Raw genomic sequence first — 55,305 nt, 5'->3', positions numbered from 1 at the left:
CTGTAACCCCTGCTGTCGCGGCTAGATGGCGGCTAAAGCCAAGTTCCTCAAGGGGGTGGAATGAAATCCGCTCATCCCCGCGAAAGCGGGGATCCAGTTTTTCGCCGCGCGAACTTCCGAGATGGCCGCAGGCTTATGATGTTGAGGGTCATCGCACAAAGCCCTGGGTCCCCGCTTTCGCGGGGATGAGCGGAACTAGAAGTCAGCGTTCCCAATCACCGACGGCCGCCTGCCACAGGGTCATGGCGGCGATGGCGGCGGTGTCGGCGCGCAGGATGCGCGGGCCCAAAGACACGGCGATGGTGAAGGGCAGGGACCGCAGCCGCTCGCCCTCTTCCGGCGAAAACCCGCCCTCCGGCCCGATCAGGATGGACCAGGGGCCTTCGCCTGCGTCTCGCAGGGACGACACGGCGGGCGCCCCACCGGTTTCGTCGCAGAACATCAGCCGGCGTCCGGTCTTCCAGCCGTCCAGCAGGGCGTCCAGCTTAATCGGATCGTCCACCACAGGCACGTCCATCCGCCCGGTCTGCTCGGCGGCTTCCTCGGCGATGGCGTCCAAACGGTCCAGGCGGATGCGGTCGGCGTTGGTGCGTTTCGTCAGGACCAACCGCACCCGGCGCGCGCCCAGTTCGGCGGCCTTCTCCACGATGGTCTCGACCCGCGCCTTCTTCACCACCGCCACGATCAGTTCCAGATCGGGGCCGAAGGTCTGGGGTCGCACCTGTTCCTCGGCGCGCAGGATCACGCCCTTCTTCAGTACTTCCGCGACCGTGCAGCGCCACTCCCCATTGCGCCCGTTGAACACCAGCAGATCGTCCCCGGCCTTCAGCCGCATGACCTGGGTCAGATAGCGGGACTGGTCGAGGGTTGGGGCGAGCGCAGCGCTCGAAGACAGGGGCTGAGGCACATGGAGACGGATCATGAGGCCGAAATAATATGCTTTGCCGCATGGCGATACCGAGATCCAAAGGCCCCATTCACGAGCCTGGCCGGTCTTCCGCCCAGCTGAGAATCGCATCCAGCGCCGGGCATAGGGCCAGGCCCCAAGGCGTTAGCCTGTATTCCACCCTGGGCGGCACCTCGGGATAGACAATACGTTGCACGACCCCGTCGCTTTCCAGTTGGCGCAACTGCTGGATCAGCATCTTCTGCGACACTGCGGGGATGGCGCGCTCCAACTCTGAAAAGCGCAGGGCGTCGCCGCTGAATAGGTGAAAAAGGATCACCATCTTCCATCGCCCCTCCAGAATACGGAAGGCGGCGGTCACGCCCTCTGCGGCGGTGAGGGGCGTATGCTCATGCTTACCTTTAGGTGGGTAGCTGACTTTTTCGTCTGTTCTTGTCATTTTTTCAGCATAGGCCCACCTCATCTCCAGCACAAACGACGGAGATTGACCCATGCTTAGCCAAGCGCCGGCTCCTATCGGGGCCTATTTCGACGCCATCGAGCGAGGGCGCGTCGAAGACGTCGCCGCCGTCTTTTCACCGGACGGCGAGGTGCGCGACGAGCGGGTGGCTCACCGGGGCCGAGAGGCGATCTCGGCCTGGGCCGCAGACACGCTGGAACGCTATAAGATGCGCAACACGCTGTTGTCCGAAAGGGTCGAGGGCGGGCGGCACGTGGTCGTTGCGCGCGTCACCGGCGCCTTTCCCGGCAGCCCGCTGGACTTCACCTACCGGTTCACCCTCGGCGCCGACGGCGTCGCGGTACTGGAGATCAGCCTGTGAGCCCGCCGATCTTCCGTATCGATCCATCCGAGTTCGCGGGCCGCACGGTGCTGGTCACCGGCGGCACCAAGGGGGCGGGCCTGGCCATCGCGCAACGTCTTGAGGCGGCGGGAGCGCAAATCGTGACCACGGCCCGCTCCGCGCCTCAGCAGCCCGGTCCGGGCAGGTTCGCGCCGGCCGATCTGGCGACGGTCGAGGGCGTCGACGCCCTGATCGCGTCTCTTGGCGACGAGGTGGAACGGCTCGATACCCTGATCCACGTGCTGGGGGGGTCCAGCGCGCCGGGCGGCGGTTTCACGGCGCTGGATGACGCGGCGTGGAAGGCGGAGCTGGACTTGAACCTGATGCCGGCGGTGCGGCTGGACCGCGCGCTCGTGCCCGGCATGGTCCGGCGCGGGCGGGGCGTGGTGATCCACGTCTCCAGCATCCAACGCGAACTGCCGCTGCCGGAATCCACGACCGCCTACGCTGCGGCCAAGGCGGCGCTGTCCACCTATTCCAAGGCCCTGTCCAAGGAGGTTGGCCCCAAGGGCGTCCGGGTGGTGTCCGTCGCGCCGGGATGGATCAACACGTCTGCGTCACAGGCGCTGGTGTCGCGTATAGCCGACGCTCTTGGCTCGGACGAAGAGACGGCGCGGCAGACCATTCTGGACGGGCTGGGCGGCATTCCCATCGGACGCCCCGCCTGGCCCGAAGAGGTCGCCGAGCTTGTCGCATTTCTTGCGTCGGACCGTGCCGGTTCGATCCATGGCGCCGAATACCGGATCGACGGCGGGACCGTGCCGACCATCTGACCGTGGGTCAGAGCGTCCGCGCGATCAGCAGCTTCATGATCTCGTTGGTGCCGCCGTAGATGCGCTGCACCCGCGCGTCCTTGTACAGCTGGGCGATCGGATATTCGTTCATATAGCCATAGCCGCCGTGGAGCTGGAGCATCTCGTCGATGGTCTCGCCCTGGATGTCGGTGACCCAGTATTTGGCCATGGAGGCGGTGGCGGCGTCGAGCTTGCCCTGCAGATGCAGGCCGATGCAGTGGTCGGTGAAGACCTTGGCGACGGTCAGCTTGGTCTTGACCTCGGCCAGTTTGAACTGGGTGTTTTGGAAGTCGATGACGCGCTTGCCGAACGCCTTGCGCTCCTTGACGTAGGCCAGCGTCGCCTCAAGCCCACGCTCGGCGGCGGCGACGCCCTGGACGGCGATGTTCAGCCGCTCCTGGGGCAGCTGCTGCATCAGCTGAACGAAGCCTTGGCCCTCGGTCCCGCCGATGATGTTGTCGCCGGGGACCTTCACGTCGTTGAAGAACAGTTCGGAGGTGTCGTTGGCCTCCATGCCGATCTTGTGCAGGTTGCGACCGCGTTCGAACCCTTCCGCGCCATCGGTCTCGACCACGATCAGCGAGGTGCCCTTGGCGCCCTCGGCCGGATCGGTCTTGGCCACCACGATCAGGAAGTTGGCCAGCTGGCCGTTGGTGATGAAGGTCTTGGACCCGTTGACGACATAGCCGTTGCCCGACTTGACCGCCGTGGTCTTGACCCCTTGCAGGTCCGAGCCGGCGCCTGGTTCGGTCATGGCGATGGCGCCGACCAGTTCGCCCGATTGCAGGCGCGGCAGCCAACGCTGCTTCTGCTCCTCGGTGCCGTAATGCCAGATGTAGGGCATGACGATCGCATTGTGCAGCGAAATGCCGAAGTGGTCCGCGCCCTTCCAGCCCAGTTGACGCATCAAGACGACCTCGTGCCGATAGTCACCGCCAAAACCGCCGTCCTCTTCCGGCAGCGACAGGCCCAACAGACCTGCTTCGCCCGCGTCGTTCCACAGCTGGCGCGGCACCGAGGAGTCGGCGATCCATTGCTGCACCTTCTCAAGCGGCGCGTGCTCGTCGATCCATTTGCCGACGCTGTCGGAGAAGAGGGTGATCTCTTCTTCACGCATGAAATCGGGATCGGGGCTGCCCAGCACGTTCATCATCATGTCTCCTCCCCACTCCGGGGGGAGGGGGACCGCGAAGCGGTGGAGGGGCTCTGTCCACCGCTGGGTTTCAGGAATGAGCGACGGAAAGAGCCCCTCCGTCACGGCGCCGAAGAGGCGCCGCGCCACCTCCCCGCGGAGCGGGGAGGAGACGGTTTAGCCTCAGAACGCCTCGGCCGGCATGGCCATCAGCACGTCGGCGCCGGTCTTCATCTTCTTCAGATGGGCTTCCGCGTCGGGCAGGATGCGCTCGACGAAGTAGCGGCCGGTCTGAAGCTTGTTGGCGTAGTAGGGGTCGGTCGAACCGGCCTCGACCTGCGCTTGAGCCACCTTGGCCATCTGCGCCCACATATAGGCCAGAGCCGTCAGGCCGAAGACGTTCAGATAGTCGGTCGATGCGGCGCCGGCGTTGTCCGGATTGGCCATGCCGTTCTGCATCAGCCACATGGTGCCGTCCTGCAGCTTGGCCTTCACGTCGGCCAGGCCGTCGACGAAGGGCTTGATCGCTTCATTGCCGCTGTTCTCGGCCACGAAGGCGTCGATCTCGCCGAACCAGGTCATGATGGCGCGGCCGCCGTTGGCGGGCAGCTTGCGGCCGACCAGGTCCAGCGCCTGGATGCCGTTGGTGCCCTCGTAGATCATGGTGATGCGGGCGTCGCGCAGATACTGCGAGGCGGTGAAGTGTTCGGTGTAGCCCGAACCGCCATGCACCTGCATGCCCAGAGACGCGACATGGAAACCCTTGTCGGTCAGATAGGCCTTCAGCACCGGCGTCAGCAGGCCCATGTAATCCTTGGCTTTCTGGGCCACGGCCGCGTCCTCGGACTTCTCCAGGTCGGCGTGAAGCGCGGTCCACAGGATGAAGGCCTGGCCGCCTTCGACGAAGGCCTTGGACTCCAGCAGCATGCGGCGCACGTCGGGGTGGACCATGATGCTGTCGGCCGGGCCGTCCGGATTCTTGGGTCCAGTCAGCGAACGGCCTTGCAGGCGGTCCTTTGCGAACTCGACCGCGGCCTGATAGGCGGCGGTGCCGATGGCCAGGCCCTGCAGGCCGGTGCCGAGGCGCGCCTCGTTCATCACGACGAACATATTGTTCATGCCGCGGCCTTCTTCGCCGATCAGCCAGCCCTTGGCGCCGTCGTACTGCATGACGGCGGTGGCGTTGCCGTGGATGCCCATCTTGTGCTCGAGACCGGCGCATTCGAGGCTGTTGCGCTCGCCCAGCGAGCCGTCCTCATTGACCAGGAACTTGGGCACGACGAACAGCGACAGGCCCTTGATGCCGGGAGCCGCGCCTTCGACGCGGGCCAGCACAGTGTGGATGATGTTGTCGGCGAAGTCGTGCTCGCCCGCCGAGATCCAGATCTTCTGGCCGGTGATCGAATAGGAGCCATCGCCGTTCGGCACGGCCTTCGTGCGCACCATGCCCAGGTCCGTGCCGCACTGCGGCTCGGTCAGGTTCATCGTGCCCGACCATTCGCCGGTCGCCATCTTGGGCAGGTATTTCTGCTTCAGCTCTTCGGACGCATTGGCGTGGATGCCGGCATAGGCGCCGGCCGTCAGGCCCGGATACATCGAAAAGGCGGCCGAGGCGCCGGCCGTCATCTGACCGAAGGCCGAGGCGACCACGCTGGGCATGCCCTGACCGCCGTACGCCGGGTCGGCGGCCAGCGCCATCCAGCCGGCTTCGGACATGGCCTTATAGGCTTCCTTCCAGCCCTTGGGTCCTGTCACCACGCCGCCTTCGGCCCAGTGGCAGCCTTCCTTGTCGCCCGGATTGTTGATCGGGGCGATGACCTCGTCGGCGAACTTGGCGCCTTCTTCCAGGATCTGGCCGACCAGATCCGAAGAGACGTCCTGGAAGCCCGGCTGGTTAGTGTAGCGGTCGATCTCCAGCACTTCATTCAGGATGAAGGTGAAGTCGCGGACAGGCGCCTTGTAGGCCATGGATTACGCTCTTGCTTTGAAGGGGTGGTGGTGGTCGTGGTTGAGACGCGCACGCAGCAGCTTCTCATAGTCTTCGGCGCCCGGCAGCAGGTCGGGGCGGTGTTCGGACAGCTTTGATTCCATCCAGGCGCAGGCCTGTTCGGCCGTCTCGATGGCGCCTTCGATATCTTCCAGCTGCTGCTTCAGCGCCGCGATCTGGGCGCGGTGCCGCACCAGGGCCACGGCCATCTGATGGACGTTGTGATCCTTCTGATCATAGAGATCCATCATGTCCTGGATCTCCTGAAGGGTGAAGCCGATGCGGCGGCCCCGCAGGATCAGTTTCAGCCGGGCGCGGTCACGCGCGTCATAGACGCGGGTCTGACCCTTGCGCGCGGGCGTCAGCAGGCCCTTGTCCTCATAGAATCGCAGGGCGCGCGCCGTTGCGCCGAACTCGCGGCAGAGCTGGCGGATGGAATAGGTGCGGTGGTCGTCGGCGGTGGCCATACGCCTTCATAACTTGACGTGCGCGTAAAGGGAAGAGGCTTACGCGCACGTAAGGGTAAGCTTTTATCTCGCGCTGACGATCCGGCATGGAAAAGCCCGGAGCCTGGGGGGAAGCTCCGGGCGCAAACGCCGGACTGCAGGGGGAGAGGGGTCCGGCGTTCGATCTCTTTCAATCAGGCCCTGCAGCAATCAGGCCCTGCGGCGGCCCAGCAGCACCGGGACGGTGATGGCCAGCAGCACGGCGTTGACCGCCGCCAGTCCGAAGTCCTGGCTCAGCGCGTGGATCGTCATCATGGTCGCTTCCATGACGATCAGGCCGACCGTCGCCGTCAGCAGCAGGGGGCGACCCACCCGCCACGAGATCAGCGGGCTCAACACGCCCATGGCCAGCACGATCTCGACCACGCCCAGGCCGCGCACCATGTTCTCGGGCGCGACGGCGGGCCAGCCCATCAGATTGATCAGGTTGGTCATCGGCTCGGTCAGCTTGGCGTAACCGGCGGCGATGAAGAACATGGCGACCCAGCCCTGCAGCGTCCACAGGGCGATGTTGGCGTAGGCGGTGCGGCTGCGCGCGGCGGCGGGTGTCAGGGTGGAGGTGGTCATCGGGGAGGAGCCTGATTTCGTAACGGTCGCGATTCGGTCGAAAGGGCCGCTCGCTGAAGATCATATAGCGGCGCTTTCGATCTTTGTCATCATGCGATGACATCAACTGATGACATCGATTGATGACTTTCTGTTACGAACGGAAGGGCGGGGCGGATTTCGTCCGCCCCGCCTGGGATCTCGCATCGCTCTCGCCCCTCAGCCCTCCGGCTGCGGCCCCGGCGTCTGGACGATCAGGTCGCCGGGCTGGCAATCCAGTTCGCGGCACAGGGCGTCCAGGGTCGAGAAGCGCACCGCGCGGGCCTTGCCGGTCTTCAGGATCGACAGATTGGCCAGGGTGACGCCGACGCGGTCGGACAGTTCGGTCAGGGACATCCGGCGTTCGAGCAGCAGCCGGTCCAGTTGGATCATGATCATGGCGCGCGCTCCTCAGACCGTGGTCAGCTGTTCGTCGCGCATGGCCGACCCTTGCCGGAACACCTCGGCCAGGATGAAGACCACCAGAATGCCCAGCCAGGACCCCAGATCGAAGTCATAGTCGGACGGCGACTTGCCGATGCTGTGCGGGGCGACGAAGACCAGCAGCAGCGCCGTCAGCTGAATGCCGATCAGGCCCAAACCGACGCCTTGCAGACGTTTGACGTTGGCGAACTCGAAAGCGTCGCCCTGATTGACCGACAGCAGGATGCGCCGCAGCCGGTTGATGATCCACCAGGTGAAGCCGCAGGCCAGGAAGGCGCCCAACAGCGTCAAACGCTCTGGCCAGTGCAGGTCGCGGGCCGTGCTGCTGTCCAGATCCTTCATTCCGTCGATGAAGCCTGCTGCGAAGTCTGGCGATATGATGCTGCCGAGCAAGCAGATCGCCATGACGATCGTCGCCAGCATGACGAAAACGTTTGCGAACCCTAGGCACCAGCGCAGGGCGCTGGCGATTGAATATTTGCCGATCAGTTTCATCTCGAAAGCTCTTCCATTCGGGTCGCCCTCCGCGACCGCCTTGGTGACTATCGATATGGATTTATCGATAAACGGGCAAGAATATTATCGATAAACGAGATGAAGCTTTCGTAAGGTTTGGCGTCAGGCCGTGAAGCCCCAGGCCAGACGCGCCGCCTCCAACCGATCCAGCTTAGCCTGGAAGGGCGCCCAGTCGTCGGCGTCGGCGATGGCGGCCCAGATCGCCTCGACCTCCTCGATCAGCATCTCCTCCGGGTCGCGCGCGGCGAACATCGGATGTTCCAACCGCTCGATCCGGTCCGGTTCGTGTTCCATCAAAGCAAAGCGGAAGGCGTCGAAGGCCTCGCCCTGATACAGTTTCGCGCGCGGTCCCGACAGCGCACGGGCTGAGGAGGCGAAACCGCCGAACCAGTCGAAGAACAGCGGCTCCCACCGCAGCACCGCGCCGCCCTCCCGCAACAGGGCCAGCGTCGTATCGACCAGCCGCTGATCCGCCGCTTCGCCCAGGCTGTTGACGCCCAGCCGCATCAGGAACGCGGCGCGCAGTTCGCGGATATAGGCGGGACCGAAGCCGTTCAGCGCATCGGTCAACGGCTCGACCTCGGCGACCAGTTTCAGACAGCCGGCCAGTTGCGTCAGGTTCCAGAACACCGCCTCGGGCTGACGCGCAAAGGCGTAAAGGCCCGTCTGGTCGAAATAGGCGGCGGTGAAGGCCGGGTCGTATTCAGGCAGGAACCGCCAGGGGCCATAGTCGAAGCTCTCGCCCGTGACGTTCAGATTGTCGGTGTTCAGCACCCCGTGCACGAAGCCGGCCGCGATCCACCGCGCCGTCAGTTTCGCGGAGGCCTCGACGACAGCCCGCAGCAGGCCGGGCGCATCGCCGGCGGCGACGTCCGGATGATATAGGCTGCGCACATGTTCGATCAGCGCCTCGATCTGGTCCTTGCGCCCCAGATAGACCGCGCGCTGGAAGGTCCCGAACCGCACATGGCTGTGCGACAGCCGCACCAGAACGGCGGACCGCGTCGGCGATGGCTCGTCTCCGCGCTCCAACGCTTCGCCGGTCTCGATCAGCGAAAAGGCGCGGCTGGTCGGGACGCCTTGCGCCTCCAGCATCGTCGCCGCCAGCACCTCGCGCACCCCGCCCTTCAGCGTCAGCCGTCCATCGCCCCCACGCGACCAGGGCGTCTGGCCGGTGCCCTTCGTTCCCAAATCCATCAGCCGACCCGAGGCGTCGCGCATCTGCGCCGCCAGGAACCCGCGCCCGTCGCCCAGATCGGGATTGTAGTGACGGAATTGATGCCCGTGATAGCGCATGGCGATCGGACCGGGCTGTCCCGGCAGGGGCTCGAACCGGCCGAAAGCCGCGATCCATTCCGCCTCGCTCAGCCCCTCCACCCCGACCTCGGCCGCCGCGCGGTCGTTGCGAAACCGAAGGATCGTCTTCGGAAAGTCCGCGGCCTGAACCGCATCGGCATAGTCCGCGCCTAGGTTAAAGAAGCGCGGTTCGGGGCGATAGTTGGGAGAGACGGGCATGGCAGGCTAGGTGCGTGTCCGAGAACAGGAGCGCAACCGCGCGCCCTTCTTTCTTTCGTCATCCTCGAGTTTCGCTTCACTCGCCGCAGGATGACGAAGGGCTGGGACCAACCATCCTATTCGCGTGAGGTCAGTCTCGTGTTTTCAATCCTCTATCGCCCGCCGGCATCATCTTCCTGCCCACGCTTCCAAGCCGTGCGATCCTGTCTCGGTTCGTCCGCAGGAAACGCGTCGCATAGTCGGGGAGGGAGAAATCAGACGAATTAGACGAATTAGACGGTGTTTTTGCAGGCGACTGTCTGAATGGGCGTCGGCGCGTCAGCCCGCGCCCAGCAGGTCCGACCAGCGCCAGCTGCCCTTGCCCAGGGCCAGTTGCGCGCCGCCGGGGCGGTCTTCCAGCTTCAGGACTGCCAGCCCCGTCATGCGCTGGCTCTTGCATTCGGCTGGGGCGAAGGCGACTTCCAGGGCGATGGCCTGGCGCACGCCGGCCAGACCCTTGCCCGCCTGGTTGCGGCTTTGCAGCCAGTCGCCGTTCCAGACCAGGATGGCGCGTCCGTTCGCGTCCATGTCCTGGGATGCGGCGATGACGGCGCGGCGCACGGCCTGGTCGTCGCGCACCGCGTCCTGGACCCAGCGCACCATGTCGCACGACCCGCCGCCCGAGCCTGAACCCGCGCCGGTCCCTCCCGAACCGCCCGATCCGCCGACGCCCGATCCGCCGCCGCCGCCCGGACCTGCGCCGACCGTCATGGCGCCGGCGATCTGGGCCGCGCCCAGCAGGGGCAGGGGCGGACCCGGCGGGGCGGGCGCGGCGGGCAGGGGTTCGACGTCGGGCGGGCGTCTGCTGACCACCAGTCTCGGTCGCGCCGCCGCCACGGCAGGCGGTCGCCGCTGGGGCGCGGGCTTGGCCGGCGCGGCCGCCTGGGCGGCGGCGGCCGGCGCGTCGGGCTTTGGCGAGAGATCGGGCGCGATCACGCGCGCGGGCGGCGGCGGAGGCGGCGGGGGCGGCTCGACCAGTTCGACCATCATCGGCGGCGTCTGCGGCGTCTCGACGATCGGCTCCGCACCGCCGTGCATCAGCAGCGCCAGCCCCAGATGCGCGGCCAGGATCGGCGTCGCCGCCAGCGCCCAGCGCCGTGTGCGCGCCGCGCTCAATCGCCTATCCGTGATGGGAGTTGAACACGCCGCCGCATGGTCATCGGGACAAAACGCCTGTAAAAACCGCCAGGCTCCGTTGAAAACATTCGGTCGCGTCAGGAAAGTGGCGTCGTCGTGAATACAACCGCGCGACGGCGCAGAGCAGCGATAGATGAGCGTGTCCGCCCTCTGGCATCAGCCGTCAGCGGCGCAACGTCTGCACTGAGGCGATGGTTCCATCCTCGTGCAAGAATAACGCGAATATTCGATCTGCTTATGGTCAAGCTGACATGATGCCGCCCAAAGCGCGTCATTACTCCGCCTTGTCTCATACGCCATTTTCATCTTGCGCATGAACTGGGTGTGGCGCTCCCGGCAAGAAGGAGACAAAACTTGAGCAGATCGAAACTCAGGACGGCGGTCGTCGGCGGCGCCCTCATCGCCCTCGGCTTTGCGGCCAGCGGCTGCGCCAGCCATCGTTTCGTGCGTGATCAGGTCGAAGTCGTCGACAACCGCGTGACCACCGTCGAAGGCACTGCAGGCCAGGCCCTGCAACGCGCCAACGACGCGCACAAACTGGCCGAGGGCAAGTTCCTCTATCAGGTCGTGCTGTCGGACGATTCCGTGAAATTCCCCACCGACGCGGCGGCCCTGTCGCCCGAGGCCGAGCAGCGCCTGGCCCAGTTCGCCCAGCGTCTGCAGGGCGAGAACAAGAACGTCTATCTGGAAATCCAGGGCTACACCGACTCGACCGGCACGCCCGAGCATAACGACCAGCTGGGCGAGCAGCGCGCCGAGGCCGTGCGTCGCTTCCTGAACCGCCAGGGCGTCGCCCTGAACCGCATGGCCACCATCTCCTATGGCCAGGAACAGCCGGTGGCCTCGAACGACACGCCCGAGGGCCGTTCGCAGAACCGCCGCGTAACCATCGTCGTCCTGGCCTAAGCCGCCTCGACCTCGAACACCGGAACGGCGGCCGCCTTCGCAGCGGCCGCCGTTTTCGTCTCTACAGCGTGTCGAAGAAGGCCGGCGCGGCCTGCGTCGCCGGCCCGTAAACGCCTTCGTCGAACAGGCGCGCCCCCGACGTCGGCTCCAGATTGATCTCCACCGTCCGCGCCCCGGCATACCGCGCCGCCTGCACGAACCCCGCCGCCGGATAGACCGCGCCCGACGTGCCGATGGACACGAACAGGTCGCACCGCTCCAGCGCCCGCTCGATCCGCTCCATCTGAAGCGGCATCTCCCCGAACCAGACGATGTGCGGCCGCATGACGCCCTGTGGATGATGCGGCGACGCCTCATCCGCCGCCATGTCCCCGGCCCAGTCCATCACCACGCCCGACCGGGTGCAGCGGCCCTTCAGCAGTTCGCCGTGCATATGGATCAGCTCGAAACCGGCGGCCGGCGGCGTCTCTTCATGCGCCCGGTCGTGCAGATCATCGACGTTCTGCGTCACCAGCAGGAAGTCGCCCCGCCACCGCCCCGCCAACGCCGCCAGCGCCCGGTGCGCCGCATTGGGCCGGACATCGGCCAACTGCCGCCGCCGCTGATTGTAGAAGTCCTGCACCAGCGCCGGATCGGCGGCATAACCCTCCGGCGTCGCCACATCCTCGACCCGATGCCCGCACCACAGCCCGTCCGACGCCCGAAACGTCGGCACGCCGCTCTCGGCCGATATCCCGGCACCGGTCAGGACGACGAGGTTTGTGTGTGACATGACGGCTTCATACCATCCTGCGCCTGCCCTAGAAGAGGAGGGAATCGTTCAGGAGCCCCGCCATGAAAACCCGCGCCGCCGTCGCCTTCGAGGCCAAACGTCCGTTGGAGATTGTCGAGGTCGATCTGGAGGGACCGCGCGACGGCGAGGTGCTGATCGAGATCAAGGCCACCGGCATCTGCCACACCGACGCCTACACGCTGGACGGCCTGGACTCCGAGGGCGTCTTCCCCTCGATCCTGGGCCACGAGGGCGCGGGCGTGGTGGTCGAGGTGGGGCCGGGCGTGACCTCGGTCGCGGTCGGCGATCACGTCATCCCGCTGTACACGCCGGAATGCCGCCAGTGTAAGTCGTGCCTGAGCCGCAAGACCAATCTGTGCACCGCCATTCGCGGCACTCAGGGCAAGGGCGTCATGCCCGACGGCACCAGCCGCTTCAGCTACAAGGGTCAGGCCATCGCCCACTATATGGGCTGCTCGACCTTCTCGAACTACACCGTCCTGCCCGAGATTGCGGTGGCGAAAATCCGCAAAGACGCGCCCTTCGACAAGGCCTGCTACGTCGGTTGCGGCGTGACCACCGGCGTCGGCGCCGTAGTCAACACAGCCAAGGTCGAGCCCGGCGCCAACTGCGTCGTCTTCGGCCTGGGCGGCATCGGCCTGAACGTCATCCAGGGGCTGAAGATGGTCGGGGCCGACATGATCGTTGGCGTGGACATCAACGGCGACAAGGAAGAATGGGGCCGTCGTTTCGGCATGACCCATTTCGTCAATCCCAAGGATGTGCCGGACGTGGTGGCCCATCTGGTCCAGCTGACCGACGGCGGCGCGGACTACACCTTCGACTGCACCGGCAACACCGTCGTCATGCGTCAGGCGCTGGAAGCCTGCCACCGCGGCTGGGGCGAAAGCGTCGTCATCGGCGTCGCCGAATCCGGCAAGGAAATCGCCACCCGCCCGTTCCAACTGGTGACCGGCCGCGTCTGGCGCGGTTCGGCCTTCGGCGGTGCGCGCGGCCGCACCGACACGCCCAAGATCGTCGACTGGTATATGGACGGCAAGATCGAGATCGACCCGATGATCACCCACACCTTCGGCCTGGACGACATCAACAAGGCCTTCGACCTGATGCACGAGGGCAAGAGCATCCGCAGCGTCGTGGTGTTCTGATCATGGCCGCACGGGCCCCCGGCTCCATCCTGCTGATCGGGGCGTCGCGAGGCCTGGGCCTGGCCTTGGCCGAGGCCTTCCTGGAGATGGACTGGTCGGTCGTCGCCACCGCCCGATCCGCCGTATCGCCCCTGCACGCCTTGGCGTCGGACCATCCGACGCTAGAGATCGAGATGCTGGACATCACGGATGGCGAGCAGGTGCGGGCGCTTGCAGAGAGGCTGTCGGATCGACGGTTCGATTGTCTGTTCATCAATGCGGGCGTGGCCGATGCGCCGGCTTCTATCGCCGATACGCCGCTGGATGACTTCACACGGCTGATGGCTACCAACGCTTGGGCGCCGCTTCAGGTGGTGGAGGCGCTAGGCGACCGGGTCGCGCCAAGCGGCGTGATCGGCGTCATGTCGTCGGGCCAGGGTAGCATCGCCAACAACAACGGCGGCGGCGTCGACGCCTATCGCGCCTCCAAGGCGGCCTTGAATATGTTGATGCGCGGCTACGCCGCCCGCCGCGCCGACGACCCCCGCGGGCTGTTGTTGCTGGCGCCGGGCTGGATTCGCACCGATCTGGGCGGGCCCGACGCGCCCCATACGATCGAGGACAGCATCCCCAAACTGATCAAGGTGATCCTGGCTCAGAAGGGACGGCCAGGGCTGCATTATCTGGACCGCGATGGCCGGCCCGTCCCGTGGTGATGGGTCCGTTGCCAAAAGAGACGGTCATGGCTATCGTTTGTCGACCATAGATCAGGAGGGCTCGCCATGTTCACCCACGTCACCGTCGGCGCCAACGACATCGAGGCGTCGCGCCGGTTCTATGATGCGGCGCTCGGCGCCCTGGGCCTCGAGCCGGGCCAGGGGCCGGACCCCAAGGGCCGTTACTGGTGGCGCACCCGCATGGGCGCCTTTGCGATCGGCGCGCCGATCGACGGCGAGCCGGCCTGCCACGCCAACGGCGGCACCATCGGTTTTCACGCCAAAACGCCCGAGATGGTCCAGGCCTTCCACGACGCGGGCGTCGCGGCCGGCGGTCGGGCCATCGAGGACCCGCCCGGCGAACGCAAGGGCCCCTTCGGCCCCATGATCCTGGCCTATCTGCGCGATCCGTCCGGCAACAAGATCTGCGCCATGCATCGAAAGACAGACTGAGTGGAAACCACCAAGACGCACGCTGTCCACGGCGGAACGCTCCGCTATCTGAAGCACGACAGCACAGCGACCGGCACGCCGATGACGCTATCGGTCTTCGTTCCGGGCGGGGAGGGGCCTTTCCCGGTGCTGATCTGGCTGTCGGGCCTGACCTGCACCGAGGATAATTTCACCACCAAGGCGGGGGCCTACCAGGCCGCCGCCGAACATGGCGTCATCATCGTGGCGCCTGACACCTCGCCGCGCGGAGACGGCGTCGCCGACGATCCCGCCTATGACCTGGGCCAGGGCGCGGGCTTCTATCTGGATGCGACACAGGCGCCCTGGGCGCCGCATTTCCGCATGGAGACCTATGTCACCGAGGAACTGATCGCCCTGATCGACGCCGAGTTTGCGACCACGGGCGTCCGGTCGATCAGCGGCCATTCGATGGGCGGCCACGGCGCCCTGACCCTGGCGTTGAACCATCCCGACCTGTTCCGTTCGGTTTCCGCCTTCGCGCCGATCTGCTCGCCGACACGGTGCGCCTGGGGTGAAAAGGCCTTCACCGCATACCTCGGAGACGACCGCGACGACTGGGACCGACACGACGCCGCCAAGCTGATCGCAGCCGGCGCCGCCAAGAGCCCTGACGGAGGGGGCGCCTTCGATGACATCCTGATCGACCAGGGGGACGCCGACAGCTTCCTGACCGACCAGCTGAAGCCGGAACTTCTGCAAACCGCCGCCGATGCCGCCGGCCAGAAGATCACCCTGCGGATGCAGCCGGGCTACGACCACTCCTACTTCTTCATGGCCAGCTTCATCGCCGACCACATCGCCTTCCACGCCGAACGTTTGAAGGTCTAGGCGCCAGATGGGACGCCGGGTTTGGATCACCGTCGCAGTCCTGCTGCTGGCAGGCCCAGCCTTGGCGCAAGAGCAGGTCGGCGATCTGGATTGGCGGCCAAAGGTGGCGTCGCCGGCCTATGCGACGGATGGGCCTGTCGTGCTTGTCGATCAGGGCCACGGCAGCGAGCAGACGATCGAAGGTCGTTATGCCGCCTTCGCCGCGCTGATGCGGGCCGACGGATATCGGATCGAAGCCAGCCGGGGGCGTCTCGATGCGCCCGGCGCGCTTGATGGCGTGGCGGTGTTGGTCATCTCCAATCCGGCGCGCCCGGCGGACGGCTCGCGCGCCTCGGCTTTCGACGACGCCGAAATCGAGGCGATCAGCCGCTGGGTGGAGCAGGGCGGGTCGTTGCTTCTGGCCGCCGATCACGCGCCGCACGGCGCAGCCGCCGAAGCCCTGGCCGCAAGGTTCGGGGTAGCGATGGGCACGGGTTACGCCTTCCAGCCCGTGGGCGGCGACGTTACGGCCAATCTGGTCTTTCCGCGCCCGGCGCTTGCGGATCATCCGATCATCGAGGGCCGCGACCAAAGCGAACGCTTGACGGTCGTGAAGAGCTTCACCGGGCAGTCGCTTTCGGGGCCGGCAGACGCAACCGTATTGCTGGCGATGAGCGCAGATGCGCGAGAGGCTCCCAATCTCGGAGCCTTTCAAACGATCCGAACGCAGCTTCGGGCCGGACAGGATCCAGCCGTCGTCCTTGCCGAGTTGTCGCGGCCCGCCTTATCCGCCCAAGGTCTGGCTTTGCGCTTTGGCGCGGGGCGGGTCGTCGTGCTGGGAGAGGCGGGGATGCTCACGGCCCAGGTCGTGCGTTTTCCCGACCAGCCGGATCGCGAGCCGGTTCGCATGGGGTTGAACACAGCCGGTCATGACGATCAGCAGTTCGCCCTGAACCTTTTGCACTGGCTGTCGCGTCTGCTCCCTTGATGCTACAGGGCCGGCATGAGCGCTTCTGATCCCTACGAACCCATGTTTTCCGCCCTGTGCCGCGAGGTGGGTTATTGCCTGCACGCCAAAGGGCAGAAGCGGGTGATCGAGGCCCTGCCCAAGGGGCTGGACGCCGCCGTGCGCGCCGTCTTTGCGGCCGAGGGCGTGGACGAGCCTAATGCGCCGGGCGATGTGAAGCGGGCCGTTCGCGATTGCCTGAAGGCGAACTTGCCAGCCGCTTAAGCTGGTCTTGTCAGGGTGTCGGCACGATCTCGGTGGTGGTCCCCGACGGCGTCGTGACGGTGCGGATCGTGACGGGCGCCTTGCCAGTCTCCTCGACGGTCGTCGTCGTCGAAGACCAAACCGTATGACTGACGCGGCAGGTCCTGCCCCCATAGTTTTCCGCGCCGATCGCAGGATTTTGGGTGCAGGTCGGCGCTTGGCTGGCCATGTCCGCCGCGGCCTGGTCCAGCGCCTCGAAACCGGCGCAGCCGCTTGCTGAAACGGCGAGCGCCAGCACAGCGAGGAATCTGATACGCGACATGACAGCCTCCGATTGACGGGTGGACAATCGCGCGCCTTGTGGGCCAATGCAAATGGCCAAGCTGAACAAAAACCCGACGAAATCGCTTGGGTCAGACGCCACAGCCCCTAAATGGGGTTCAGGAACAAACCGTCTTCAGGAGACTGACATGGCCTTCACCCTGCCCCCGCTGCCCTACGCCTATGACGCGCTGGAGCCGGCCATCGACAAGGAGACGATGACCTTCCACCACGACAAGCACCACCAGACCTATGTCGACAACCTGAACAAGGCCGTCGATGCCGACGCCGGTCTGCAGGGCAAGTCGCTGGAGGAAATCTTCACCAGCATCTCCACCGCGCCCAAGGCCGTCCGCAACAACGGCGGCGGCCATTGGAACCACAGCCTGTTCTGGGAGCTGCTGGCCCCGGCCGACCAGGCCGGCGAACCCTCGGCTGAACTCGCTGCCGCCATCGACGCCGATCTGGGCGGCATGGACAAGTTCAAGGAAGACTTCAACGCCGCCGGCGCCGCGCAGTTCGGTTCGGGCTGGGCTTGGCTGATCGTGCAGAACGGCAAGCTGAAGATCACCTCGACCCCGAACCAGGACAATCCGCTGATGGACGTCGTGGACGAGCGCGGCGAGGTCATTCTGGGCGCCGATGTGTGGGAGCACGCCTACTATCTGAAATACCAGAACCGCCGCGCCGACTATCTGAAGTCGTTCTGGACGGTGGTGAACTGGAAAAAGGTCAACGAACTCTACGCCGCCGCCAAATAAGGCCGGTCCAGCCCAGAGATCGAGAGATGACGACGCCCGCCGGAACCTCCGGCGGGCGTTTTCGATTGCGTCATCGCAAACGGAGATCGAAGCGATGCGGATGATGATGACGGGGGCCGCTTTGGCGGCTCTGATGTTGGCGGCCTGTAACCCTCAAGAGAATACGCAGAAGCCCGGCGATCCCGCGCCGCCCAATCCCACCCAGACCGTCGCCGCCCCAGCCGAGAAGCCCGTCTATCGCTTCAAGATCGGCGCGCTGGACGCCATCGCCCTGTTCGACGGCGAGAACCCGGTCAAGAACGACAACCAGACCTTCGGCGTCGGCCTGACGCCGCAGGCGGTCGCCGCGCCCCTGACCGCCGCCGGACAGCCGGCTGATCCGATCATGCTGGAAATCCATCCGCTGCTGGTCAAGAACGGCGCCCGCACGATGCTGTTCGACACGGGCCTGGGCGAGGGCAAGGGCCAGTTGATGGACAGCCTGCAAAAGGCGGGTGTCGATCCGGCCTCGATCACCGACGTGCTGATCTCGCACGGCCACCCGGACCACGTCGGCGGCCTGATCCGCAATGGCGGACTGGCCTTCCCCAATGCGGCGATCCGCATGTCGCAGGCGGAATGGGCGTCTGTCCGCGCCAATCCCGAACTGGCCGATCTGGTGCGGATCATCACCCCCAAGGTCCAGGCCTTCGAGCCGGGCGGCGAGGTCGCGCCGGGCGTCCAGTCCCAGGACACGGCCGGCCATACGCCGGGCCACGTCGCCTATCTGATCGCCGACGGCCAGAACCAGCTGCTCTACACCGGCGACCTGATGCATCATTGGATCCTGTCGGTCGAACATCCGGACTGGAAGGTCGGCTATGACGACGATCAAGCGGCAGGCCTGAAGGCGCGGCTGGACGAGGTGACGGCGCTGCGCAACTCCGGCGCCCACATCTACGCCTATCACTTCCCGTTCCCGGGGCTGGGCAAGGTCGCGACCCGCGAGGGCCGCGCCATGTTCATCTCCGAGGCCCAATCCGCAAAGGATTAGGGCCGCAAAGGATTAGGCTGCGACGGACTAGATGCGAAGATCCACGCCATGCCGGGTGCGTTCGTTCATGCGCTCGGCATGGTGCTGGCGAACCATTCGGCGCTGGCGCAGCATCTCGTGGATGCCGTCGGCGAGATCGAGCAGTTGGTGGTCGCTCAAAGGCTCGACCAGGTCGACCAGCTGCGTCTTCAGCGTCTGCATGGCCTCGTCGGACAGGCCGGTCTGAAAGCTTTTGGGTTCAGGCTGCATTCCACTCCTCTTTGTCCTCATGCGTGGATTGGTTGCATCGAAGGAAGGGTGCGGCGACGCGATCGTTCCATTCCATCGTGCTTAACGGCCCGCTGTGCTTGACTCCGCCGCCCTCGCTGGCCATAAGCGCCGCCTTCCACGGGTCCGCTTCGGCGGGGCCGGGATGAATGACGGAAGATGCGTGGACCGCCGTTGAGATCGCATTCCCAATCCAGGGGATGCCGGGCCGTATCGTCGAAAAGAGAATAGAATGTCCAAGCGCCATAGCGCCAAGTACAAGATCGACCGGGCCATGGGTGAGAACCTGTGGGGCCGCGCCAAGTCGCCGGTCAACAAGCGTTCTTACGGTCCCGGCCAGCACGGCCAGCGTCGCAAGTCCAAGGTTTCGGACTTCGGTCTGCAACTGAAGGCCAAGCAGAAGCTGAAGGGCTACTACGGCAACATCACCGAGAAGCAGTTCGCCAAGACCTATGACGAGGCCGCGCGTCGCAAGGGCAACACCTCGGAAAACCTGATCGGCCTGCTGGAATCGCGTCTGGACGCCGTCGTCTACCGCGCCAAGTTCGTCCCGACCGTCTGGGCCGCCCGCCAGTTCGTCAGCCACGGCCACGTTCTGGTCAACGGCAAGAAGGTCGACATCGCCTCCTACCGCGTGAAGCCGGAAGACGTCGTCACCGTGAAGGAGAAGTCGCGCAACATGGCTCTGGTGCTCGAAGCCCAGCAGTCGTCGGAACGCGACGTGCCGGATTACCTGGAACTGTCGGACCGCTCGTTCTCGGTTCGCTACGTCCGCGTGCCGGAACTGTCGGACGTGCCGTACGCCGTGAAGATGGAACCGAACCTGGTCGTCGAATACTACGCTTCGTAAGCGAAGCTTACGAAGCTTTCTTCAAGGGGCTATCGCCCTTCGGGCTACTTGAGCCCCGTGGTGATCCCTTTGAAGTGTTCAGTTTGGAGGGCCTCGGATTCGTCCGGGGCCTTTCGTTTTTTATCCTGTTCCCTCAAAGGGCGAACAGGCGCATTCTCGGCCAGTTCAGGCTTTGAGGCAGGGGAGGTCGTCAGTTGCGCGACTCCATCATGAAACGCTTGGCTTTGATCGCCGCCGCATCGGCGGGCCTGGCCGCCTGCGCCAGCCGCGGCGAGCCCACCGTATCCACCGCGGGAATGCCTGGCGCGCTGGAGCCGATCCATGCCGCCACCTTCACCAAGGATCAGGCCGTCTTCTGGGTCAGTTCGAACGGCTGCACGGCCAAGGAAGACCTGATCCCGATCGTCAGCCTGCAGGGCGGCAGCGCCGTCATCACCCTGCGCCGCATCGACGAGGACAAGTGCAAGCAGGACCTGGTCCAGGGCGTCGAGCTGAAGTGGTCGTTCGAGGAGCTGGGCCTGACGCCCGGCTCGCCCGTCAGCGTCAACAACCCCTATCAGATGCCCCGCTCCTGAAACCGGCCATAGCGTTTCGTTAAGCCTGTTCGAGCGCGTCTGATTAAGCAACGTCCGTTACGACGACAGACCGTCCCCCCAAGGTCTGTAGCTTCATGCGCTTCTTCACCTGCCTGACCGACGACCACAATCTCTGGCTCGTCGCGTTGGCCGCCGGCCTATGCCTGATCGGTTCGATCATCACCTTCCGCCTGTATCGCCGCCTGCGCGCCGCCGAAAAGGGCACGCGCCTGGCCTGGGCCTTCATGGGTGCGGTGGCGACCGGGGCGACGATCTGGTGCACCCATTTCGTGGCGATGATCGCCTATGAGCCCGGCGTCACCATCAGCTATGGCCCCGTGCTGACCGGCCTGTCCCTGGGCGTCGCCATCGCCGGCAGCGCGCTGGCGCTTTGGGTGGCCTCGCGCGGGATGCGCGCCTCGGCCGAAATCGGCGGCGTGCTGTTCGGCCTGACCGTGGTGGCCATGCACTATACCGGCATGGCGGCCTTTGCGACCGACGCCGTCATCCACTGGTCGGCCGCCTATGTCGCCGCCTCGGTGGCGGGGGCGGTCTTCCTGGGCGCCCTGGCGTTCAATCGCGCCCGGCAGTCCGGCAAGATCGTTCCCGTCGTGCTGATGGTCCTGGGCATCGTGGCCCTGCACTTCACCGGCATGGCCGCCATGACGATCGTGCCGGTCGGCGCGCTGGTCGATATGGGCGCTATCGGATCCACCAATCTGGTCCTGGCCTTCGCCGTTTCCGCCGTGGGATTGATGATGCTGGGCACCGGCGTCGCCAGCCACGCCTTGGACGTCCAGTCCCGGCTTCAGGCCAAGGCGCGCCTGGATCATCTGATCGAGGGCAGCGTCGATGGCATGGTGGTCGAACAGGACGGCGTCATCCTGGCCGCCAACGCCGCCTTTGCCGATCTGGCGGGCGTCCAGCATCAGGCCCTGGTCGGCGAGCCGCTGTCGCGCTGGGTCTCTGGCGTCGCCGATCTGGCGGTCAACGGCCTCAGCCAGTCCAAACTGGTCGCCGAAGGCGGGGCGGACATTCCCGTCGAGATCGCCGTGCGCCGCGACTGCGGTATGGATCACGTCATGATCTACGCCGTGCGCGATCTGCGCATGCGTCAGGCGCAGGAGCGTCGCATCGCCCATCTGGCGCGCAACGACGGCCTGACCGGCCTGCCCAACCGTTCGTCCTTCCTGGAATGGCTGACGCGCCAGACCGCCGACCTGACCGTTTCGAACAAGGTGGCCCTCTTGGCCATGGACCTGGACCGGTTCAAGGAGGTGAACGACGTTCACGGCCATGCCGCCGGCGATCAGCTTCTGATCCAGATCGCCGAACGGATGCGCGCCTGCCTGCGCCACGACGAGTTCATCGCACGCCTGGGCGGGGACGAGTTCGTCGCCGTCGTGCCGATCCAGCACAAGGATGATGCCCTGGATCTGGTCGCGCGCCTGCGCCACGCCGTCACCGCCCCGGTCGTGCTGGACCATGCCGAGGTCGCCTGCGGTCTCAGCACTGGCATCGCGATCTGGCCCGACGACGCCCACGACCCGTCCGCCCTGATCAATGACGCGGACCTGGCCATGTACCGGGCCAAAGCCTCGCTGGGGACCGACGTCTGCTTCTACGAGGAGGAGATGGACGAGGCGGTCCGCAATCGCCGTCGCATGGCCCAGCAGATGCGCGAAGCCCTGGACCAGGGCCAGTTCAGCCTGAACTGGCAACTTCAGGCCGCCGTCGATACCGGCGACATCACCGGCTATGAGGTGCTGCTGCGCTGGATCCAGCCGGATGGGACCTTCATCTCGCCGGCCGACTTCATTCCTCTGGCCGAAGAAAACGGCCTGATCCTGCCGATCGGCGAATGGGTGCTGCGCACCGCCTGCGCCGAAGCCGCCAGCTGGACCGAACCGCACAAGATCGCCGTCAACCTGTCGCCGGTGCAGCTGGGCCACGTCGACCTGCCGCGCCTGGTGCATCAGGTGTTGGTCGAGACCGGCCTGTCGCCGTCGCGGCTGGAGCTGGAGATCACCGAGACGGCCATGATCACCGACATGGAGCGCACGACCCATGTCCTGCGCCAGCTGAAGCTGCTGGGCGTCTCCATCGCCATGGACGACTTCGGCACCGGCTATTCGTCGCTATCGACCCTGCGCGCCTTCCCGTTCGACAAGATCAAGCTGGATCGCTCCTTCATGTCCGAACTGGACGGCGGACCTCAGTCGGCCGCCATCATTCGCGCCGTCCTGGCTTTGGGGGAGAGCCTGCACATCCCCGTCCTGGCCGAGGGCGTTGAGACGCTGGAACAGCTGTCCTTCCTGCGCGACCAGGGCTGCGACGAGGTCCAGGGCTATCTGCTCGGCCGCCCGCAGAAGACGGCCGACGCAGAGGTTCAAGCCGCCGCACGCGTTCTGTGGGCCGTCGATCCCGCGCTGGAGAGGGCGGCCTGATCAGGCCGCCTGCCTAGCCGGCCTTGCCGTAGCCCGGCCAATATTTCTTGCCGGCCCGCTCGTATTGCGCCGGCAGGCCTTCATCCTCGCCTAGCGCGACGGCTGCATGGTGCGCCCAATTCGGATCGTCCAGCGCCGCACGCGCGATGGCGATCAGGTCGGCCTGACCCGAGGCCACGATGTCCTCGGCCTGCTGCGGATCGAAGATCATGCCGACGGCCATCACATTGGCCTGCGGCGTCGCTGCCTTCACGGCCTGGGCGAACCGCAACTGATAACCCGGCTCGCCGCCCGGAATGTCGGCGCGCGCGACGTTGCCGCCCGACGTCAGGTGCAGATAGTCGTAGCCCATGTCGTGCAGTGTCTGGCCAAAGGCCGTCACCTCGTCCAGGGCGATCCCGCCCTCGACCCAGTCCGAGCCCTTGAAGCGCACGCCCAGCGCCTTGGTTCGGGGCCAGGCGTCGCGCAGGGCCTGCGCGACCCGCAGCGGGAAGCGCGCCCGGTTCTCATAGGATCCGCCGAAATCGTCGGTGCGGTGGTTGGATACCGGCGACAGGAACTGGGTCAGCAAATAGCCGTGGGCGGCGTGCAGTTCGACCAGGTCGAACCCGGCCCGATCCGCCCGCCGCGCGGCGTCTTCGAACGCAGCGACGACGCGGTCCATGTCGGCCGGGGTCATGGCAGTCGGCGTGTGCCAGTCATCCTTGAATGGTTCGGCCGAGGCGCTGAAGGTTTCCCACGCGCCGTCTTCAGCCTTCAGGGCGCCGCCACCCTTCCACGGGGCGCTGGTCGAGGCCTTGCGTCCGGCGTGGGCCAACTGGATGCCGATCGGGGTGTCGCTGTAGGTGCGGATGTCGCGGATGATTTGGGCGAAGGCCTCTTCCTGGGCGTCGTTCCACAGGCCGGTGTCGTCGGGCGTGATCCGTCCCGCCGCCTCGACCCCCGTGGCCTCGACAATGACTAGTCCCGCGCCGGAGATCGCCAGTCGTCCCAGATGCTGCACGTGCCAGGGCTGGGGCACGCCGTCGATGGCCGAATACTGGCACATGGGTGCGATGGCGACGCGGTTTTTCAGCGTCAGGGGGCCGACGGCGCGGGGTGAGAACAGCTGGCTCATGAAAGACGATCCGTGGGGCAGGAGAGGGGGACTGTAGCTATGGCGGTTGCGGTCACGTTCAACCCCGATCCTTTCCGATTGTTCACCCAACTTTCCGATAATTCACGTGTGCGCGCCCGGCCCGCGCGGCACAAAAGGGTCAAGCTTCAACTGGGGAACACACCAATGCTTCGTCTCGCTCTCGCCATCGCCATCGCCGCGCCGCTGCTGTCGGGCTGCATCATCGTCTCGACCGAAAAGCCGACCACGCGCGTCATCACCGCGCCGGCTGCGGGCCAGTGATGCGCAGCTTGATCAAGGGCCCGATGATCACGGGTCTGGCGGTTGCGGCCCTGGTCGCGCCGCTGCTGTCGGCGTGCGTCATCTATGACAGCGACGCGGGCGAAAACGTCTCGGTGAACCTGCGCCGCGACGACGCCCCGCCGGCCGAGGCCATTCGTGAAGCCCGGTTCGCCGACGGCGCCCTGGTCGCGCGCGTCGATTCCAACGGCTGCACCCAGGCGTCGGATTTCGAGGTGTCGGTATCGGACGGCGCGCCGGCCGAGATCACGCTTCGCCGCACCAAACAGGACCTGTGCAAGGCCTTGGTCCCGGACGGCGTCGAGTTGCGCTGGACCTATGCCGATCTGGGCCTGGAGCCCGGCACGGCGGCCCGCATTCTCAATCCGCTGAAGTAGGCGTCTCGAACACGACCAGCATGTCTGGCGGAATGCGCTGCGGCCTCAGGGTCGCAGCGTCCACCAGCACCCATTCGGTGACGCCCTGGGCGCAGACGCGGCCCTGGGCGTCCTCGATGCGGACATAGCGGGTGAAGCGCGGTCCCTGCGGATCGCCGACCCAGGTGCGTGCGACCACGCCCTCGGCGCCCGGCTCGATGCCGCGCAGATAGTCGATCTCATGCCGGGTCGCGACCCACGACCGTTTCGCCCGCGTCGCCTCGTCGAAGCGCGCATTCCAGTGGGCCGTGCCCGCATCCTGCAGCCAGCCGACATAGACGACGTTGTTGACGTGGCCGTTGGCGTCGATGTGCTCGGGCCGCACGTCCAGCGGCACGACGAAGACCTCGCGGTCCTCGCGCGGCGTGAGGGTCTTCCTGGCCATCAGGCCTCGCCGAGCGGCACGCCCTTCTCGACCATAAGGGCCTGAAGTTCGCCGGCCTGGAACATCTCACGGATAATGTCCGATCCGCCCACGAACTCGCCCTTCACATAGAGCTGCGGAATGGTGGGCCAGTCGGTGAAGCTCTTGATGCCTTCGCGCAGGGCTTCGTCCTGCAGTACGTCCACGCCCACGAAGCCGGCGCCGACATGATCTAGGATTTGAACTGCCAGGGACGAGAAGCCGCAGCGCGGCTGGTCCGGCGTGCCCTTCATGAACAGAACCACGTCGTTCTGGGCGACGGTTTCGCCGATGAAGGCGTGGACGGGATCGGCGGCTTGAGCGGTGTCGGTCACGGATAAGGGCCTTTCGTGAAGCCCGTCAGCTAGGGAGCCGAACGGGCGCGGTCAAGGCGTCCGCGACGTTCTGCACAGCCGGGAAGGACGGTCAGGCCGCCTGATTGGCCACGACGCGCGCCATCTCGATCTGTGCGGCCAGGCCCGGCGGCATGTCCCGCTCGGGCGCGGCGGCCAGTGTCGCCAACCGATCGGTGTCGGTCGGAGTGACGATCACGCTGGACACCGACGGATCGGTCAGCACGTAGGACAGGCAGATCGCCTCGGCCGTCCAGTTCTGGGTGCGGTACAGGAAGCCGAAAGCGTCCTTCTTGGGCGTATCGACGGGACGCTTGTCCTTGCCGAAGCCGAACAGCCCCTTTTTGAAGATCGGCGCATCCGGCGCTCGCGCGCGCCGGTCCGCGTAGAAATCGTAGGCCAAGACCGCCATGTCCTGCTCGCGCGCCGAGCGGATGCGGTTTCGGATCTTCCAGTCGGCGTTGATGTCGAACGGCGTCAGCAGGGCGTCGAACGCCCCTGTCGACACATAGGCGTCCATCACGTCGCCGCCGCCGGCGATGCCCAAAAGCTTGATCCGCCCCGTGGCGCGCATGGCCTTCAGCGCGCTGAGAGACGACTGCGCCAGTTCGGTCTCGCCCGGCTCGTGCAACACCGCCACGTCGACCCAGCCCAGGCCCGAGAAGTGCAGCACCCGGTCGATGGCCGCTGTCATCCCCTGGGCCGAGAAGTCCCGCTGCTGGTCGCGACCGTCGCCGGCGCCAAGCGTCAGGCTGACGTAGACGAGCTTGCGATCGACGTGCGACAGGGCCTCGCCCAACACCTCGGCCGCCACCGGGTCGGCGGTCTCCAGCCGATAGCTGTTCACTCCGGCTTCCAGCGCCGAATACAGCAGGTCCAGCCCGGCCTCGCGCCCGCGCTTCAGCACATCGGCGCCGAAACTCAGCGTCAGGTTGGAGATGGCGGCGCCGGAGACGCCGAAGGGGCGATAGCGCATGGCCTTCAGCCCTCCTTGGCCGGCGCGGAGGTCTCGAGCGCCAGGGCGTGCAGTTCGCCGCCCATCTGACCCTTCAGCGCGGCATAGACCATCTGGTGCTGACGCACGCGGGACAGGCCGGCGAAGGCGCTCGACACGATCCGCGCGCGATAGTGGTCGCCGTCGCCCGCCAGATCCTCGATCTCGATCTCGGCGTCGGCGAAGGCTTCGACCAGATGCTGGCGCAGCGTTTCCACGGACATGGGCATGGCGGGCACTCACACTTCGTTGGACGCCAGTTTGCCCGATAATCCTTAATGCCGACCTACGGCGCGCGGCCGGGTCGTTCGAACAACTGCACCGGATGATCCTTGTAGGTCGTCGTCGCATAGGGACGAAAACCGACCCGCGCCGCCAGCTTCAGCGAGGCCAGATTGTCTGGCGAGATCATGCAGACGGTTCGCCCCTCCAGCCTCCGGTCGGTCCAATCCAGGGCCGCCGTCAGCGCCTCGGCCGCATAGCCCCGCCCTTGAAACTCCGGCGCCACGCCCCAGCCCAGCTCCGGCGCGTCGAACGGCGGCTCCAGCTCGCGGCGATAGTCGAATACCCCCACGCTGCCCAGGTACGCCCCGCCGTCCCGCAGTCGGATCGTCCAGTTGCCATGGCCCATCGCCGCCCAATGGCCGAGATCGCGCAGCAGCCGGAACCAGACCTCTTCGCGCCCCAGCGCCCGGCCCATGATGTGGCGGGTGAAATCCTCATCGGACCACAGCGTCAGCAGATCGTCGAAATCCTGTGTCGAGACGGGGCTCATCACCAGTCGCTCGGTCGTCAGAATCCTGTCGTTCACATCAGGCCCAGTTGCTTGAAGCTGGCCACCCCGTCGCGGCCGACGACCAGATGGTCGTGAACCTCGACGTTAAGGGCGCGGCCGGCCTGCACAACCTGTTTCGTGATCTCGATGTCGGCGCGGCTGGGGGTCGGATCGCCCGACGGATGATTGTGCACCAGGATCAGGGCGCTGGCCGACAGCTCCAGCGCGCGCCGCACCACCTCGCGCGGATAGACCGGCGCATGATCGACCGTGCCGCGGTTCTGCACTTCGTCCAGGATCAGCTGGTTCTTCTTGTCCAGATACAGCACCCGGAACTGCTCGCGCGGCTCGTGCTGCAAGGCGACGCGGACATAGGCCAGGAGCGCCGTCCAGGACGAGATCACCGGCCGCTTCGCCGTCGGTTCGCGCGCGATCCGCCGCGTCACGTCGAAGATCAGCTGAAGGTCCAGCGCCACCGCCCGCGTCGCCTTGCCGACGGCGTATCCCATCGACCGCGCCACCTGATCCTCGATCGCCTCATGGCTGGCCGCCCCGATCCCCTCCAGCCCTCCGAACCGCGCCAGCAAATCCTTGGCCAGCGGCTTGGTGTCCTTATAGGGCACGCTGCGGAACAACAGCAGCTCCAGCAGCTCATAGTCGGGCAGGGCGCCCAGGCCCCCCTTCGCCGCCCGCTCACGCAGCCGGTCGCGATGACCGCTGTGGCGGGGCTTGGGTTTGTCCCCGACTTCGGACGCCTTGTCGTCGAGCATGATCCCTCCCGCTCAACGCAACCTGTGCGTATTGCGACTGAGGATCAAGGGTTCAGTTCGGTCGGAACAGCCCCGCCGGCGACGCTGTGAAGATTTCCAGTCCGTCTTCCGTCACCCCGATGGTGTGCTCGCACTGGGCCGACAGGGACTTGTCGCGAGTCACGGCCGTCCAGCCATCGGACAGCACCTTCACGTGCGGCTTGCCCAGGTTCACCATCGGCTCGACGGTGAAGAACATGCCGGGTTTCAACACCGCGCCCTCGCCGCGACGGCCATAGTGCAGGACGTTGGGGCTGTCGTGGAAGACGCGGCCGATGCCGTGGCCGCAGAAGTCGCGCACCACGCTCATGCGCTGGGCCTCGACGAACTTCTGGATTGCATAGCCGATGTCGCCGAAGGTGTTGCCCGGCTTGACCTGTTCCAGGCCCAGATCAAGCGACTGATAGGTCACGTCGATCAGCTTCTTGGCCCGCGCATTGATCTCGCCCACCGCATACATGCGGCTCGAATCGCCGTGCCAGCCGTCCACGATCACGGTGTGGTCGATGTTGACGATGTCGCCGTCCTTCAGCACCCGGTCGCCGGGAATGCCGTGGCAGACGACGTGGTTGATCGAGGTGCAGACGGTCTTCTCGTAGCCCTTGTAGCCCAGGCAGGCGGGCAGGCCGCCGTTGTCCAGCGTGAACTCGCGCACCAGATCGTCGATCGTGCTGGTCAGGACGCCCGGCTTCACGTGCGCCGCGATCATGTCCAGCGCTTCGGCGACCAGACGGCCGGCCTTGCGCATGCCCTCGAAGTCTTCCGCCTCATGGATGCGGATGGCGCTGGAGCGGACCAGGACGTCGGTTTCGAGTTCGGGCGTTTCGTACATGGGGCGATCGGTCTGCAAAAGGCGGGATACGGCGCAATCCGTTCGCCGCAGATGGGCGTTATAGCATGAAACCTCAAGCCTGCCCCCGGATTCCCGCATGACCGACGCTGACACCGACCGTTCCGGCCCGACCGCCGCCGTGCTGGTCATTGGCGACGAAATCCTGTCGGGCCGGACCCAGGACACCAACACCAACACCATCGCCCGGTTTCTGGCGGCGTTGGGGATCGACCTGATGGAGGCGCGGGTCGTCAGCGACGATCACGGCCGGATCGTCGAGGCGTTGGACGCCCTCCGCTCACGCTGGGACTATGTCTTCACCACCGGCGGCATCGGTCCGACCCATGACGACATCACCGCCGACGCCGTGGCGGCCGCCTTCGGCGTGGCCCTGCATGAACATCCCGACGCGCTGGCGATCCTGTCGCGCCGCTATGGCGACGAGTTCAACGCCGCGCGCCGTCGCATGGCGCGCATCCCCGAAGGCGGTGTTCTGATCGCCAATCCGGTCACCGATGCGCCCGGCTTCCAGATCGGCAATGTCTTCGTCATGGCCGGCGTGCCCAAGATCATGCAGGCGATGCTGGAGGATGTGGCCCCGCACCTGCGCACCGGCGCGATCGTTCATGCCCAGACCTTGAAGGTCACCGGCGTGGGCGAGGGGGCGGTGGCCGATGTGCTGCGGGCGGCGGCCAATCAGCGCCGCGACCTGTCCTTCGGCAGCTATCCATTCGGCCATGGCGGCGTCGGCGAGATGGGAACTCAGCTGGTCATTCGTGGCCGCAACGCCGATCAGGTCGATGCGGCGGCGCATGATTTGATCGCAGAACTGCGTAATCTGGGCATCGATGTTGCCGCTGCGTAACCTCGCAAAGCCGTGATCGTGTGCGGCTCGGGCGCCACGGTTTCGCCTGTTTCCGGTCCGATGGGGGCCTTGCCCGCAACGCTTTCGCGCCGCGAACGCTGAGAGGGCTCCTCCCCTGATCGACCGCGCGTAATGCGGCCGGCGCTTACTTAGGTGTATGAAATGACCTCCAGGAACTTCGCCCGCATGGGCGGGATCGCCCTGACGACCGCCCTGCTGGCCGGCGTCGCCGCCCCGGCCATGGCCGGCTCCTTCTATGTCCAGGAACAATCGACCCGCGGCCAGGGTCGCGCCAACGCCGGCGTCGGCGCCGACAAGGGCGTCCAGTCGCTGTGGTGGAACCCCGCCGCCATCGCTGGTACCCAGCGCGAAGTCTATGTCGGCATGCACGGCCTGATCCTGGACTCCGACGTCGACAACACCGGTTCGAGCCTGACCTACAACGTTCCGGTTCCGGGCGTCGGCGTCGTCAGCCGCTCGGCTCCCGTCAACGGCGACCCGCACGTCCACAACGTGGTCGAAAGCGGCATCGTGCCGAACTTCGCCGTCTCCATGCCGATCGGCGACCGCTTCAACGTCGGCCTGGCCGTCCAGGCGCCCTACAACTTCACCACCAAATATGAGCCGACCGACTTCGCTCGCTACGACGCCCTGACGTCGGAACTGCGCTCGGCCAACGTCAGCCTGGTCGCCGCCATGACGGTCACAGACTGGCTGGACATCGGCGCCGGTTTCGACGCCCAATACGCCAAGGCGACCCTGTCGTCGGCCCTGCCGAACGTGCCGATCCCGGCCGTCCTGTCGCCCGCCTATGTCGTCTCGCCGTCCACCGACGGTCGCAACCACTTGGAAGGCGACGGCTGGGATTACGGATGGAACGCCGGCGCCCAGATGCACTTCGGGAAGCTGGACCTCGGTCTGTCGTACCGCTCCAAGATCGAGCACGAACTGGAAGGCTCGGTGAACATCTCGGGCCTGACCGGCGTCCTGGCCGGCGCAAACGTCTCGACCGATGGCGGCGCCTCCTTCACCACGCCCTGGTACGCCACCGTCTCGGCCCGCTACGCCGTCAACGATCGCCTGACCCTGAACGCCCAGGTCAACCAGATCGGCTGGAGCGAGTTCGACGCCATCCGCGTCGCCTACACCGGTGGCGGCTCGACCATCGTTCAGGACTATGACGACGTCACCACCGGCGCGATCGGCTTCGACTACAAGATCGATCCGTCGATGACCTTCCGCGCCGGTCTGGGCTACGACCCGACCCCGACGCCGGACGATCACCGCACCGCCCGTATCCCGGACGGCGACCGCTGGCTCTACGCCGCCGGTCTGTCCAAGACGATCGGTTCGATGACCTTCGACGGCGCCGTGACCTACATCGACATCGACACCGCGACGATCAACGACACGCGCGACGTCTATGGCAACGGCCTGGTCGTCTCGAACCTGCGCGGCGAAGCGCAAGGCTCGGGCGTTGGCTTCTCGCTGGGCGCGACCTGGAACTTCTAAGTTCCGCTAAGCCTCGGCTGAAATGAGAACGGCGGCTCCTTCGCAGGAGCCGCCGTTTTTTATTCCTCCACCGCGTAGCGGGGGAGGGGGACCGCGCGAAGCGGGGTGGAAGGGGGCGGAAACGGGCGCGATGTCCGACGTTTCCCGCCATGCGGCGTTCGCCCCCTCCACCGCTTCGCGGTCCCCCTCCCCCGTTTCGCTGCGCTTCACGGGGGAGGATCTAGATCAGCCCTTGGCGGCGCCGCCGTAGCCCTTGCCGCCGTTCGACGGGCGGCGACGGGGGCGGCGCTTCATTTCGCCTTCGGCCGGTTTGACGTTGTCGTTGATCGAGGGCACGCGCTCGCCGGCCAGGGGGTTGTAGGCGCGCTCGGGACGCGGGGCCGCCGGGGTTTCGCCCGGGCGGTTGCGACGCTGGCGGTGCGGCTGGCCGCCGCCTTCTGGACGCACGCCCTCGCGGTGCGGCGCGCGACGGCCGCGGCCGCCTCGTCCCTGGCCGCCCTCGTTACGCTCGCCGCCTTCGCGCTCGGGCAGGGTCGCCTTTTTGCCCACGCCGGTGGCCATGATGGTGGCGTCCAGCTGGCCCAGGGCCTTATCGTTACGACGGTCGATGGCCGGGATCTTCTGGCGCGTGACCTTTTCGATGTCGCGCAGCAGCTTCATCTCGTCGCCGGCGACGAAGCTGACGGCCGTGCCGTCCTTGCCCGCCCGCGCGGTGCGGCCAATGCGGTGGACATAGGATTCCGGCACGTGCGGCAGTTCGAAGTTCACGACGTGCGAGACGCCGTCCACATCGATGCCGCGCGCGGCGATGTCGGTGGCGACCAGCACGCGCAGCTTGCCCTTCTTGAAGGCTTCCAGCGTGCGTTCACGCTGGGGCTGGCTCTTGTTGCCGTGGATGGCCCCGGCCTCGACGCCGCCGGCTTCCAGATAGGCCGCGACCTTGTCGGCGCCGTGCTTGGTCTTGGTGAAGACCAGGCAGCGCGTGTATTCGGGATCGCTGAACATCTCGGTCAGCAGGGCGCGTTTGCGGCCTTGTTCGATATAGACGACCGACTGGCTGATGCGCTGCACCGTGGTCGACTGCGGCGTGACCTGGACCTTGACCGGATCCTTCAGCAGTTCGCCCGCCAGCTTGCCGATCTCGGACGGCATGGTCGCCGAGAAGAAGAGGTTCTGGCGCTTGGCCGGGATCTTGGACACGATCTGGCGGATCGGCTTGATGAAGCCCAGGTCCAGCATCTGGTCGGCCTCGTCCAGCACGAAGATCTCGGTCGAGGACAGGTCCAGGTTCTTCTGCTGGATGTGGTCCAGCAGACGGCCGGGCGCGGCGATCAGGATGTCCAGACCCTGTTGCAGGGCCCGCTCCTGGGCGCCGTATTTCACGCCGCCGAAGATCACCGCGACCCGGAAGCCGAGGTGCGCGCCATAGGCCTTGAAGCTGTCGCCGATCTGGGTGGCCAGCTCGCGCGTGGGGCTCAGCACCAGCACGCGCGTCGTGCGGGGCTTGGGGGCGATGCGGTTTTCGGCCAGGCGATGCAGGATCGGCAGGGCGAAGGCGGCCGTCTTGCCGGTGCCGGTCTGGGCGATGCCCAACAGGTCCTTGCCGGCCATGACGTCGGGGATGGCCTTTTCCTGGATCGGGGTCGGCTTGGTATAGCCGGTCGAGGCCAGGGCCTGCAGCAGGGCCTTGTTCAGGCCCATGGATTCGAATGTGGTGCTCACAGCAGTCTATCTTTCGCGTAGCGGCAGGGCGCTATCAGCCATGGCATGACGCCGTCGGGCCGCGCACCGCCAGTCCCGACGGGGCCTCGGGGAGGAGGCCTGCGGGGTGGATCGGGCGCCGCCCCGCGTGTCCGGGCAGCGAATGGATATGAGGGGCCGGCGGCTTCTACAGACAGGTCCGAAGGGGACCCACACGCGCTGGAGACGCCGGAGATCGCGAGTGTGCGACGCCGCGCAAATGGGCGCTTATCGCCGATAAGTCAACTGCCGCACACATCAGGGCGCGTATCGCGTCGCCGCCTCGGGCAGGCCGTCGGGCAGGCCGATGGCCGCGCGCCAGTCCTCGGGATGCAGCCGCGCCATCTCCAGATCCAGCCACGCCAGCGGCTTCAGCGCCCCGTCCGCGTCCCAGAACCGCTCGGCCCACGGCTGGCCCGTCTCTATGGCCCGCGCCCGGTCCCGCGCCGTCGCCTCGGGCCCCAGATGCGTCGCGCGCCAGTGATACAGCCACGGAATATGCCAGTGCGGCGCCTGGCTCAGCCGCTCGTCCGTCATCGCCGCCGCCAGACATTCCGCCAGCGACCGCGCATCCTCCAGCTGGGCGTTGAAGGCGTCGCGCCGCGCCTGGATATGCCGGTCCCAGCCCTCGGCCGGCTCGATCGGCGCCTGCGTCGGCTCGGGCCGTTTCCAGCCTTCCGCCTCGCGCCGCTTCCACAGGGCGTGCACCCCGACGTCATAGCGTGCGGCGACCGACCGCGCGGTCTCGCCGTCCTCCCACGCCTTCCTGACCTCGGCCCAGACGGCGTCCGGCCGAATCTTGCGATGTATGCCCTGGCTCATGGGACAGGGGTGTCGCACGCCCCTGCGTCATCATCGGTCGCACCCGCGCCTCATGCACAGCGGGCGGGTGACCCCTGACATCTCGCGATGTGGAAAATCAAATCTCTAGCCTCGAAAATCGGCCTTCTCCCGGCCTGGGGTAGAGACCGCCCCATAATGTCCGCATGGAAAAACGCCGCTACAAGATCAAACCGCCCGAGGTCTGGACCCAGGTCCGACAGGACTATCTGTCCGGCCTCGACGCCAAGACCGTCGCCGCTCGCCACGATGTGACCGAGGCCTCCATCCGCGCCCGCGCGACGAAGGAGGGCTGGTCCCGCCATCCGCGCAGCGAGGCCGCGACCCCCGCGCCCCAGCCCCTGTCGCCAGACGACGCGGCCGACCTGTCGCCCGACGACCCCAATGATCCTGCGGCTCTCGCCCGCGCCGCCGCCCAGGCCTCGGGCCGCGCCCTGCACGCCCAGGACTTCGCCCAGGCCCGCGCCCTGGCGGCCTTGGCCGAGACCTATCGCAAACTGGCCGACCGCGACGGCCCCGGCCGCGCCACCCGCCTGACGGTGAAAAATGCCCCTCTGCAACTGGTCTTCGACATCCTGACCAATGAGGCCGAGGCCGAGAACCGCTTCGCCATGAACACCAGCGACAAGAGCGACTGGGAACTGCGCGGCCAATACTGGCAGGCGAAGCAGAAGCTGGAGCGCGCCAACACCGAATGGGGCCACGCCCAACTGGCCCGCCGCGTCCAGCTGGACCGCCGCATCGCCGCCCTCGAGGACCAACTCCGCGCCGCCGGCCTCGACCCCGTCATCGAACGTGAACAGGACCGCCGCATCTCGAAGGGGATCGACCTCTATGTTGGCGAGCCGCGCGGGACCATCACAATGGAGGAGTGGGACAAGACGCTGGATGAGTTGTGACCGCCGACACGAAGGCACAAAACTCCGCCACAATGCTTTGAAGCGCTCATGTATCGGGGGGCGATGTAGGTTAGCCGCGTTAAAGCATACGCGGTGTTTCTGTCAGGTCTGCTTGATCTTTCGACTGCGAACGCTTGCCAGAGCGCATGACGCGCGTCAGGTTTTCGTTAAACGTCGCTCGCCCCCGCTCTAGCGGGTTCACCTGCCAAGCCGGGCTAAGCCCGACATTTTGAGCCTGCAACGATAACCGAGCGAAACCTTCAGCACAAAAATCATAAAACGCCTGTACCGCAACTTTTCTGTATCTAAGTCGATTAAGCGCATTCCGTTCAGCATATATGTTCTTGAAAGCCTCTCTTATCGTAGTCCAAGCGGCGTCGTCATAAATAAAAGTATCATACAGAGTAGTTTCGAGATATACGAATGTATACAATAAATCCCTTACGATGTAACCAGCAAGACGATTCGGGACTAATATAGCATCACGACTATAGGGTTGTTGCGATTGTGTAAATATAACCCGAGCGTCGATAAGGTCGTTTATTACCTGAGTGGTAATTCGTTCGCTAAATCCTAACTTCTCCAGGTTTCTTATGATATCAACAGCTTCTAGTCCTGAGAAACCACTGTCTGAGGCAAGATTGACGAAGGCCGATATGACATAAATCCGAAGGAATTGGGATTCTGATCTACCAAGTTTAGCGTCAAACGGATTTACAAACGATGATAGATCGTCTCTGTATATCACGCTGTTGCCGAGCATTATCGCTCGGATGGCCTCGTGCGTGGCAAATGTTATCCGATCTTGCGACCTAAATCGCATGTATTTTTCTACAGAGGAAGCATAACCATACTGCAAAAAGTTTCGGGTCATTCTCAGGGCTAGTCTAATATCACCTGCTGAGGCCAATTCTATTACCCGACCGACCTCAGTGCCAAGTACGCTTCCTCGCAAAAGCGATACGATCGTGGCAGCATCATCAATATGAACGCGATGACCCCTTGAAGTGAAATCGTCTACAGACTGACCAGATACAAGTTGTTCAGCAAATCGAAAACGTGCGGCTAAGACGGCGGGCACGGGTGGGGCGTCAATATATATCGCGTCTATATCAAATGCATCGAAAACGGGCGAGTTTCGATTCTTGACATAGGTATAATCTCTCATGGAGAGAATGAGATTAGCGCCGACACGCCTGGCAAAAGACAAAGACTCAAGAAATATAGATTCTTGAATCTGAGGGTCAGTAATCTGATCGACGTTATCGATCACGATAAAAACAGGTGTTAGCGCTGAGGCATGCGAGAAAACTTTCTCAACATACGGGGATTTGTCGCGCATATCATCGCTAATTTTTGCATAGATCGCTTGAGAAACTGCATCTTTATTTTTAGCTATGAGCGATAGGGGGCCACGCTTCATAGCTTCGACATCCCGAGCGTATGCCTTTGAGACAAAATGCTCGTAAGAATTCAGTCTGCTAGAAAATGTTGCATACTCAAGGACACGGTCAAGCAAATATTCCCGTGGGCTTTGAAATTGGGAAAAGTCCTTAAAATCACATTGAACCCAAATCGCTTTGCCATCTCTCTCGTCGGAGAAATAATTCGCAGCACTCACGTTCCTCAAATGATTGAGAAACGTGGTTTTACCTGCGCCAACTAGTCCTAGTGTGAGAATAATCGCAGGCCTTGTAGCAACCTTGATGGACTCGATCCGAGTTGATGCTTTGCTCAAGCCTCCCGCGGACAAAGGTTTTATCGGGGCGTGCTTTAATACCTGGTCACGACGACGAACTGTCATGCCGATGCGTTCGTCAAATCGTGTGCGTTCTGACGTTGTGACGTAGACTTTGCTGAGTGTTTCTGGGTTGTCTGCTAATAGCTCGTCGCTAAATGCTGTCGCAATCTCAGCTTCGATGTGCTTAAATAACGGCGTACGACTCAGACTCGAAAACGACTGATCGTAAATCTGGTTTAGTCGCCTAGTGTCAGTTTGGTTGTTTTCTCCGCCAAGTAATAGACGTTCTAGCGATCCGTCGATTACAGAATCACGAGAAAGTGCATCGGAAAATTCGTCAAAATCATAATTAAGAGCCGATTTCGCGTCTTGAAATACAAGGGCGTGGCTGTCTTCAAATGTGACCCCGTCCGTACGGTTAATAGGGAATATCACCCAAGCATCACCATTAGTCGCAGCGCAGAATCCGACTGACCGGGAACGTCCGTAGTCTCTTGCCTGAACGACGGCGTTGCCGACGGGACCTTTAAGCCAGCTTCCCTTCAACGGCATGCGACGATTCGCAGTGCTAAAGGAAAAAAGCGAGTTAATGCGCTTTGCCTCCACTAAAAGTGAAATCTGAGCAGTGCGAAAAAAATAGTCTATATAACTTGTGTTGCCGTCTTCATCCAAACGCTCCTCAACTGTAACCTCGTCATGGTTCCAGCCCAAAATACCAAATATTATAGGGTCTATTATGCGGTGCCGGGTTTGAGCCTCGTTGAAATTGAGAACTTTACCCTCGGATACCGATGCGAGGATTGCTTCTCTGCCAACAACTTGATTGTTCATGATTCCCCCTCGTCATTTTGCAGTCTTGGCTAATCCTTAGCATATCATTGAGATAGCGCATCTTGAAGTTTGCGTACTCTATAACCGCCCCTTCCTGAACCGCTCCTGCGCCTCCGCCGCCGCCTCCGCCCGCCACCGCTTCGGCGCGGTCTTGTCGACGGCTTCGCCGGCGCCGGTCAGGGCTTCGTTGGCGAACTCCAGGTCCATCAGCTTCATGCGCTTGATCTCGTCGCGCAGGCGGCCGGCTTCCTCGAACTCCAGGTTGGAGGCGGCCTCGCGCATGCGGCCTTCCAGGTCGCGCAGGGCGGCCTGGAAGTTGGAGCCGACGAAGGGTTTGGAGGCTTCGGCCACGCCCGGCTTGGTCAGGCGATCCATCTCGCGCGACTCATAGGGGCTGTCCATGATCTCCTTGATGTCGCGCTTGACCGTTTCGGGCGTGATGCCGTGTTCGGTGTTGTAGGCGACCTGGCGTTCGCGGCGGCGGTCGGTCTCGGCGATGGCGCGTTCCATGCTGCCGGTCATGCGATCGGCGTACAGGATGACGCGGCCGTCCACATTGCGCGCGGCGCGGCCGATGGTCTGGATCAATGAGGTCTCCGAGCGCAGGAAGCCCTCCTTGTCCGCATCCAGGATGGCGACCAGGCCGCACTCGGGGATGTCCAGCCCCTCGCGCAGCAGGTTGATGCCGATCAGGCAGTCGAACGTCCCCAGCCGCAGGTCGCGCAGGATCTCGATCCGCTCCAGCGTGTCGACGTCGGAGTGCATGTAGCGGACGCGGATGCCCTGTTCATGCATATATTCGGTCAGGTCCTCGGCCATCTTCTTGGTCAGGGTGGTGACCAGGCTGCGATAGCCCTTGGCCGTCGTCGCCTTGACCTCGTCGATGACGTCGTCGACCTGGTTGCGGGTCTTGCCCGAGACGGGGCGGATCTCGACCGGCGGGTCGATCAGGCCAGTGGGGCGGATGACCTGTTCGACGAAGACGCCGCCCGCCTGTTCCATCTCCCACGGGCCGGGGGTGGCTGACACGTGAACCGTCTGGGGGCGCATGGCCTCCCATTCCTCGAACTTCAGCGGGCGGTTGTCGATGCAGGAGGGCAGGCGGAAGCCGTATTCCGCCAGCGTCGACTTGCGGCGGTAGTCGCCCCGGAACATGCCGTTGATCTGGCCGATGGTGACGTGGCTCTCGTCCACGAACAGCAGGGCGTTGTCGGGGATGTATTCGAAGAAGGTCGGCGGCGGCTCGCCCGGCGCGCGGCCGGTCAGCCAGCGGCTGTAGTTCTCGATGCCGGCGCAGCTGCCGGTGGCCTCCATCATCTCCAGGTCGAACCGCGTGCGTTGCTCCAGCCGCTGGGCCTCCAGCAGCTTGCCGTTCTCGACCATCCAGTCCAGCGTCTCCTTCAGCTCCGCCTTGATGCCGGCGGCCGCCTGGTTCAGCGTCGGGCGCGGGGTCACATAGTGGCTGGCCGCATAGACGGTGATCTCGTTCAGATCGGCCGTCTTCTTGCCCGTCAGCGGATCGAACTCCTGGATGGCCTCCAGCTCGTCCCCGAACAGGCTGATCCGCCACGCCCGATCTTCCAGGTGGACCGGGAAGATTTCGATCACATCGCCCCGCTTCCTGAACATCCCCCGGTCGAAGTTCAGGTCGTTGCGTTTGTACTGTAGCGCGATCAGATCCGCCCGCAGCTTCGCCTCGTCGATCTGGTCCCCCACCTTCAGCGTGAACGTCATCGCCGTATAGGTCTCAACCGACCCAATGCCGTAGATGCAGGACACCGACGCCACGACGATGACATCTTCGCGTTCTAGTATCGCTCGCGTCGCCGAGTGCCGCATCCGGTCGATCTGCTCATTAATGCTTGAGTCCTTCTCAATGTACGTATCCGTACGCGGGACATAAGCTTCTGGCTGGTAGTAATCGTAGTAGCTGACGAAGTATTCGACCGCGTTATCGGGAAAAAACGATTTGAATTCGGAATAGAGTTGGGCCGCCAGCGTCTTGTTCGGCGCCAGGATCAGGGCCGGGCGCTGGGTCTGTTCGATGACCTTGGCCATGGTGAAGGTCTTGCCCGAGCCGGTGACGCCCAGCAGCACTTGGTCGCGGTCCCCGGCTTGCGCTTGTGCCACCAGTTCGGCGATGGCGGCGGGCTGGTCGCCGGCGGGCGTGTATTTGGTCTCCAGCCGGAAGCGGCCGCCCTTTTTCTTGCCTTCGTGCGAGGGGCGGTGCGGCACCCAGTCGGCGGGCGCGGCGACCGGCTCCTCCGGCGTCAGGCGCGGCCCGGCGACCGGGGCGAACATCGGCATCTTGCCCGTATCGCGGATGAAGGCCGCCGACGCCTCCTGCACCCCCGGATTGGGCACATGAACGGGCTTGGCCGGCTTGGCGGCGGCGGGCTTCGGCGTCGAAGAACGGTTCATGAACAGAACTTAGTGCGTGAGGAGGTCTCTCGCCATAGCGCCGCACGACCGCAAGGGTTGCGGACCGTCAGAAGCCTGCGAAGGCGGCCTCGTTCACGGTGACCTGTTCGACCATTTCGACGGTCACGCCCAAGCGGCGATCCTTAAGCAGATCGCACAGGGCATCACCATCCACCAGATCGATGGCGGGCGCCCCATCGCGCGTGGCCTCGCGTCGCGCATCGGCGGTGAAGGTTCCGGTTGTGATGATCAATCCCTTGTCGGTCCGCCCGACCATGGCGCCGCGGAAGTCGCGGACCGCCCCGGCGCCGACCGAGCCGGAATAACGTTTGCACTGGAACAGGACGTGGAAGGACAGCAGATTGACCCGCAGCACGCCCGTCCCGTCGATGCCGCCGTCGCCCGACTTGCCAGTGACTTCGACTTTGATGAAGCCAAACTCACGCAACAGGCGCTGGCATAGGCGTTCGAAGGCGGCCGGCTCCAGCGCGAGCAGGAGGGCCATCAGGCGGTCCTTCCAGTCGTCGGCTCCAACATCAGCCGGCACGGGGTCATCTTCCACGGCTGAGGCCAACGCGGCGTTCGCCGCACGCTCGGCGGCGCCGAGCTTCTGAACGGCCTGTTTGATCCCAGCGATCTCCGCCTCGGTCATGGCGGCGCCCTTGGGTGTCAGGGTCCAGACGCCCCGCTCGCTGTTCACAAGGGCGCCCATCTTTTTCAGATAGCTGCGCGCCCAGGCCATGCGATAGGCGACGGCGTTCTCCTGCCACTTGCCGTGGGTGACGGCCCGCGCCTCGTCCGACAGGCCCATGTAGGTCGCGACGTCGTCAACCATCTCCTCGATCGTCATGGAGCGGCCTTTGGCCCGCAGCCGCTCGACGATCGGCCACATGAACAGGTGATAGGCTGGAACGTCAGCGATGGTGGCCATCAGGCGTCGGCCTTCTTGCGGCGTTTGGGCTTATCGGGCTTGGCCAGCAGGCCGGCGGTCATCTTCTCGTACAGCATGAACAGATGCTCGACCCGCTCGCGGTCGCTTTCGAATGGCGCCTTGCGATAGAGGCGGTCCACCGCCAGGTCGAGCGCGCGGTGGGCCTTGCGAAGGTCGGCGGGCATGACGTCGGGGTCATACAGGTCCGCCAGGGTTGCATCGGGATAGGCGGCGCGGGCGTCGAGGACCGCCTGGGCGAGGGCGTCGAGCCTGACTTTTTCTGCATCGGTGAGAGTGGGCCAGGGGAAGGCGTTGTAGACGACGCTGACCGAATACATGTAGCGACTCTCGAGGCGTCCCGTAATCGCCCGCATCCAAGCCATGTGCATCCGACTGGTGACTGCAGCAAACATCCAAGGGGCTGCAGCTGGCAGAATACGCAGCTTCTGGTTTGCGATCACTTCCGGTGTGAGCCAGCCAATGGGCACGTAATCTCGTCGTTCCGAGCTGGTGTTAGGAATGACGAGAAAGTTCTCTCCTAGGCGTTCATCGACGCCAACCCTTGTCGGATAGTCGGCCAACTTAACCGTGCTGGCTCGTGAACTCGCCGCGCGGTAAGCGCGAACCTTGCGGACCAGGTCCTGGGTTAGCGGTAAGCCTCGCAGATCTGATGGCGCCGCATGGCGAAGGTATAAAATCCAACGGTGGAATCCGTTGATGAACTCGTCGCCGCCCAAGAACTTCTTGAAGTACTGTTCGGCCCCGGGTTCGGCTGCAACGAAGGCGTTCTTATTATCATCTGTGAACGTGAGAATGCCATTGTCTATCATCTGAACGCCGGTCTTCAGGCGCGGCAAACCGTTCGACGGGGCACTGGCTTCCCGCACCACCAGATGCCGATCCGCCAGTCTCGACGCGTCGAACAGATAGGGCGATAGCGCCGCGTGCCGGCTCTCCTCCGGTTCACCGTTGATGTCGGGATAGCTGAACAGCCGCTTCTCGGCCGGCTCGTCGTCGCGGCGGGTTAGGCCGATGGCGACGACGTGGACATGGGCCTTGCCGCGCGCGTCTGAGCCCCAGTTGAAGGTGCGGTGAGCAAAGGCGATCTCCAGCCCGTAGCGGTCGAACAGGATGGGCCACAGTTGGGCGACCTGTTCGCCCTGGGTGATCGAATTGGTCGAGACGAAGCCGATGCTCGCGCGTGATCCCTGCACGTAGGCGCCTGCCTTGATGAACCAGGCGGCGACGAAGTCCAGCGTGCCGCCGGACTTGCCGAGGGCGGCGATGCGACGGACCTGTTCGCGCTGCGCGTCGGACTGAACCTTGGCGCCCAGAAACGGTGGATTGCCGAGCACATAGCTGCACCGTTCGGGCGGCAGGACAGTCGTCCAGTCCACCTCCAAGGCATCGCCGTGGACGATATGGGCCGAGGCCTTCAGCGGGATGCGGGCGAAGACCTGGCCGAACTCCTGGCTCAGGCGGTTGTTCATGATGTGGTCCATCATCCACATGGCCGTCTCGGCGATGCGGGCGGGGAACTCATCGATCTCGATGCCGTAGAACTGATCGACATCGACCTTGGAAAGGGCAGCGGCCTCCAGGTCCAGTTGGCCCGAGGGATATAGCGCCTTCAGCACCGCGATCTCGAGCAGGCGCAGTTCGCGATAGGCGATGATCAGGAAGTTGCCGCAGCCGCAGGCGGGGTCGAACAGGTTGAGGCCCGCCAGTCTGTTCTGGAAGGCGCGCAGGGCTGCGTCGCGGCCGCGCTTAAGATGGAGGATGCGCGCCAGCTCGCCGCGCAGGTCGTCGAGAAACAGCGGCTCGATGACCTTCAGGATGTTCTTTTCGGTGGTGTAGTGGGCGCCCTTCTGACGGCGTTCCTTGGCGTTCATCACTGACTGGAACAGGGCGCCGAATATGGCCGGGCTAATCTTCTGCCAAGAGAAGCCGCAGGCCTCCAGCAAGCGCTCGCGCATGGCCCGGTCGAAGTCGGGGATGGGCAGAACCTCGGCGAAGAGGTCGCCGTTGATGTAGGGGAAGCGGTTGAGATCCTCGTCCAGGCTCTTCTGCCGCTTGTCGGTCGGAGTGTTCAGCACCTGGAACAGGTGGATCAGCTTGGGGCCCAGGTCCGAGCCGTCCTCGGCCGTGCGGTCCTGAATGTAGGTCTCCAGCAGGCCCAGCTGATCGAAGATCCCGGTGTCGTCGGCGAACAGGCAGAACAGCAGGCGCACCAGCAGCCGTTCCAGCGGATGGCCGTCATAGCCGGATGCCTTCAGCGCGTCGTGAAGCTTGCCCATCAACTCGGCGGCGACGACGTTAACCGGGTCCTGATCCTTGAAGATACGCTTTTCGATACCGACGACGAAGCCGAACGCCTCGACATGATCGGGCAGATCCGCCAGGGCGAACCGAGTCTCCTCGCGTGTGTCCAGGTCGATCAAATGGAAGGTCTGGAAGTCGCAGACCAGAAGGTAGCGCGGAAGCTCGTGGTCCTTCAGACCCGGGAAGTAGTCTAGCGCCTGGGTGCGGGCGCGGTCCAGATCGCGGCCGGCCGACTTGTGCTCGACCAGCAGCTTGCCTTTCCAGAACAGGTCGATGAAGCCCTGGCGCTCGCCAAGCTTCTTGACTGGCTCCTCGAAGGTGGCGACCAGGCGGCGCTTGACGCCGAAGACCTCGAAAAAGTCGTTGTAAAAGCTCTGGGTTTCGCCGCGTTCGTAACAGGCGTCGGCCCACTCGCGTGCGAAGTTCGCCGCGCGAGCGCGTATCTCGTTCCAACTCAGACGCATTACGCTCTCCCCAATGGCGCGAATGTAGCGGGGCGGCTTGATCTAAAGCAACGCCCCCGCTTGACTCCCTCACACAGTATGTCCCATACACTGTGCGCCACACACTATGTGACGCACGGAGGTGGCGGGTGAGCGAGAACGACGAGGCGCTGCTGTTCGAGAGTCTGCGGCTGGAGCTAAGGCGGGGGTCGTTGATCCTGGCCGTGCTCGCCAGCCTGCGGCGCGAGCAATACGGCTATTCGCTGCGGGTCGCCCTGGGCGAGGTCGGGGTCGAGATGGAGGAGAGCACCCTGTATCCGCTGCTGCGCCGGCTGGAGAGCCAGGGGTTGCTGGACAGCGAATGGCGCGAGGAGGAGCGGCGCAAGAAGCGGTTCTACCGCCTGTCGCCACGCGGGGAGGCGATGCTGGAACGGCTCGCCGTGGAATGGCGCGGCCTGTCGGCTTCGCTGGAGAAGATGCTGTGAACACCGGGAAAGAGGGAGAGACCGGCATGGACCTGGTCGAACGTTATCTGAAGGCCGTGGCGGCCCAGCTGCCGAAGGGCAACCGCGAAGACCTCGTCGCCGAGCTGCGCGACGAGATCATGGGGCGTCTGGAGGCGCTAGAGGCCCGGCTGGGGCGGGCGCCCACCGACGACGAGATCGAGGGCCTGCTGCGCGAGGTCGGTCATCCGCTGAGCGTGGCGGCGCGTTACCGCCCTGGACCGCAGGCGTTGATCGGGCCTGAGCTCTATCCGTGGTGGATGTTCGGGCTGAAGGTCGGGCTGACGGTGATGGCGGCCGTCACCCTGATCGGCCTGGCGGTGCGGGTCCTGGTCGGCGACGTCTATGTGGGCCAGGCGATCGGGCAGGGGATCTCCAGCCTGATCAGCGGCGCGATCACGGTCGTCGGCTTGCTGAGCGCCGTCGGCTTCGTGCTGGAGCGTCAGTCGAAGAGGCCGGACTTCATCGCCAAATGGCGCGTCAAGGACCTGGGCCTGTTCGAACTGGGCGGCGATTTCGACGCCGAGCAGTGGGGACAGAAGCTGGCGAACGGCAATTGGTCGGGCGGAAGCGCGGGGCAAGCCAAGTCGGGCCGCGCCGTGCGCAAGAGCGCCGAGATGTCGCCCGTAGCGCGTGCGGTGGCCAGCGCCATCGGCTGGACCGTGGTGCTGCTGTGGTGGACGGGCCTGTTGCAGGTGGCGCCGATCCGGCCGGAGGAACTGGCCGGCGTTGTCGACAGCGTCGACTACGGGCGCATCCTGGCCGAAATGGTGCGGGTCGCCTATTGGCCGGTCGCTCTGTTCGCTGCCTGCCGCATTGGCTTCGACCTGATGCGAGCGGCGTCGGGCGGCAATGTGCGGGTCACGGCGCTGGGCGATCTGGCGCTCGGTATCGCCGCTGCGTGGGGCCTGCTGTGGGTCTGGTTCTGGTCGGCGCTGTCGCCGCTGATCTGGGTCGGCAGCGTCACCGATTTCGTGGATCGGATTCGGGTCCTCATCGGCCGCTCAGGCGACGATGTCGGCGGGGTGGCGACGATCCTGATGGTCGTGGTGGTCTGGGCCTTCGCCGCAGAGGTGGTGCGGGTCATCCGGGCGGCGGCGCGACTGGTCGTCGGTCGATAAGGCGACGTCTCCTCTTGACGGCGTGTAACCTATAGGTGATATGTCACCTCAAGGTTACTTCAGGAGGAAGTCGTGAACAAGGACGAAAACGCCGCTGTTATGCGGGTGCAGTCGAGCCGGCGTCGATACTGGTGGGGCGGCGTCGCCCTGCTCGTCATCGGCGCCGCCGCCCTGGCCGGCGGAGCGGGTTTCGCGCTCGTGCATGGAACAGAGGGCGATCAGGCGACGACCGCGGGCGTGGCGGCCGGCTTCGGTTTCGGGCTGATGCTCATCGGAGCCATGATGGCCTGGTGCGGCCGCCCCGGACAGCCGATCGATGTGGCGGAGAGCCGGGACGGCGCACGCCGCGAAAAGCTGCAGCGGGGGCGTACGCAACAGCTGGTCCTCTATCCGTTGGTGCTGCTGCTCTTCATGGCTCAGGCGCATCTGGCCATGCAGAGGGTCCTGGGCGGCGACCACAACCTGGGCGCCTATGTGCAGATCCTGCTGCCGGTTCTGTACGGCTGGCTGATCCCTGTGCTCGTCATGGGCTGGGATTGGAACGCGCAGAAGAACCGCCGCTTGATGGAAGACGAGTTGACGCAAGTTCTGCGGGCGCGATCAATGATCCTGGCCTTTGTCGTGCTGATGGGCGGGGTGACCGTGGCGCTGGGTCTGGGTCTATGGCGCGCGGACTATGGCGTGCTGGCCCTGCCCTATGTCTTGGCGCTGGGCGGGGCGTCGGCGGGCCTGCGGTTCGCCTGGTTGGATCGCGAGGCCGGTCGCGATGGGTGATCCCAGGCTCGGCTCGCGGCTGAAGGAGGCGCGCACCGCCGCAGGCCTGACGCAGCAGGGGTTGGCCGACAAGGCCAGCGTCTCGCGCAAGACCATCAATACGGTCGAGAACGGCGTATTCGTGCCCTCGACCGTTCTGGCCCTTGAACTCGCCCGGGCCTTGGACACGACGGTGGAGGCCTTGTTCTTCCTGAGAGAATGATCCGATCCATGTCCGAAAACCGCGAGACATCGTCGGGCGGGCGGCGCATCCTGCGGGCATGGATCAGCTTTTGGATCAGGAGGCCTGCTGGCGCGCCGTCGTGGCGCGGGACGCCCGTTTCGACGGGCGTTTCTTCACCGGCGTGACCTCGACGGGGATCTACTGCCGGCCGGTCTGCCCGGCGCGGACGCCGAAGCGCGAGAATGTGGTCTTTCACCCCAGCGCCGCGGCGGCGGAGGCGGCGGGCTTGCGGGCCTGTCTGCGGTGCAGGCCCGAGACGGCGCCGGAAATGGGCGCCTGGCGCGGCACGTCCAACACTGTCAGCCGGGCCCTGGCGCTGATCGAGGCGGGGGCATTGGATGTCGGCGACACGGACGCACTGGCGACACGGCTGGGCATGGGCGAGCGACAGCTGCGCCGCCTTTTCCGCCAGCATCTGGGCGCGGCCCCGGTCAGCGTGGCCCAGACCCGGCGCGTCCTCCTGGCCAAACAGTTGATCCACGAGACCGACCTGTCGATGGCTGAGGTGGCGATGGCGTCGGGCTTCGGCAGCGTGCGACGATTCAACGAGACGTTTCTGGCCCTTTATCGTCGCGCACCGTCGGACCTGCGGCGCCGCAAGGTCGAAGCCGAAGCGGGCGGGGTGATCCGGATCGGCCTATCCTACCGTGCGCCCTATGACTGGCCCGCCATGATGTCGGCGTTGGCGATACGCGATGTCGCGGACGAGACCGTGCTGGACGGCGCCTGGACGCGGCGGCTTCGATTGGAGGTGGACGACACCGATGGTGCGGTGACGGTTCGCCACTCCCGGCCTGGCAAGGCGGCGGTCGAGGCGCGAATCGACAATCTGAAAGCCTTGCCGGGCGTGCTGGCGCGGGTGCGACGCGTGTTCGACCTCGCCGCCGACCCCGAGGCGATCACGCGCGATCTGTCGGCCGATCCCGTTCTGCACGCCACACTCAGGGCCAGCCCGGGGTTGCGACTTGCGGGCGACTGGATCGACGCCGGCGAGGATGCGCCCAGCGACCGGCTGGCGACGACGGACGCCGTGCTGCTGGCGCGCGCCGAGCGATGGCGGCCGTGGCGGGCCTATGGCGCACTGTATTGGGCCCCGAGCGAGGAGCGGCGAGATGACCAAGCAGCCTGACATGCATTTGACCCTGGATCGCCTCCCGTCCCCCGTAGGCGAGGTGCTAATCGTCACCGACGCCGACGGCGCGGTGCGGGCGCTTGATTTCCACGACTATGAGGCGCGGCTGCGGTTGCTGTTGCGCCGCCACTATGGCCAGGTCGTGCTGACCGAAGGCCGGGCGCCGCAGTCGGTGCGCCAGGCGGTCGAGGACTGGTTCGGCGGCGACCTGACCGCCTTCGACAGTGTCGAGGTGAAGACCGGTGGCACCGAGTTTCAGCGCGTGGTGTGGAAGGCCCTGCGCGACATTCCAGCCGGAGAGACGCGCAGTTACGGCCAACTTGCAACGGCCATCGGCGCGCCAAATGCCGTCCGGGCCGTGGGCCTGGCCAACGGCGCCAATCCGATCGGCGTCATCGTTCCCTGCCATCGCGTGATCGGAGCGAACGGGACGCTGACCGGCTATGCGGGCGGACTAGAGCGCAAACGCTGGCTGCTGGCGCATGAAGCGGGCGGCCGGCTGCTTTAGCCCCGTGTGAACCGTTCAGGCGGCAGGGCGGCGTGGGTGAAGCGGGCCTGACGCAATGCGCCCTTGAAGTAGTTCACGCGGTTGATGCGGCAACCGACCGAGGCGCGGCCTAGCCCTTGCGGCTTGAACGGCACGGGATGTTCGCCCTGCAGAACACCATCGACATAGGCCCGGTACAAGGCGCCGTCGAAGGTTTGCGCGACGTGGAACCACTGTCCGCACGGATGGAGCCGCTCGGGGAAGATCAGGGTGTGGTTGTAGCCGAGCCCGCGCGTGAAGGCGTCCAGGTACCAGCGGTCCTGAACCACGCGGATCTCGAACAGAAAGCGCGTTTGCGACGGCGGCTGACCGGCCGGCGCCTCTTCGGCGAGATGAAACCAGCGTTGCTCGAAGGCGCCGCCGTCGGGTCGGAACAGGGCCTCGAAAGTGAAGGTCTCGGCCCCGGCCAGCGGATGCTGATCGATGAACAGCGCGTCGTCCACGCCGTCGAACTGAACCGCTTGGCCGAAGGGACTGTCGGTCAGGCTCGGCGCGCCCTCGACACGGGTTTCGATCCCCCCGATGTCGGTCAGGCGATCGAAGGTCCATACCGACTGGCGCGGAGATGCAGCCGTCATAGTCGCGCACCCCGGCAGGATCACAGCCGCGGCGCCCGATGCGCCCAAGGCCATCAGGCGGCGGCGGTCCAGCGGCAGGACGTCAGGCATGGTTTATCTCCCGGCGGTTTTGTCGCGCGACACTATGGGATCGGCGGCGCGAGGCAACGGCCTTCGTCCCGGTTCGTTGTCTCGTTCCCTACAGACTGGAGTATCGACGATGAAACTTTCCAATGGCGCGCTAGTGGCGGTGGTCGATGGCGAGAAGCTGGCCCTGTTCAAGAACACGAACGCCTCGGACATCAAGCTGACGCCGCTGGAAACCCCGGCCATCGCGGATCGGGTGTCGGGTTCGGCCGGCCGCCGATCCAATGAGGCGAACCCCGACAATGACACCCAGGCCGAGGACGGTTTCGCCATGGGCGTCGCCGAGGTGCTGAACAAATGGTCGGTCACCAACAAGATCGACGAACTGCTGGTGATCGCAGCGCCCAAGACGCTGGGCGAACTGCGCAAGCATTGGCACAAGGACCTTCAAGCCAAGCTGGTCGGCGAGATCGCCAAGGACCTGACCGGCCATTCCAGCGATCAGATCGCCGCCGCCATCGACAAGGCGTGAAGACAGACGGGCGCTATGCGTGGTGCCCGGCCCTGATCAGGCGGCGCGTCTCGACTGCGCCGTCTGACCCAGGTCGAAGCCGCTGATCAGCTCCTCCAGATCGCTGGCCTCGTTCGTCAGGGCGTGGCTGGCGGCGGTGGATTCCTCGACCATGGCGGCGTTCTGTTGGGTGAACTGATCCATCTGATTGATAGCCACGTTGATCTCGCCGATGCCGACCGACTGTTCGCGCGTCGTGGCGGCGATTGTGCGAACCAGGGCATTGGCCTCCGCCACCTGAACAGCGATGGCGCTCAGGCTATCGCGCGTCAGCGACACCTGATCGGATCCGCGCTGCACATTGCCTTGCGACAAGGCGATCAGCGCCTTTATCTCTTTTGCGGCGCTCGCTGATCGTTCGGCCAGGCCCCGCACCTCGGAGGCGACGACGGCGAAGCCGCGTCCGGCTTCCCCGGCCCGGGCGGCCTCGACGCCGGCGTTCAGGGCCAGAAGGCTGGTTTGGAAGGCGATCTCGTCGATTACGCCGACGATCTGATTGATCTGGGTCGAGGACTGCTCGATCTCCGACATGGCGCCGATTGCGTCCTGCACGACCGCCTCGCCCTTGTCGGCCGCCGTCTGAGCGGCCTGGGTGATGTCGCGGGCGCGCTCGGCGTTTTCGGCGCTGCTGCGCACCGTTTGCGTCAACTCGTCCAGCGCGGCGGCGGTCTGCTCCAGACCGGCGGCCTGCTGCTCGGTGCGGCGCGACAGGCTGTCAGCGGCGGCGGCGATGTCCTGGCATCCGCCGCGCATCGACTGGGCCGTGGTCCAGATGCCGGTCATCGTCGTGTGCAACTGATGCAGGGCGGCGTTGTAATCTTCCGGGATGCGACGCGTGTCGGCGGTGAAGCCCGCCTCCGGCATCCGCCAGGCCAGTTCGCCCGCCGCGAGACGCGACAGACCTTCTCCCAGAGTCTCGACAGCGCGCGTTTGCGAGGCGGCGAAAAGCTCGGTCTCCTCGGCGTGCCGGCGACGATCGGTCTCGGCGGCCGCACGTTCGCGCTGTTGCTGGTCGCGACGGGTCAGACCGTCTGCAAGCTCAAGCCGGAACCCTTCAAGCGCCCGCGCAATCTGGCCCAGTTCGTCGGCCTTGTCCGCACCGGCGACGGGGATGTCATAACGTCCTTCGCTCATGGTCCGCACATCGGCCGTCAGACGCGCCAATGGGCGTCGGATCAGACGGTCGCTGGTGAGCACAAGGGCGACGATGATGGCGGCGATGATCAGGACGCCGCCGACCAGAAGCATTAAGGCCAACTGCCGCGCCGGGGCCTCGATCGTCTTGACGGGGATGTCCAGCACGACAGCCCAGGTCGCCTGTTGACCGGGCAGGACCACAGGCTGGACCAGACGTCGAACCGGCTCGCCGTTCACGCTGACGCCCTCGACCGCCTGGGCCTGTCGTTTGGCGATGACGTTGCGCACGATATCCGCGCCAGCGTCTGCATAGGCTTGGCCTCGCACGGCGGCGTCCGGATGGGCGACCCAGACGCCCTTGTTCGACACCAAGGTCACACGGCCCGTGCCCAATGGCTTCATCGCCGCCAATCGCTGCGACAGGTTGGCCAGGGTGATGTCCAGGCCTGCGACGCCAATGATGCGGCCGTTGGCGCGCACCGGATAGGCGACCGAAGTCATCGCCACCTTGCCGCCGCCTATGCTTTCTTCATACGGCTCGACGACAACCGGCGCACTGCTGGTCATCGGCTCGGTGTAATAGGCCTGTTCGAAGTCCGAGCCGTCTGCCTCAGGCTCCAGAGAAATCTGACCGTCACGGCGCACCCAGTAGATGGAAAGTCGTCCGTTGACGTTCGAACTGGTCGCCGCATCCCCGATGTGGGCGGCGTCGGCGCCGACGGCGTCCGGGGCGGCCATGAACCAGGCGCCCATGACCTGATCGGTCGCTTCGGCGTTCGGCTTGACCAGGGCCATATAGGCGGCGCGGTCGGTCAATCCCGTCTGTCGTGCGGCGCCCAAGGTCGCGGCCAGGGTCTTGGCGCCCGTTCCGGCCGAGACGATCTCGTTGCGGATCTCTTGCGAGGCCTCTTGCGCAGCGCTTTCGGCGTATCGGCCGGCCATGTCGCGGACGATCGCGCCGGAATAGGCCGTCACGCCGATGGCGGCGACGATCATCAAGGCGCCGATGGCAATCCCCGCCACGACGGCGAGCTTCAAGGCGATGGACAGGCGATTGAGCGAGAACATGACGGGCTCCGTAGACCTGTACTCATGCGCCCGCGCCCGCAAACGCCCGGTTAAGGTCGCACTACGTAGTTACGCGCCGTCCAGAAACAGGCGGCACGCCGGATTGGCGGTTTCGTCGACGTAGGGGTAGCCCAGATCGGCCAGGGCGGCGGTCAGTTGATCCTGTTCCTCGGGCGGCACGCTGATGCCCGCCAGCACCCGGCCGACGTCGTCGCCGTGGTTGCGATAGTGAAACAGCGTCAGCGCCCAGGCGGGCTGCAGGCTGTTCAGGAACCGCAGGAAGGCGCCTGGACGTTCGGGGAACTGGAAGCGCAGGATGCGCTCGTGGGGCAGGCCGACGGTGCGGCCGCCGACCATGTAGCGGACATGCAGCTTGGCGGTCTCATTGTCGCTCATGTCCTCGACGGCGTAACCGCCCGAACGCAGGCTCGCGATCAGGTCGTCGCGCTCGTGCGGACCGTTTCGCAGGGCGACGCCGACGAAAATTTGTGCCTGCCCGTCGCCGGACCAGCGATAGTTGAATTCGGTGACCGAACGGCCGTCCAGACTGTCCAGGAATCGACGGTAGTCGTCGCGATCATCCTTCATCGCCACGGCCAGCAGGGCCTCGGCGCCCTCTCCGATCTCGGCTCGTTCGGCGACATGGCGCAGCCGGTCGAAGTTCAGATTGGCGCCCGAGTTGATGGCGATCAGACTGCCGCTTCCCGGATGGGCGACAGCCCAGGCTTTCAGCCCGGCAAGCGCGACGGCTCCGGAGGGTTCGGCGATGGCGCGGCTGTCGTCGAAGATGTCCTTGATCGCGGCGCAGATGGCGTCGGTGTCCACCAACACGATCTCGTCCAGCAGATCTCTGCATAGGCGGAACGTCTCGGTCCCGGCTCGACGCACGGCGACGCCGTCGGCGAACAGGCCGACCTCGTTCAGGGTCACGACCTCACCCGCGTCGATGGCGGACTTCATGGTCGGGGCATCCACCGGCTCGACGCCGATGATCCGGGTCTCGGGCCGCAGGAATTTGACGATCGCCGCGACCCCGGCGGCCAGGCCCCCGCCGCCGATGGGCACGAAGATGGCCTCGATCGGATCGGCGTGCTGGCGCGCGATCTCCAGCCCCACCGTGCCCTGGCCCGCGATGACATCGGGGTCGTCGAAGGGATGGATGAACGCCGCGCCGGTCCGGCCCTCCAGATCACGGGCGTGGGCGTAGGCTTCGTCGAAGCTGTCGCCATGCAGAACTACCTCGCCGCCCAAGGCGCGGACGGCCGCGACCTTGATGCCGGGTGTGGTGGTCGGCATGACTATGGTGGCGGGGATGTTGCGGCGTGCGGCCGCCAGAGCCACCCCTTGCGCGTGATTGCCGGCCGAGGCGCAGATGACGCCCCTGGACAGTTCGTCCTCCGACAGGCCGGCGATCTTGTTGTAGGCGCCGCGGATCTTGAACGAAAAGACCGGCTGCAAGTCCTCCCGCTTCAGCAGGACGGGCCGCTCGAGCCGGGCCGACAGGCGGCGCAGCGGGTCGAGAGGCGTCTCCTCCGCCACGTCATAGACGCGGGCGGTTAGGATGCGGCGGATGGTGTCCTGCATGGAACTGTCGTGAATGGGCGCTTAGAAGCAAAGAAGTAGGCTGCCGTCTAGGCGATATCCGCCCTTTTGGGAACGGTTTTGCAAATGATAGTAGTCGGTGAGTTGCGGGAATAGGAATGCATTTCCTCTTGCGCAGCGCCCGCATAGGCCTACATTGCGCCTGCTTATGCTAAATGTGAGCATAAGGGTGTGGAGATGATCATGGCTGACGGCGCCTTTGGTCTGACGAAAGAGTTGGAGCGGGAAACCGCGGGCGTGTGGGCCAAGGTGAAGGACCACGTCACGCCGCTGGAATGGCCCGCGCAGGCGCGCCTGATCAGCGAGATCAACCGGCTGAAGCGCGAGCGTGACGCCGTGATCCTGGCCCACAACTATATGACGCCCGAGATCTTTCACGGGGTCGGCGACTATGTCGGCGACAGCCTGGGCTTGGCCAAGGAGGCCGCACGGTCGGACGCAAGGGTGATCGTCCAGGCGGGCGTCCACTTCATGGCCGAGACGTCCAAGATCCTGTCGCCCGAAAAGACCGTGCTGATCCCCGACCTGCGCGCGGGCTGTTCGCTGGCGTCCTCCATCACCGGAGCGGATGTGCGGCTGATCAAGCAGCGCTATCCGGGCCTGCCGGTCGTGACTTACGTAAACACCACCGCCGATGTGAAGGCTGAGACCGACATCTGCTGCACCAGCGCCAACGCTGTTCAGGTGGTCGAATGGGCGGCCAAGGAATGGGGCGTGGACCGTGTCATCCTGATCCCCGACGAATTCCTGGCGCGCAACGTCGCGGCCCAGACGACGGTCGGCATCATCGCCTGGAAAGGCCGCTGCGAGGTCCACGAGCGGTTTACGGTCGACGATATCGCCGAGATGCGCGTCGCCTATCCCGGCGCCGAGATCCTGGCCCACCCCGAATGTCCTGAGGACGTGCTGGCGGCGGCGGACTTCGCCGGATCGACGGCGGCGATGACCGACTATGTCGAGGCGCGTCGGCCCAAACAGGTGGTGATGATCACCGAATGTTCGATGGCCTCGAACGTGGCCGGCGACGTGCCGGGCGTGCAGTTCATCGGCCCGTGCAACCTGTGCCCGCACATGAAGCGGATCACGCTGCAAAACATCCACGACTGCCTGCTGCACATGCAGTTCGAGGTGACGGTGCCCTCTGACATGATCGAACGTGGACGCCTGGCGGTGCAGCGAATGATCGACCTGCCGCCGCCCGCAATTCCCGCGCGCTACGACCTGGTCAAGGCGCGCCACCACGTCGATGTGGAGCTGATCTGAGCGTGACGCGGCGATCGGTCCCGGCGACGGGACGGTCGTCCGCACCCATCTGGACGCCATGAGCAACACAGACACCACAGATCAGACGCCTGGCCGCACGCAGGCCCGCACGCCGGGACCTTGGGACGCCAAGCCCGAAGCGACATCGGCGCGTGAAACCGCGCCGGCGCCCGCAGTCGACGCGCCGGTCGAGAAGGACCAGAGCCTGGTGTGGGCGATGCTGTCCACGGCGCTGATGGGCGGCTTCCTGTGGTGGATCACGGGCAGCGCCATCGTGGCGGGCGCGGTGCTGATCGGCCTGTTCGTCCATGAGGCGGGCCACGCCCTGGCGATGAACAAGCTCGGCATGGGCCCGGCCCGCATCTACATCATCCCGTTCCTGGGCGGTCTGGCCAAGGCGCGGCGTGAGCCGAAGAGCGAGTGGGACGGGGTTCTGGTGTCGCTGGCCGGACCGGCGTTCGGCCTGCTGGCGATGATCCCTTTCGTCGGAGTCTGGATGGTTTTGGGGCAGGGTGAATGGCTGATGGGCGCCTTCTTCATCGCCACGCTCAATCTGGTGAACCTCGTGCCGGCGCCGCCTCTGGATGGGTCCAAGGCTCTTGGCCCGGTGCTGACGCGCGTGCATCCGCGTCTGGAGCAGATCGTGCTGCTGGTCATCGGCGTGGCGGTGGTCTGGTGGGGGCTGACGACCGGGCGGTTCATTCTGGCCGCCTTCCTGGCTCTATCGGTGTTCAGCCATCTGAAGCGCGGCGTCTGGCGCGCGGCTTGGGGCACGCTGAGCTGGCCCGAGGCGGGCAAGAGCCTGGCGCTCTATCTGCTGACCCTGGCGGTGTGCGCGGCGGCGGCCGTCGGCGCCCTGATGCCGATGACCGGGGGGGATCCGGCCGGCGCGGTGCAATTGGGCCTCAACTATTTGGGCTTTGGACGATGAACCGAATGCGGCACGACGGACCTCTGATCGTCGGGGCGGGCCTGGCGGGGCTGTCGTCCGCGCTGGAGGCGGCGAAGGCCGGCGCGAAGGTGCTCGTCGTGACGCCCGAGCCCTTGCTGAACGCCTGTTCGTCCGCCTGGGCGCAGGGCGGGATGGCGGCGGCGCTGACGGCGCAGGATTCGGCCGCATTGCACGCCAAGGATACCGAGGCGGCGGGTGCGGGTCTGGTCGAGCCGGTCGCGGCGCGCGCTCTGACCGACGCCGGGCGCGAGACGGTCGAGTGGCTGGCGGCCCTGGGCGCGCCGTTCGACCGGGATGCGGACGGCGGCTTCGTCGTCAGCCTGGAGGCGGCCCATTCCGTTCCTCGCGTGGCCCGGGTCGGCGGCGACGGGGCGGGGCGGGCCATCCTGTCGGCCGTGGTTGCGGCGGTGCGAGCTGAGAAGTTGATCGAGGTCTGGGACGACGCGCGGCTGAAGGCGCTGTCGCAGGACGCCGACGGCCGAGTGGTCGGGGCGGTGGTGATGCGCGGCGACCGCCTGGTCGAGATCACGGCG

At 65.4% G+C, this 55,305-nt stretch carries 58 protein-coding genes (1 of these 58 only partly in view); 28 read left to right on the top strand and 30 right to left on the bottom strand.

Features of this window, described 5'->3' with window-relative positions; genetic code table 11:
• Nucleotides 1–202: 202 nt before the first annotated feature.
• Nucleotides 203–922 (bottom strand): 16S rRNA (uracil(1498)-N(3))-methyltransferase, encoded by a 720-nt coding sequence (locus HNP47_RS09490; RefSeq protein WP_184279357.1) that lies wholly within the window; start codon nt 920–922, stop codon nt 203–205.
• A 55-nt stretch (nt 923–977) separates the two neighbouring features.
• Nucleotides 978–1,400 (bottom strand): helix-turn-helix domain-containing protein, encoded by a 423-nt coding sequence (locus tag HNP47_RS09485; protein WP_260394769.1) that lies wholly within the window; start codon nt 1,398–1,400, stop codon nt 978–980.
• On the opposite strand from HNP47_RS09485, the gene HNP47_RS09480 reads away from it, so the two are divergent.
• Nucleotides 1,399–1,728: a nuclear transport factor 2 family protein gene (locus HNP47_RS09480; protein ID WP_184279356.1), complete on the top strand. Its 330-nt coding sequence runs from the start codon at nt 1,399–1,401 to the stop codon at nt 1,726–1,728. The two genes, HNP47_RS09485 and HNP47_RS09480, sit on opposite strands and share 2 nt — an antisense overlap.
• On the top strand, nt 1,725–2,522 hold the full coding sequence (locus HNP47_RS09475) for an SDR family oxidoreductase (protein WP_311770064.1): 798 nt from the start codon (nt 1,725–1,727) through the stop codon (nt 2,520–2,522). Before HNP47_RS09480 ends, HNP47_RS09475 begins: the two co-directional genes overlap by 4 nt.
• A gap of 7 nt (nt 2,523–2,529) precedes the next feature.
• On the opposite strand, the gene HNP47_RS09470 is transcribed toward HNP47_RS09475, so the two are convergent.
• The 8 genes from HNP47_RS09470 to HNP47_RS09435 all read right to left on the bottom strand — a co-directional run bounded on the left by HNP47_RS09470 (nt 2,530) and on the right by HNP47_RS09435 (nt 10,383).
• The gene (locus HNP47_RS09470; protein ID WP_055806174.1) at nt 2,530–3,693 is read right to left on the bottom strand and encodes an acyl-CoA dehydrogenase family protein; all 1,164 of its coding nucleotides are present in this window, start codon (nt 3,691–3,693) and stop codon (nt 2,530–2,532) included.
• A 165-nt stretch (nt 3,694–3,858) separates the two neighbouring features.
• Nucleotides 3,859–5,643 carry an acyl-CoA dehydrogenase C-terminal domain-containing protein gene (locus HNP47_RS09465; protein ID WP_184279355.1) on the bottom strand — a complete coding sequence of 595 codons (1,785 nt, stop codon included), beginning with the start codon at nt 5,641–5,643 and terminating at the stop codon, nt 3,859–3,861.
• A gap of 3 nt (nt 5,644–5,646) precedes the next feature.
• Nucleotides 5,647–6,129, bottom strand: a complete 483-nt coding sequence (locus HNP47_RS09460) for a MerR family DNA-binding transcriptional regulator (protein ID WP_039244783.1) — start codon at nt 6,127–6,129, stop codon at nt 5,647–5,649.
• Between the two features lie 189 nt (nt 6,130–6,318).
• A complete protein-coding gene (locus HNP47_RS09455; RefSeq protein ID WP_184279354.1) occupies nt 6,319–6,735 on the bottom strand; it encodes a DoxX family protein in 417 nt (138 codons plus the stop codon).
• Between the two features lie 198 nt (nt 6,736–6,933).
• A complete protein-coding gene (locus HNP47_RS09450; protein ID WP_184279353.1) occupies nt 6,934–7,152 on the bottom strand; it encodes a helix-turn-helix transcriptional regulator in 219 nt (72 codons plus the stop codon).
• Nucleotides 7,153–7,164: 12 nt separating this feature from the next.
• Entirely contained in the window at nt 7,165–7,692 is a 528-nt protein-coding gene (locus tag HNP47_RS09445; protein WP_184279352.1) for a DUF2975 domain-containing protein, read from the bottom strand.
• Between the two features lie 123 nt (nt 7,693–7,815).
• On the bottom strand, nt 7,816–9,228 hold the full coding sequence (locus tag HNP47_RS09440) for a protein adenylyltransferase SelO family protein (RefSeq protein WP_184279351.1): 1,413 nt from the start codon (nt 9,226–9,228) through the stop codon (nt 7,816–7,818).
• 318 nt (nt 9,229–9,546) lie between these two features.
• Nucleotides 9,547–10,383: a hypothetical protein gene (locus HNP47_RS09435; protein WP_184279350.1), complete on the bottom strand. Its 837-nt coding sequence runs from the start codon at nt 10,381–10,383 to the stop codon at nt 9,547–9,549.
• 375 nt (nt 10,384–10,758) lie between these two features.
• On the opposite strand from HNP47_RS09435, the gene HNP47_RS09430 reads away from it, so the two are divergent.
• Nucleotides 10,759–11,310: an OmpA family protein gene (locus HNP47_RS09430; protein ID WP_039244254.1), complete on the top strand. Its 552-nt coding sequence runs from the start codon at nt 10,759–10,761 to the stop codon at nt 11,308–11,310.
• Nucleotides 11,311–11,371: 61 nt separating this feature from the next.
• Here the strand turns inward: HNP47_RS09430 and HNP47_RS09425 are convergent, their stop codons facing one another.
• Nucleotides 11,372–12,082 (bottom strand): NAD-dependent deacylase, encoded by a 711-nt coding sequence (locus HNP47_RS09425; RefSeq protein WP_184279349.1) that lies wholly within the window; start codon nt 12,080–12,082, stop codon nt 11,372–11,374.
• 62 nt (nt 12,083–12,144) lie between these two features.
• Here HNP47_RS09425 and HNP47_RS09420 point away from each other — a divergent pair, with 62 nt between their 5' ends.
• The 6 genes from HNP47_RS09420 to HNP47_RS09395 all read left to right on the top strand — a co-directional run bounded on the left by HNP47_RS09420 (nt 12,145) and on the right by HNP47_RS09395 (nt 16,458).
• Nucleotides 12,145–13,251 (top strand): S-(hydroxymethyl)glutathione dehydrogenase/class III alcohol dehydrogenase, encoded by a 1,107-nt coding sequence (locus HNP47_RS09420; RefSeq protein WP_184279348.1) that lies wholly within the window; start codon nt 12,145–12,147, stop codon nt 13,249–13,251.
• A 2-nt stretch (nt 13,252–13,253) separates the two neighbouring features.
• Nucleotides 13,254–13,946 carry an SDR family NAD(P)-dependent oxidoreductase gene (locus HNP47_RS09415; protein WP_184279347.1) on the top strand — a complete coding sequence of 231 codons (693 nt, stop codon included), beginning with the start codon at nt 13,254–13,256 and terminating at the stop codon, nt 13,944–13,946.
• Between the two features lie 66 nt (nt 13,947–14,012).
• A complete protein-coding gene (locus HNP47_RS09410) occupies nt 14,013–14,399 on the top strand; it encodes a VOC family protein (RefSeq protein WP_184279346.1) in 387 nt (128 codons plus the stop codon).
• Nucleotides 14,400–15,248, top strand: coding sequence for an S-formylglutathione hydrolase (fghA, locus tag HNP47_RS09405; RefSeq protein ID WP_184279345.1), 849 nt, complete (start codon nt 14,400–14,402; stop codon nt 15,246–15,248). It begins immediately after the preceding gene.
• Nucleotides 15,249–15,255: 7 nt separating this feature from the next.
• The gene (locus tag HNP47_RS09400) at nt 15,256–16,215 is read left to right on the top strand and encodes a DUF4350 domain-containing protein (protein ID WP_184279344.1); all 960 of its coding nucleotides are present in this window, start codon (nt 15,256–15,258) and stop codon (nt 16,213–16,215) included.
• A gap of 15 nt (nt 16,216–16,230) precedes the next feature.
• Entirely contained in the window at nt 16,231–16,458 is a 228-nt protein-coding gene (locus tag HNP47_RS09395; protein ID WP_184279343.1) for a hypothetical protein, read from the top strand.
• 10 nt (nt 16,459–16,468) lie between these two features.
• On the opposite strand, the gene HNP47_RS09390 is transcribed toward HNP47_RS09395, so the two are convergent.
• Nucleotides 16,469–16,759: a hypothetical protein gene (locus HNP47_RS09390; RefSeq protein ID WP_184279342.1), complete on the bottom strand. Its 291-nt coding sequence runs from the start codon at nt 16,757–16,759 to the stop codon at nt 16,469–16,471.
• A 148-nt stretch (nt 16,760–16,907) separates the two neighbouring features.
• On the opposite strand from HNP47_RS09390, the gene HNP47_RS09385 reads away from it, so the two are divergent.
• The gene (locus HNP47_RS09385; RefSeq protein WP_184279341.1) at nt 16,908–17,519 is read left to right on the top strand and encodes a superoxide dismutase; all 612 of its coding nucleotides are present in this window, start codon (nt 16,908–16,910) and stop codon (nt 17,517–17,519) included.
• Between the two features lie 94 nt (nt 17,520–17,613).
• The gene (locus HNP47_RS09380) at nt 17,614–18,552 is read left to right on the top strand and encodes an MBL fold metallo-hydrolase (protein ID WP_184279340.1); all 939 of its coding nucleotides are present in this window, start codon (nt 17,614–17,616) and stop codon (nt 18,550–18,552) included.
• 27 nt (nt 18,553–18,579) lie between these two features.
• On the opposite strand, the gene HNP47_RS09375 is transcribed toward HNP47_RS09380, so the two are convergent.
• Nucleotides 18,580–18,801: a hypothetical protein gene (locus tag HNP47_RS09375; RefSeq protein ID WP_055752899.1), complete on the bottom strand. Its 222-nt coding sequence runs from the start codon at nt 18,799–18,801 to the stop codon at nt 18,580–18,582.
• Between the two features lie 250 nt (nt 18,802–19,051).
• On the opposite strand from HNP47_RS09375, the gene rpsD reads away from it, so the two are divergent.
• The 3 genes from rpsD to HNP47_RS09360 all read left to right on the top strand — a co-directional run bounded on the left by rpsD (nt 19,052) and on the right by HNP47_RS09360 (nt 22,691).
• A complete protein-coding gene (gene rpsD / locus HNP47_RS09370) occupies nt 19,052–19,669 on the top strand; it encodes a 30S ribosomal protein S4 (RefSeq protein ID WP_055806141.1) in 618 nt (205 codons plus the stop codon).
• Between the two features lie 194 nt (nt 19,670–19,863).
• Entirely contained in the window at nt 19,864–20,244 is a 381-nt protein-coding gene (locus HNP47_RS09365; protein ID WP_082064339.1) for a hypothetical protein, read from the top strand.
• 95 nt (nt 20,245–20,339) lie between these two features.
• The gene (locus HNP47_RS09360; RefSeq protein ID WP_184279339.1) at nt 20,340–22,691 is read left to right on the top strand and encodes a bifunctional diguanylate cyclase/phosphodiesterase; all 2,352 of its coding nucleotides are present in this window, start codon (nt 20,340–20,342) and stop codon (nt 22,689–22,691) included.
• Nucleotides 22,692–22,704: 13 nt separating this feature from the next.
• Here the strand turns inward: HNP47_RS09360 and HNP47_RS09355 are convergent, their stop codons facing one another.
• Nucleotides 22,705–23,808, bottom strand: a complete 1,104-nt coding sequence (locus HNP47_RS09355; protein WP_184279338.1) for an NADH:flavin oxidoreductase/NADH oxidase — start codon at nt 23,806–23,808, stop codon at nt 22,705–22,707.
• 281 nt (nt 23,809–24,089) lie between these two features.
• On the opposite strand from HNP47_RS09355, the gene HNP47_RS09350 reads away from it, so the two are divergent.
• Entirely contained in the window at nt 24,090–24,485 is a 396-nt protein-coding gene (locus tag HNP47_RS09350; protein ID WP_184279337.1) for a hypothetical protein, read from the top strand.
• Here HNP47_RS09350 and HNP47_RS09345 read toward each other — a convergent pair.
• From HNP47_RS09345 to map, 7 genes are all read right to left on the bottom strand, one after another.
• A complete protein-coding gene (locus tag HNP47_RS09345; RefSeq protein WP_184279336.1) occupies nt 24,469–24,909 on the bottom strand; it encodes a thioesterase family protein in 441 nt (146 codons plus the stop codon). The genes HNP47_RS09350 and HNP47_RS09345 overlap by 17 nt on opposite strands.
• Nucleotides 24,909–25,262, bottom strand: a complete 354-nt coding sequence (gene grxD, locus HNP47_RS09340) for a Grx4 family monothiol glutaredoxin (RefSeq protein ID WP_017504696.1) — start codon at nt 25,260–25,262, stop codon at nt 24,909–24,911. The genes HNP47_RS09345 and grxD overlap by 1 nt, the downstream gene beginning before the upstream one ends.
• Nucleotides 25,263–25,353: 91 nt before the next feature.
• Nucleotides 25,354–26,256 carry an aldo/keto reductase gene (locus HNP47_RS09335; RefSeq protein WP_184279335.1) on the bottom strand — a complete coding sequence of 301 codons (903 nt, stop codon included), beginning with the start codon at nt 26,254–26,256 and terminating at the stop codon, nt 25,354–25,356.
• Between the two features lie 5 nt (nt 26,257–26,261).
• Nucleotides 26,262–26,504, bottom strand: a complete 243-nt coding sequence (locus tag HNP47_RS09330; protein ID WP_184279334.1) for a BolA family protein — start codon at nt 26,502–26,504, stop codon at nt 26,262–26,264.
• Nucleotides 26,505–26,560: 56 nt separating this feature from the next.
• Nucleotides 26,561–27,085, bottom strand: a complete 525-nt coding sequence (locus HNP47_RS09325) for a GNAT family N-acetyltransferase (protein WP_184279333.1) — start codon at nt 27,083–27,085, stop codon at nt 26,561–26,563.
• Complete coding sequence (gene radC, locus HNP47_RS09320; RefSeq protein WP_137722297.1) at nt 27,082–27,819, bottom strand: RadC family protein; 738 nt, start codon at nt 27,817–27,819, stop codon at nt 27,082–27,084. Before radC ends, HNP47_RS09325 begins: the two co-directional genes overlap by 4 nt.
• Nucleotides 27,820–27,871: 52 nt before the next feature.
• Nucleotides 27,872–28,690 carry a type I methionyl aminopeptidase gene (map, locus tag HNP47_RS09315; RefSeq protein ID WP_017504701.1) on the bottom strand — a complete coding sequence of 273 codons (819 nt, stop codon included), beginning with the start codon at nt 28,688–28,690 and terminating at the stop codon, nt 27,872–27,874.
• A 97-nt stretch (nt 28,691–28,787) separates the two neighbouring features.
• Here map and HNP47_RS09310 point away from each other — a divergent pair, with 97 nt between their 5' ends.
• Together HNP47_RS09310 and HNP47_RS09305 are read left to right on the top strand one after the other, a co-directional pair.
• Nucleotides 28,788–29,555, top strand: a complete 768-nt coding sequence (locus tag HNP47_RS09310) for a competence/damage-inducible protein A (RefSeq protein ID WP_184279332.1) — start codon at nt 28,788–28,790, stop codon at nt 29,553–29,555.
• A gap of 162 nt (nt 29,556–29,717) precedes the next feature.
• A complete protein-coding gene (locus HNP47_RS09305; RefSeq protein WP_260394768.1) occupies nt 29,718–31,067 on the top strand; it encodes an OmpP1/FadL family transporter in 1,350 nt (449 codons plus the stop codon).
• 225 nt (nt 31,068–31,292) lie between these two features.
• Here HNP47_RS09305 and HNP47_RS09300 read toward each other — a convergent pair whose 3' ends face one another.
• Together HNP47_RS09300 and HNP47_RS09295 are read right to left on the bottom strand one after the other, a co-directional pair.
• Entirely contained in the window at nt 31,293–32,789 is a 1,497-nt protein-coding gene (locus HNP47_RS09300) for a DEAD/DEAH box helicase (RefSeq protein WP_409360152.1), read from the bottom strand.
• A gap of 276 nt (nt 32,790–33,065) precedes the next feature.
• Nucleotides 33,066–33,629: a hypothetical protein gene (locus HNP47_RS09295; RefSeq protein WP_184279331.1), complete on the bottom strand. Its 564-nt coding sequence runs from the start codon at nt 33,627–33,629 to the stop codon at nt 33,066–33,068.
• Nucleotides 33,630–33,793: 164 nt separating this feature from the next.
• Here HNP47_RS09295 and HNP47_RS09290 point away from each other — a divergent pair, with 164 nt between their 5' ends.
• The gene (locus HNP47_RS09290; protein WP_184279330.1) at nt 33,794–34,546 is read left to right on the top strand and encodes a hypothetical protein; all 753 of its coding nucleotides are present in this window, start codon (nt 33,794–33,796) and stop codon (nt 34,544–34,546) included.
• Between the two features lie 79 nt (nt 34,547–34,625).
• On the opposite strand, the gene HNP47_RS09285 is transcribed toward HNP47_RS09290, so the two are convergent.
• From HNP47_RS09285 to HNP47_RS09270, 4 genes are all read right to left on the bottom strand, one after another.
• Nucleotides 34,626–37,118, bottom strand: a complete 2,493-nt coding sequence (locus HNP47_RS09285; RefSeq protein WP_184279329.1) for a hypothetical protein — start codon at nt 37,116–37,118, stop codon at nt 34,626–34,628.
• 78 nt (nt 37,119–37,196) lie between these two features.
• Nucleotides 37,197–39,425 carry an excinuclease ABC subunit UvrB gene (gene uvrB / locus HNP47_RS09280; protein ID WP_260394811.1) on the bottom strand — a complete coding sequence of 743 codons (2,229 nt, stop codon included), beginning with the start codon at nt 39,423–39,425 and terminating at the stop codon, nt 37,197–37,199.
• Nucleotides 39,426–39,606: 181 nt separating this feature from the next.
• Nucleotides 39,607–40,470 carry a restriction endonuclease gene (locus HNP47_RS09275; RefSeq protein ID WP_184279327.1) on the bottom strand — a complete coding sequence of 288 codons (864 nt, stop codon included), beginning with the start codon at nt 40,468–40,470 and terminating at the stop codon, nt 39,607–39,609.
• Nucleotides 40,470–43,256 carry a class I SAM-dependent DNA methyltransferase gene (locus tag HNP47_RS09270; RefSeq protein WP_184279326.1) on the bottom strand — a complete coding sequence of 929 codons (2,787 nt, stop codon included), beginning with the start codon at nt 43,254–43,256 and terminating at the stop codon, nt 40,470–40,472. The genes HNP47_RS09275 and HNP47_RS09270 overlap by 1 nt, the downstream gene beginning before the upstream one ends.
• Nucleotides 43,257–43,384: 128 nt before the next feature.
• Between HNP47_RS09270 and HNP47_RS09265 the strand changes: the two genes are divergently transcribed.
• The 6 genes from HNP47_RS09265 (at nt 43,385) to HNP47_RS09240 (ending at nt 47,496) form a co-directional block, all read left to right on the top strand.
• Nucleotides 43,385–43,720: a PadR family transcriptional regulator gene (locus HNP47_RS09265; RefSeq protein ID WP_091749647.1), complete on the top strand. Its 336-nt coding sequence runs from the start codon at nt 43,385–43,387 to the stop codon at nt 43,718–43,720.
• Nucleotides 43,717–44,859, top strand: coding sequence for a hypothetical protein (locus HNP47_RS09260; protein WP_311770063.1), 1,143 nt, complete (start codon nt 43,717–43,719; stop codon nt 44,857–44,859). Before HNP47_RS09265 ends, HNP47_RS09260 begins: the two co-directional genes overlap by 4 nt.
• A 72-nt stretch (nt 44,860–44,931) precedes the next feature.
• Nucleotides 44,932–45,633 (top strand): hypothetical protein, encoded by a 702-nt coding sequence (locus tag HNP47_RS09255; RefSeq protein WP_184279325.1) that lies wholly within the window; start codon nt 44,932–44,934, stop codon nt 45,631–45,633.
• Nucleotides 45,626–45,835, top strand: coding sequence for a helix-turn-helix transcriptional regulator (locus HNP47_RS09250; RefSeq protein ID WP_066623588.1), 210 nt, complete (start codon nt 45,626–45,628; stop codon nt 45,833–45,835). Before HNP47_RS09255 ends, HNP47_RS09250 begins: the two co-directional genes overlap by 8 nt.
• Nucleotides 45,836–45,893: 58 nt before the next feature.
• Nucleotides 45,894–46,985: a bifunctional transcriptional activator/DNA repair enzyme AdaA gene (locus tag HNP47_RS09245; RefSeq protein ID WP_184279324.1), complete on the top strand. Its 1,092-nt coding sequence runs from the start codon at nt 45,894–45,896 to the stop codon at nt 46,983–46,985.
• The gene (locus HNP47_RS09240) at nt 46,969–47,496 is read left to right on the top strand and encodes a methylated-DNA--[protein]-cysteine S-methyltransferase (RefSeq protein WP_260394765.1); all 528 of its coding nucleotides are present in this window, start codon (nt 46,969–46,971) and stop codon (nt 47,494–47,496) included. Before HNP47_RS09245 ends, HNP47_RS09240 begins: the two co-directional genes overlap by 17 nt.
• Here the strand turns inward: HNP47_RS09240 and HNP47_RS09235 are convergent.
• Nucleotides 47,493–48,203, bottom strand: a complete 711-nt coding sequence (locus HNP47_RS09235) for a LamG domain-containing protein (RefSeq protein ID WP_221415064.1) — start codon at nt 48,201–48,203, stop codon at nt 47,493–47,495. The genes HNP47_RS09240 and HNP47_RS09235 overlap by 4 nt on opposite strands.
• Before the next feature lie 109 nt (nt 48,204–48,312).
• Here HNP47_RS09235 and HNP47_RS09230 point away from each other — a divergent pair, with 109 nt between their 5' ends.
• The gene (locus HNP47_RS09230; RefSeq protein ID WP_017504716.1) at nt 48,313–48,711 is read left to right on the top strand and encodes a host attachment protein; all 399 of its coding nucleotides are present in this window, start codon (nt 48,313–48,315) and stop codon (nt 48,709–48,711) included.
• 36 nt (nt 48,712–48,747) lie between these two features.
• On the opposite strand, the gene HNP47_RS09225 is transcribed toward HNP47_RS09230, so the two are convergent.
• Both HNP47_RS09225 and ilvA read right to left on the bottom strand, forming a co-directional pair.
• Nucleotides 48,748–50,955, bottom strand: coding sequence for a methyl-accepting chemotaxis protein (locus tag HNP47_RS09225; RefSeq protein WP_184279323.1), 2,208 nt, complete (start codon nt 50,953–50,955; stop codon nt 48,748–48,750).
• A 69-nt stretch (nt 50,956–51,024) separates the two neighbouring features.
• Nucleotides 51,025–52,539 (bottom strand): threonine ammonia-lyase, biosynthetic, encoded by a 1,515-nt coding sequence (ilvA, locus tag HNP47_RS09220; RefSeq protein WP_184279322.1) that lies wholly within the window; start codon nt 52,537–52,539, stop codon nt 51,025–51,027.
• 195 nt (nt 52,540–52,734) lie between these two features.
• On the opposite strand from ilvA, the gene nadA reads away from it, so the two are divergent.
• The 3 genes in view from nadA to HNP47_RS09205 are tightly spaced (at most 58 nt apart) and all read left to right on the top strand, a layout consistent with a single transcriptional unit that may run on beyond the window.
• Nucleotides 52,735–53,820, top strand: a complete 1,086-nt coding sequence (nadA, locus tag HNP47_RS09215) for a quinolinate synthase NadA (RefSeq protein WP_184279321.1) — start codon at nt 52,735–52,737, stop codon at nt 53,818–53,820.
• Between the two features lie 58 nt (nt 53,821–53,878).
• Nucleotides 53,879–54,751: a metalloprotease gene (locus tag HNP47_RS09210; protein ID WP_184279320.1), complete on the top strand. Its 873-nt coding sequence runs from the start codon at nt 53,879–53,881 to the stop codon at nt 54,749–54,751.
• A protein-coding gene (locus HNP47_RS09205) for an L-aspartate oxidase (protein WP_184279319.1) crosses the window boundary here: on the top strand, nt 54,748–55,305 show its start. The gene runs 957 nt beyond the window's last position; the window shows 558 of its 1,515 coding nt (coding positions 1–558); it begins with the start codon at nt 54,748–54,750; its stop codon lies beyond the right edge, outside the window. The genes HNP47_RS09210 and HNP47_RS09205 overlap by 4 nt, the downstream gene beginning before the upstream one ends.

Origin of the sequence: Brevundimonas vesicularis, from assembly GCF_014204545.1 — a bacterium.
Taxonomy (GTDB): Bacteria; Pseudomonadota; Alphaproteobacteria; order Caulobacterales; family Caulobacteraceae; genus Brevundimonas; species Brevundimonas vesicularis_B.
Note: the sequence above shows the minus strand (reverse complement) of the source record. Positions and strands in the feature narration are given on the sequence as shown.

Coding starts and splice junctions, on each gene's coding strand:
- HNP47_RS09310 (WP_184279332.1), top strand. CDS start 28,788: ATGACCGACGCTGACACCGACCGTTCCGGCCCGACCGCCGCCGTGCTG.
- HNP47_RS09225 (WP_184279323.1), bottom strand. CDS start 50,955: ATGTTCTCGCTCAATCGCCTGTCCATCGCCTTGAAGCTCGCCGTCGTG.
- HNP47_RS09390 (WP_184279342.1), bottom strand. CDS start 16,759: ATGTCGCGTATCAGATTCCTCGCTGTGCTGGCGCTCGCCGTTTCAGCA.
- HNP47_RS09245 (WP_184279324.1), top strand. CDS start 45,894: ATGGATCAGCTTTTGGATCAGGAGGCCTGCTGGCGCGCCGTCGTGGCG.
- nadA (WP_184279321.1), top strand. CDS start 52,735: ATGATCATGGCTGACGGCGCCTTTGGTCTGACGAAAGAGTTGGAGCGG.
- HNP47_RS09295 (WP_184279331.1), bottom strand. CDS start 33,629: ATGAGCCAGGGCATACATCGCAAGATTCGGCCGGACGCCGTCTGGGCC.
- HNP47_RS09385 (WP_184279341.1), top strand. CDS start 16,908: ATGGCCTTCACCCTGCCCCCGCTGCCCTACGCCTATGACGCGCTGGAG.
- HNP47_RS09425 (WP_184279349.1), bottom strand. CDS start 12,082: ATGTCACACACAAACCTCGTCGTCCTGACCGGTGCCGGGATATCGGCC.
- HNP47_RS09275 (WP_184279327.1), bottom strand. CDS start 40,470: ATGGCCACCATCGCTGACGTTCCAGCCTATCACCTGTTCATGTGGCCG.
- HNP47_RS09355 (WP_184279338.1), bottom strand. CDS start 23,808: ATGAGCCAGCTGTTCTCACCCCGCGCCGTCGGCCCCCTGACGCTGAAA.
- HNP47_RS09210 (WP_184279320.1), top strand. CDS start 53,879: ATGAGCAACACAGACACCACAGATCAGACGCCTGGCCGCACGCAGGCC.
- HNP47_RS09485 (WP_260394769.1), bottom strand. CDS start 1,400: ATGGGTCAATCTCCGTCGTTTGTGCTGGAGATGAGGTGGGCCTATGCT.
- HNP47_RS09410 (WP_184279346.1), top strand. CDS start 14,013: ATGTTCACCCACGTCACCGTCGGCGCCAACGACATCGAGGCGTCGCGC.
- HNP47_RS09470 (WP_055806174.1), bottom strand. CDS start 3,693: ATGAACGTGCTGGGCAGCCCCGATCCCGATTTCATGCGTGAAGAAGAG.
- HNP47_RS09240 (WP_260394765.1), top strand. CDS start 46,969: ATGACCAAGCAGCCTGACATGCATTTGACCCTGGATCGCCTCCCGTCC.
- ilvA (WP_184279322.1), bottom strand. CDS start 52,539: ATGCAGGACACCATCCGCCGCATCCTAACCGCCCGCGTCTATGACGTG.
- HNP47_RS09285 (WP_184279329.1), bottom strand. CDS start 37,118: ATGAACAATCAAGTTGTTGGCAGAGAAGCAATCCTCGCATCGGTATCC.
- HNP47_RS09335 (WP_184279335.1), bottom strand. CDS start 26,256: ATGCGCTATCGCCCCTTCGGCGTCTCCGGCGCCGCCATCTCCAACCTG.
- HNP47_RS09490 (WP_184279357.1), bottom strand. CDS start 922: ATGATCCGTCTCCATGTGCCTCAGCCCCTGTCTTCGAGCGCTGCGCTC.
- HNP47_RS09380 (WP_184279340.1), top strand. CDS start 17,614: ATGCGGATGATGATGACGGGGGCCGCTTTGGCGGCTCTGATGTTGGCG.
- HNP47_RS09420 (WP_184279348.1), top strand. CDS start 12,145: ATGAAAACCCGCGCCGCCGTCGCCTTCGAGGCCAAACGTCCGTTGGAG.
- HNP47_RS09360 (WP_184279339.1), top strand. CDS start 20,340: ATGCGCTTCTTCACCTGCCTGACCGACGACCACAATCTCTGGCTCGTC.
- HNP47_RS09395 (WP_184279343.1), top strand. CDS start 16,231: ATGAGCGCTTCTGATCCCTACGAACCCATGTTTTCCGCCCTGTGCCGC.
- HNP47_RS09450 (WP_184279353.1), bottom strand. CDS start 7,152: ATGATCATGATCCAACTGGACCGGCTGCTGCTCGAACGCCGGATGTCC.
- HNP47_RS09440 (WP_184279351.1), bottom strand. CDS start 9,228: ATGCCCGTCTCTCCCAACTATCGCCCCGAACCGCGCTTCTTTAACCTA.
- HNP47_RS09480 (WP_184279356.1), top strand. CDS start 1,399: ATGCTTAGCCAAGCGCCGGCTCCTATCGGGGCCTATTTCGACGCCATC.
- HNP47_RS09230 (WP_017504716.1), top strand. CDS start 48,313: ATGAAACTTTCCAATGGCGCGCTAGTGGCGGTGGTCGATGGCGAGAAG.
- HNP47_RS09445 (WP_184279352.1), bottom strand. CDS start 7,692: ATGAAACTGATCGGCAAATATTCAATCGCCAGCGCCCTGCGCTGGTGC.
- HNP47_RS09345 (WP_184279336.1), bottom strand. CDS start 24,909: ATGGCCAGGAAGACCCTCACGCCGCGCGAGGACCGCGAGGTCTTCGTC.
- HNP47_RS09400 (WP_184279344.1), top strand. CDS start 15,256: ATGGGACGCCGGGTTTGGATCACCGTCGCAGTCCTGCTGCTGGCAGGC.
- HNP47_RS09375 (WP_055752899.1), bottom strand. CDS start 18,801: ATGCAGCCTGAACCCAAAAGCTTTCAGACCGGCCTGTCCGACGAGGCC.
- HNP47_RS09465 (WP_184279355.1), bottom strand. CDS start 5,643: ATGGCCTACAAGGCGCCTGTCCGCGACTTCACCTTCATCCTGAATGAA.
- HNP47_RS09235 (WP_221415064.1), bottom strand. CDS start 48,203: ATGCCTGACGTCCTGCCGCTGGACCGCCGCCGCCTGATGGCCTTGGGC.
- HNP47_RS09270 (WP_184279326.1), bottom strand. CDS start 43,256: ATGCGTCTGAGTTGGAACGAGATACGCGCTCGCGCGGCGAACTTCGCA.
- HNP47_RS09330 (WP_184279334.1), bottom strand. CDS start 26,504: ATGCCCATGTCCGTGGAAACGCTGCGCCAGCATCTGGTCGAAGCCTTC.
- HNP47_RS09350 (WP_184279337.1), top strand. CDS start 24,090: ATGCGCAGCTTGATCAAGGGCCCGATGATCACGGGTCTGGCGGTTGCG.
- radC (WP_137722297.1), bottom strand. CDS start 27,819: ATGCTCGACGACAAGGCGTCCGAAGTCGGGGACAAACCCAAGCCCCGC.
- HNP47_RS09290 (WP_184279330.1), top strand. CDS start 33,794: ATGGAAAAACGCCGCTACAAGATCAAACCGCCCGAGGTCTGGACCCAG.
- map (WP_017504701.1), bottom strand. CDS start 28,690: ATGTACGAAACGCCCGAACTCGAAACCGACGTCCTGGTCCGCTCCAGC.
- HNP47_RS09250 (WP_066623588.1), top strand. CDS start 45,626: ATGGGTGATCCCAGGCTCGGCTCGCGGCTGAAGGAGGCGCGCACCGCC.
- HNP47_RS09415 (WP_184279347.1), top strand. CDS start 13,254: ATGGCCGCACGGGCCCCCGGCTCCATCCTGCTGATCGGGGCGTCGCGA.
- HNP47_RS09455 (WP_184279354.1), bottom strand. CDS start 6,735: ATGACCACCTCCACCCTGACACCCGCCGCCGCGCGCAGCCGCACCGCC.
- HNP47_RS09460 (WP_039244783.1), bottom strand. CDS start 6,129: ATGGCCACCGCCGACGACCACCGCACCTATTCCATCCGCCAGCTCTGC.
- HNP47_RS09305 (WP_260394768.1), top strand. CDS start 29,718: ATGACCTCCAGGAACTTCGCCCGCATGGGCGGGATCGCCCTGACGACC.
- uvrB (WP_260394811.1), bottom strand. CDS start 39,425: ATGCCGATGTTCGCCCCGGTCGCCGGGCCGCGCCTGACGCCGGAGGAG.
- rpsD (WP_055806141.1), top strand. CDS start 19,052: ATGTCCAAGCGCCATAGCGCCAAGTACAAGATCGACCGGGCCATGGGT.